Origin of the sequence: Mucilaginibacter gynuensis (assembly GCF_039541195.1) — a bacterium.
GTDB lineage: Bacteria > Bacteroidota > Bacteroidia > Sphingobacteriales > Sphingobacteriaceae > Mucilaginibacter > Mucilaginibacter gynuensis.
In genome coordinates this window covers 57,672-115,342 of sequence record NZ_BAABFT010000014.1, presented here as the reverse complement: position 1 = coordinate 115,342, position 57,671 = coordinate 57,672, and the positions used below count along the sequence as shown (strand labels likewise).

Annotated in this window: 51 protein-coding genes (2 of these 51 cut by a window edge); 28 read left to right on the top strand and 23 right to left on the bottom strand. The window is 43.1% G+C overall.

The features are described 5' to 3' along the window. From ABD894_RS21525 to ABD894_RS21515, 3 genes are all read left to right on the top strand, one after another. A protein-coding gene (locus ABD894_RS21525; protein ID WP_345213145.1) for a carboxy terminal-processing peptidase crosses the window boundary here: on the top strand, positions 1 to 704 show its 3' portion. The gene continues 1,429 nt to the left of window position 1, outside the view; only the last 704 of its 2,133 coding nucleotides appear in the window; the start codon falls outside the window, past its left edge; it ends in the stop codon at positions 702 to 704. A 98-nt stretch (positions 705 to 802) separates the two neighbouring features. Then, positions 803 to 1,894, top strand: coding sequence for a ligase-associated DNA damage response exonuclease (locus ABD894_RS21520; RefSeq protein ID WP_345213144.1), 1,092 nt, complete (start codon positions 803 to 805; stop codon positions 1,892 to 1,894). Continuing rightward, positions 1,891 to 3,507, top strand: a complete 1,617-nt coding sequence (locus tag ABD894_RS21515) for an ATP-dependent DNA ligase (protein WP_345213143.1) — start codon at positions 1,891 to 1,893, stop codon at positions 3,505 to 3,507. Before ABD894_RS21520 ends, ABD894_RS21515 begins: the two co-directional genes overlap by 4 nt. 616 nt (positions 3,508 to 4,123) lie before the next feature. On the opposite strand, the gene ABD894_RS21510 is transcribed toward ABD894_RS21515, so the two are convergent. Next, positions 4,124 to 4,915 (bottom strand): DUF3108 domain-containing protein, encoded by a 792-nt coding sequence (locus ABD894_RS21510; protein ID WP_345213142.1) that lies wholly within the window; start codon positions 4,913 to 4,915, stop codon positions 4,124 to 4,126. Between the two features lie 237 nt (positions 4,916 to 5,152). On the opposite strand from ABD894_RS21510, the gene ABD894_RS21505 reads away from it, so the two are divergent. The 3 genes from ABD894_RS21505 (at position 5,153) to ABD894_RS21495 (ending at position 12,158) form a co-directional block, all read left to right on the top strand. Next, the gene (locus tag ABD894_RS21505) at positions 5,153 to 7,252 is read left to right on the top strand and encodes an LruC domain-containing protein (protein ID WP_345213141.1); all 2,100 of its coding nucleotides are present in this window, start codon (positions 5,153 to 5,155) and stop codon (positions 7,250 to 7,252) included. Between the two features lie 232 nt (positions 7,253 to 7,484). Next, positions 7,485 to 9,581: an LruC domain-containing protein gene (locus ABD894_RS21500; RefSeq protein ID WP_345213140.1), complete on the top strand. Its 2,097-nt coding sequence runs from the start codon at positions 7,485 to 7,487 to the stop codon at positions 9,579 to 9,581. A gap of 471 nt (positions 9,582 to 10,052) precedes the next feature. Continuing rightward, positions 10,053 to 12,158, top strand: coding sequence for an LruC domain-containing protein (locus ABD894_RS21495; RefSeq protein WP_345213139.1), 2,106 nt, complete (start codon positions 10,053 to 10,055; stop codon positions 12,156 to 12,158). A gap of 77 nt (positions 12,159 to 12,235) precedes the next feature. Here the strand turns inward: ABD894_RS21495 and ABD894_RS21490 are convergent, their stop codons facing one another. Beyond that, a complete protein-coding gene (locus tag ABD894_RS21490) occupies positions 12,236 to 12,928 on the bottom strand; it encodes a PAS domain-containing protein (RefSeq protein WP_345213138.1) in 693 nt (230 codons plus the stop codon). A gap of 478 nt (positions 12,929 to 13,406) precedes the next feature. On the opposite strand from ABD894_RS21490, the gene ABD894_RS21485 reads away from it, so the two are divergent. Next, complete coding sequence (locus ABD894_RS21485) at positions 13,407 to 13,901, top strand: thioredoxin family protein (protein ID WP_345213137.1); 495 nt, start codon at positions 13,407 to 13,409, stop codon at positions 13,899 to 13,901. 217 nt (positions 13,902 to 14,118) lie between these two features. Here ABD894_RS21485 and pyk read toward each other — a convergent pair whose 3' ends face one another. Continuing rightward, positions 14,119 to 15,555 (bottom strand): pyruvate kinase, encoded by a 1,437-nt coding sequence (gene pyk, locus ABD894_RS21480; protein WP_345213136.1) that lies wholly within the window; start codon positions 15,553 to 15,555, stop codon positions 14,119 to 14,121. Between the two features lie 55 nt (positions 15,556 to 15,610). Continuing rightward, on the bottom strand, positions 15,611 to 16,078 hold the full coding sequence (locus ABD894_RS21475; protein WP_345213135.1) for an IPExxxVDY family protein: 468 nt from the start codon (positions 16,076 to 16,078) through the stop codon (positions 15,611 to 15,613). A gap of 103 nt (positions 16,079 to 16,181) precedes the next feature. Here ABD894_RS21475 and ABD894_RS21470 point away from each other — a divergent pair, with 103 nt between their 5' ends. Genes ABD894_RS21470 through rnc form a run of 3 tightly spaced genes read left to right on the top strand, consistent with a single transcriptional unit; the run spans position 16,182 to position 18,426 of the window. Next, the gene (locus tag ABD894_RS21470; protein WP_031266521.1) at positions 16,182 to 16,418 is read left to right on the top strand and encodes an acyl carrier protein; all 237 of its coding nucleotides are present in this window, start codon (positions 16,182 to 16,184) and stop codon (positions 16,416 to 16,418) included. Between the two features lie 19 nt (positions 16,419 to 16,437). After that, entirely contained in the window at positions 16,438 to 17,691 is a 1,254-nt protein-coding gene (fabF, locus tag ABD894_RS21465) for a beta-ketoacyl-ACP synthase II (protein WP_345213134.1), read from the top strand. A gap of 9 nt (positions 17,692 to 17,700) precedes the next feature. Then, a complete protein-coding gene (gene rnc / locus ABD894_RS21460; RefSeq protein ID WP_345213133.1) occupies positions 17,701 to 18,426 on the top strand; it encodes a ribonuclease III in 726 nt (241 codons plus the stop codon). Positions 18,427 to 18,550: 124 nt separating this feature from the next. Here the strand turns inward: rnc and ABD894_RS21455 are convergent, their stop codons facing one another. After that, positions 18,551 to 19,312 (bottom strand): hypothetical protein, encoded by a 762-nt coding sequence (locus ABD894_RS21455; RefSeq protein ID WP_345213132.1) that lies wholly within the window; start codon positions 19,310 to 19,312, stop codon positions 18,551 to 18,553. Positions 19,313 to 19,438: 126 nt separating this feature from the next. On the opposite strand from ABD894_RS21455, the gene ABD894_RS21450 reads away from it, so the two are divergent. The 4 genes from ABD894_RS21450 to ABD894_RS21435 all read left to right on the top strand — a co-directional run bounded on the left by ABD894_RS21450 (position 19,439) and on the right by ABD894_RS21435 (position 22,577). Further along, positions 19,439 to 20,314 (top strand): YicC/YloC family endoribonuclease, encoded by an 876-nt coding sequence (locus tag ABD894_RS21450; RefSeq protein WP_345213131.1) that lies wholly within the window; start codon positions 19,439 to 19,441, stop codon positions 20,312 to 20,314. Positions 20,315 to 20,387: 73 nt separating this feature from the next. Beyond that, positions 20,388 to 20,954: a guanylate kinase gene (gene gmk, locus ABD894_RS21445; RefSeq protein ID WP_345213130.1), complete on the top strand. Its 567-nt coding sequence runs from the start codon at positions 20,388 to 20,390 to the stop codon at positions 20,952 to 20,954. A gap of 201 nt (positions 20,955 to 21,155) precedes the next feature. Beyond that, the gene (gene nadD / locus ABD894_RS21440; protein WP_345213129.1) at positions 21,156 to 21,728 is read left to right on the top strand and encodes a nicotinate (nicotinamide) nucleotide adenylyltransferase; all 573 of its coding nucleotides are present in this window, start codon (positions 21,156 to 21,158) and stop codon (positions 21,726 to 21,728) included. 237 nt (positions 21,729 to 21,965) lie between these two features. Further along, entirely contained in the window at positions 21,966 to 22,577 is a 612-nt protein-coding gene (locus ABD894_RS21435) for a hypothetical protein (protein ID WP_345213128.1), read from the top strand. A gap of 157 nt (positions 22,578 to 22,734) precedes the next feature. On the opposite strand, the gene ABD894_RS21430 is transcribed toward ABD894_RS21435, so the two are convergent. Then, positions 22,735 to 23,451, bottom strand: a complete 717-nt coding sequence (locus ABD894_RS21430; protein WP_345213127.1) for a hypothetical protein — start codon at positions 23,449 to 23,451, stop codon at positions 22,735 to 22,737. Between the two features lie 56 nt (positions 23,452 to 23,507). On the opposite strand from ABD894_RS21430, the gene ABD894_RS21425 reads away from it, so the two are divergent. Both ABD894_RS21425 and ABD894_RS21420 read left to right on the top strand, forming a co-directional pair. Then, positions 23,508 to 24,215 carry an SAM-dependent methyltransferase gene (locus tag ABD894_RS21425; protein WP_345213126.1) on the top strand — a complete coding sequence of 236 codons (708 nt, stop codon included), beginning with the start codon at positions 23,508 to 23,510 and terminating at the stop codon, positions 24,213 to 24,215. 6 nt (positions 24,216 to 24,221) lie between these two features. Continuing rightward, positions 24,222 to 25,832: an FAD-dependent monooxygenase gene (locus ABD894_RS21420; RefSeq protein ID WP_345213125.1), complete on the top strand. Its 1,611-nt coding sequence runs from the start codon at positions 24,222 to 24,224 to the stop codon at positions 25,830 to 25,832. A 336-nt stretch (positions 25,833 to 26,168) separates the two neighbouring features. On the opposite strand, the gene ABD894_RS21415 is transcribed toward ABD894_RS21420, so the two are convergent. The 4 genes from ABD894_RS21415 to ABD894_RS21400 form a co-directional block, all read right to left on the bottom strand. Beyond that, positions 26,169 to 26,867, bottom strand: coding sequence for a LytR/AlgR family response regulator transcription factor (locus tag ABD894_RS21415; RefSeq protein ID WP_345213124.1), 699 nt, complete (start codon positions 26,865 to 26,867; stop codon positions 26,169 to 26,171). A 1-nt stretch (position 26,868) separates the two neighbouring features. Then, positions 26,869 to 27,984 carry a sensor histidine kinase gene (locus tag ABD894_RS21410; protein WP_345213123.1) on the bottom strand — a complete coding sequence of 372 codons (1,116 nt, stop codon included), beginning with the start codon at positions 27,982 to 27,984 and terminating at the stop codon, positions 26,869 to 26,871. Positions 27,985 to 28,111: 127 nt separating this feature from the next. Further along, positions 28,112 to 28,711, bottom strand: coding sequence for a MiaE family protein (locus ABD894_RS21405; protein WP_345213122.1), 600 nt, complete (start codon positions 28,709 to 28,711; stop codon positions 28,112 to 28,114). A gap of 250 nt (positions 28,712 to 28,961) precedes the next feature. After that, complete coding sequence (locus ABD894_RS21400; protein ID WP_345213121.1) at positions 28,962 to 30,221, bottom strand: pyridoxal phosphate-dependent aminotransferase; 1,260 nt, start codon at positions 30,219 to 30,221, stop codon at positions 28,962 to 28,964. A gap of 145 nt (positions 30,222 to 30,366) precedes the next feature. Here ABD894_RS21400 and ABD894_RS21395 point away from each other — a divergent pair, with 145 nt between their 5' ends. Next, entirely contained in the window at positions 30,367 to 31,506 is a 1,140-nt protein-coding gene (locus ABD894_RS21395) for a Kelch repeat-containing protein (RefSeq protein ID WP_345213120.1), read from the top strand. 69 nt (positions 31,507 to 31,575) lie between these two features. On the opposite strand, the gene ABD894_RS21390 is transcribed toward ABD894_RS21395, so the two are convergent. From ABD894_RS21390 to ABD894_RS21380, 3 genes are all read right to left on the bottom strand, one after another. After that, positions 31,576 to 32,313, bottom strand: coding sequence for an acyl-CoA desaturase (locus tag ABD894_RS21390; protein WP_345213119.1), 738 nt, complete (start codon positions 32,311 to 32,313; stop codon positions 31,576 to 31,578). Positions 32,314 to 32,462: 149 nt separating this feature from the next. Continuing rightward, positions 32,463 to 32,924, bottom strand: a complete 462-nt coding sequence (locus ABD894_RS21385) for a ferritin-like domain-containing protein (RefSeq protein WP_345213118.1) — start codon at positions 32,922 to 32,924, stop codon at positions 32,463 to 32,465. A gap of 165 nt (positions 32,925 to 33,089) precedes the next feature. Next, positions 33,090 to 34,817 carry a glycoside hydrolase family 3 protein gene (locus tag ABD894_RS21380; RefSeq protein ID WP_345213117.1) on the bottom strand — a complete coding sequence of 576 codons (1,728 nt, stop codon included), beginning with the start codon at positions 34,815 to 34,817 and terminating at the stop codon, positions 33,090 to 33,092. 119 nt (positions 34,818 to 34,936) lie between these two features. Here ABD894_RS21380 and ABD894_RS21375 point away from each other — a divergent pair, with 119 nt between their 5' ends. Further along, on the top strand, positions 34,937 to 35,617 hold the full coding sequence (locus tag ABD894_RS21375; protein WP_345213116.1) for a porin family protein: 681 nt from the start codon (positions 34,937 to 34,939) through the stop codon (positions 35,615 to 35,617). Positions 35,618 to 35,686: 69 nt separating this feature from the next. After that, entirely contained in the window at positions 35,687 to 36,574 is an 888-nt protein-coding gene (locus ABD894_RS21370) for a glycosyltransferase (protein WP_345213115.1), read from the top strand. On the opposite strand, the gene ABD894_RS21365 is transcribed toward ABD894_RS21370, so the two are convergent. The 6 genes from ABD894_RS21365 to ABD894_RS21340 all read right to left on the bottom strand — a co-directional run bounded on the left by ABD894_RS21365 (position 36,569) and on the right by ABD894_RS21340 (position 43,376). Next, on the bottom strand, positions 36,569 to 37,375 hold the full coding sequence (locus ABD894_RS21365; RefSeq protein WP_345213114.1) for a DUF5672 family protein: 807 nt from the start codon (positions 37,373 to 37,375) through the stop codon (positions 36,569 to 36,571). The genes ABD894_RS21370 and ABD894_RS21365 overlap by 6 nt on opposite strands. 17 nt (positions 37,376 to 37,392) lie before the next feature. After that, the gene (locus tag ABD894_RS21360) at positions 37,393 to 38,334 is read right to left on the bottom strand and encodes a glycosyltransferase family protein (RefSeq protein ID WP_345213113.1); all 942 of its coding nucleotides are present in this window, start codon (positions 38,332 to 38,334) and stop codon (positions 37,393 to 37,395) included. Between the two features lie 19 nt (positions 38,335 to 38,353). Beyond that, positions 38,354 to 40,192: an ABC transporter ATP-binding protein gene (locus ABD894_RS21355; protein ID WP_345213112.1), complete on the bottom strand. Its 1,839-nt coding sequence runs from the start codon at positions 40,190 to 40,192 to the stop codon at positions 38,354 to 38,356. A gap of 128 nt (positions 40,193 to 40,320) precedes the next feature. Then, positions 40,321 to 41,265, bottom strand: coding sequence for a hypothetical protein (locus ABD894_RS21350; protein WP_345213111.1), 945 nt, complete (start codon positions 41,263 to 41,265; stop codon positions 40,321 to 40,323). A gap of 146 nt (positions 41,266 to 41,411) precedes the next feature. Further along, positions 41,412 to 42,287, bottom strand: coding sequence for a glycosyltransferase family protein (locus ABD894_RS21345; protein ID WP_345213110.1), 876 nt, complete (start codon positions 42,285 to 42,287; stop codon positions 41,412 to 41,414). Between the two features lie 18 nt (positions 42,288 to 42,305). Beyond that, the gene (locus ABD894_RS21340) at positions 42,306 to 43,376 is read right to left on the bottom strand and encodes a glycosyltransferase family 4 protein (RefSeq protein WP_345213109.1); all 1,071 of its coding nucleotides are present in this window, start codon (positions 43,374 to 43,376) and stop codon (positions 42,306 to 42,308) included. A 645-nt stretch (positions 43,377 to 44,021) separates the two neighbouring features. On the opposite strand from ABD894_RS21340, the gene meaB reads away from it, so the two are divergent. Then, positions 44,022 to 44,924, top strand: coding sequence for a methylmalonyl Co-A mutase-associated GTPase MeaB (meaB, locus tag ABD894_RS21335; protein WP_345213108.1), 903 nt, complete (start codon positions 44,022 to 44,024; stop codon positions 44,922 to 44,924). 75 nt (positions 44,925 to 44,999) lie between these two features. On the opposite strand, the gene ABD894_RS21330 is transcribed toward meaB, so the two are convergent. Continuing rightward, positions 45,000 to 46,286, bottom strand: coding sequence for an aminopeptidase P N-terminal domain-containing protein (locus tag ABD894_RS21330; RefSeq protein ID WP_345213107.1), 1,287 nt, complete (start codon positions 46,284 to 46,286; stop codon positions 45,000 to 45,002). Positions 46,287 to 46,435: 149 nt separating this feature from the next. Here ABD894_RS21330 and ABD894_RS21325 point away from each other — a divergent pair, with 149 nt between their 5' ends. The 4 genes from ABD894_RS21325 to recG all read left to right on the top strand — a co-directional run bounded on the left by ABD894_RS21325 (position 46,436) and on the right by recG (position 50,512). Continuing rightward, a complete protein-coding gene (locus ABD894_RS21325; protein WP_345213106.1) occupies positions 46,436 to 47,773 on the top strand; it encodes an OmpA family protein in 1,338 nt (445 codons plus the stop codon). A gap of 77 nt (positions 47,774 to 47,850) precedes the next feature. Beyond that, positions 47,851 to 47,994 (top strand): DUF6728 family protein, encoded by a 144-nt coding sequence (locus ABD894_RS21320; RefSeq protein ID WP_345213105.1) that lies wholly within the window; start codon positions 47,851 to 47,853, stop codon positions 47,992 to 47,994. Then, on the top strand, positions 47,991 to 48,371 hold the full coding sequence (locus tag ABD894_RS21315; RefSeq protein WP_345213104.1) for a RidA family protein: 381 nt from the start codon (positions 47,991 to 47,993) through the stop codon (positions 48,369 to 48,371). Before ABD894_RS21320 ends, ABD894_RS21315 begins: the two co-directional genes overlap by 4 nt. Before the next feature lie 38 nt (positions 48,372 to 48,409). After that, positions 48,410 to 50,512: an ATP-dependent DNA helicase RecG gene (gene recG, locus ABD894_RS21310; protein WP_345213103.1), complete on the top strand. Its 2,103-nt coding sequence runs from the start codon at positions 48,410 to 48,412 to the stop codon at positions 50,510 to 50,512. Positions 50,513 to 50,941: 429 nt separating this feature from the next. Here the strand turns inward: recG and ABD894_RS21305 are convergent, their stop codons facing one another. Both ABD894_RS21305 and ABD894_RS21300 read right to left on the bottom strand, forming a co-directional pair. Continuing rightward, positions 50,942 to 51,676, bottom strand: a complete 735-nt coding sequence (locus ABD894_RS21305; RefSeq protein ID WP_345213102.1) for a LytR/AlgR family response regulator transcription factor — start codon at positions 51,674 to 51,676, stop codon at positions 50,942 to 50,944. Between the two features lie 2 nt (positions 51,677 to 51,678). Next, positions 51,679 to 52,689 carry a sensor histidine kinase gene (locus ABD894_RS21300; protein ID WP_345213101.1) on the bottom strand — a complete coding sequence of 337 codons (1,011 nt, stop codon included), beginning with the start codon at positions 52,687 to 52,689 and terminating at the stop codon, positions 51,679 to 51,681. 293 nt (positions 52,690 to 52,982) lie between these two features. On the opposite strand from ABD894_RS21300, the gene ABD894_RS21295 reads away from it, so the two are divergent. From ABD894_RS21295 to ABD894_RS21280, 4 genes are all read left to right on the top strand, one after another. Further along, complete coding sequence (locus ABD894_RS21295) at positions 52,983 to 53,141, top strand: hypothetical protein (protein ID WP_345213100.1); 159 nt, start codon at positions 52,983 to 52,985, stop codon at positions 53,139 to 53,141. Then, the gene (locus ABD894_RS21290) at positions 53,135 to 54,034 is read left to right on the top strand and encodes an ABC transporter ATP-binding protein (protein WP_345213099.1); all 900 of its coding nucleotides are present in this window, start codon (positions 53,135 to 53,137) and stop codon (positions 54,032 to 54,034) included. The genes ABD894_RS21295 and ABD894_RS21290 overlap by 7 nt, the downstream gene beginning before the upstream one ends. Positions 54,035 to 54,040: 6 nt before the next feature. After that, positions 54,041 to 54,844, top strand: a complete 804-nt coding sequence (locus ABD894_RS21285) for an ABC transporter permease (RefSeq protein WP_345213098.1) — start codon at positions 54,041 to 54,043, stop codon at positions 54,842 to 54,844. 220 nt (positions 54,845 to 55,064) lie between these two features. Then, complete coding sequence (locus tag ABD894_RS21280) at positions 55,065 to 57,422, top strand: ABC transporter permease (RefSeq protein WP_345213097.1); 2,358 nt, start codon at positions 55,065 to 55,067, stop codon at positions 57,420 to 57,422. A gap of 152 nt (positions 57,423 to 57,574) precedes the next feature. Here ABD894_RS21280 and ABD894_RS21275 read toward each other — a convergent pair whose 3' ends face one another. Then, positions 57,575 to 57,671, bottom strand: the 3' portion of a protein-coding gene (locus ABD894_RS21275; protein ID WP_345213096.1) for an ATP-dependent helicase. 3,071 nt of this gene lie beyond the right edge of the window; 97 of the gene's 3,168 nt are visible here — the last part of the coding sequence; its start codon lies off the right edge, out of view; it ends in the stop codon at positions 57,575 to 57,577.

The window sequence follows — 57,671 nt, the reverse complement described above, 5'->3', positions numbered from 1 at the left end:
GCGCTATACAAGATTATGGTCGTGGTTTAATTGTGGGTACTCAAACCTATGGTAAAGGTACTGTACAAAGTGCTATCAATTTAGATAAAGTAATAGGTAATTCATTGGTTGATAAGGTTGCTAATTTGGCAGGTAACAAAGCAAAAATAGCAGGTAATGGCAGCCAAAATACTTATGGGCAGTTAAACCTTACAGTTGCCAAGTTCTACCGCATCAGTGGTGGTTCAACCCAGCACAAAGGTGTGTCGCCTGATATTGATTTCCCATCGGTTATTCCGTTGGATAAATATGGTGAAGATACTGAACCATCGGCATTGCCTTATGATGTGATCCCTAAAAGTGCTTATACCAAGGTTGGTGATTTTGCAACCGTATTGCCCGAGCTTAAAAAGCTGCACCAGCAACGTATGGCAAAAAGCGATAGCTACAAATATTTGTTGCAAGACATCGCGGATTTTAAAAAGCACGATGCTGAAAAAAGCGTAACGCTTAACGAAGCGCAGTTTAAAAAGGAACGCGACGAAGATGAAACTACTGCCTTTGAGCGTGGTAACAAACGCCGTGTAGCTATGGGCTTGCCTCCGCTTAAAAAAGGACAAACAAGGCCGCGCAACGAAGATTTGGATTTTATTAAGGTTGAGGCCGGACAGATCCTGATCGACTACATCAATTTAGATAACAAGTTTACTTCAGTAATGAAGTAAGCGTAGCTACAAGCATATTTAACAGATCCCGGTTCGGAAACGAAGCCGGGATCTGTTGTTTTAAAACCAATTGGTATTACAATGGTTATCTAAGCACCATGGCTAAACCATTGCTTGAATTTACCGACAAGGGCATCTACTGCGAACAGGGCAAATTTTATATTGACCCCTGGAAACCTGTAGACGATGCCGTAATTACCCATGCCCATGCCGACCATGCCTACTGGGGGCACAAGCATTATTTGGCGCACCATTTATCGCGCGAGGTTTTATTATACCGCCTTGGCGAAATTGAACTGCAAACTGTGGAGTATGGCGAAACGGTAATGAAGAACGGGGTACAGATCTCGCTCTTCCCGGCGGGGCATGTGATAGGTTCAGCACAGATACGGTTGGAGTATAAGGGTGAAGTTTGGGTGGTATCCGGCGATTATAAAACAGAAGACGATGGGATATCAACGCCTTTTGAGCCGGTACGCTGCCATCATTTTATATCAGAGTGTACCTTCGGGATGCCCGTTTACCAGTGGAAACCGCAGGTTAAAATATTTGAGGATGTAAACAGCTGGTGGCAAAACAATGTGGATAATGGCGTAGCTACCGTAATTGTGGGTTACTCGTTAGGCAAGGCACAACGCATTTTGCAGAACCTCGATCTAAGTATTGGCAAAGTATATACCCATGGCGTTATCGAAAACACCAACGAAGCCCTGCGCCGCAATGGTGTTATATTAAACCCTACCGAACGTATTACGATAGATAGTCCGAAAGAGGAAGTGCGCAGGGGGATCATACTCGCCCCGCCATCATCAGTAGGTACACCCTGGATGCGGAAGTTTCAGCCGTATAGTTTCGGCTATTGTTCGGGCTGGATGGCGATCCGCGGAGCGAAACGCCGCAGGGCTGCCGACAGGGGTTTTATCCTCTCCGATCATGCCGATTGGGATGGCCTCATCAGTGCCATTGATGCTACCGGTTGCGAAAAGGTATACCTTACCCATGGTTACACGGCATCGTTCACCCGCTATTTAAACGAAATTGGTTTTAACGCGCAGGAGGTACATACATTATATGGTGATGATGAAGAGAGCGCTTCATCTCCGGCGGAAGGGGAAGTTGTTGAGGAAAAAGAAAAAGCGCTATCGCCCGGGGAGGATTTAGGTGAAGCCAAGGAGGAATCTGCTATATGAAAGCATTCGCCCAACTCTTTCTCTCTTTAGATGAAACCAACAAAACCAATGAAAAGGTTAGGGTTTTAAAAGAATATTTCACCAGTGTGCCCGATTCGGACAAGATGCACATGCTTGCACTCTTTACCGGCAGGCGGCCGAAGCGGCCTATCAACTCTACCCTGGTGCGCAACTGGGCCATCGAAGTATCTAACATCCCGGCCTGGTTATTTGAGGAAAGCTATCACGTAGTGGGCGATTTGGCCGAAACCATGGCCTTGCTGATGCCCGCCAATGAGAACAGCAGCCATAAATCGCTTACGGAGTGGATTGCCGAGATAAATGAAATTGCTACCCGCACCGAAGAAGAGCGTAAGCTTTGGCTGGTAGAATCATGGGCGATGCTGGATAGCCAGGAACGCTTTGTGTTCAATAAACTATTGACGGGAAGTTTCAGGGTGGGAGTATCGCAAAACCTGGTGATTAAAGCGCTGGCGGATATATCCGGAATTGAAGCGCCCACGCTTACCCACCGCATTATGGGGAGCTGGATGCCCGAAACTTATCATTACCCGCAATTGATACAGGCACAAGGCGCGGCCGATGATATTTCGAGGCCATACCCTTTCTTTTTGGCTTACCCTATACAGGAAACATCAGAAAAGCGAAAAACAGCCGATGATTTAGAAACTTCATTAGGCGATGCCGATGACTGGCAGGCCGAATGGAAATGGGATGGCATCCGTGCCCAAATGATAAAGCGCGAGGGCAAGATATTTATATGGAGCAGGGGCGAGGACCTATCCACCGATAAATTCCCCGAACTGCACCCGTTTTTAAATGCCCTGCCCGACGGGACTGTTTTAGATGGGGAAATACTGAGTTTTCGGGATGACCAACCATTGCCATTCAATGTGTTGCAAACACGCATCGGCCGCAAAAATTTAAGTAAAAAGATACTGGAGGAAAGTCCGGTAGCGGTAATCGCTTACGATTGTTTGGAGTACGAGGGCGTAGACATCCGCAGTAAAACGCAAAGCGAACGCCGTGAGATACTGGAAAGCTTACAAGCCGCCACGTCATTTTCGGATATATTCAGAATTTCGGCACTCATAAAGTTTGATAACTGGGGCGAACTGGAAACCATCCGTGAGCAATCGCGTGCCATGATAGCCGAAGGTATTATGCTGAAGCGCAAGAATGCCACTTACCAGGTTGGTCGCCGCCGTGGCGATTGGTGGAAATGGAAGATCGATCCGCTGTCAATAGACGCGGTGATGATCTACGCGCAAAAAGGCCACGGTCGCCGTGCCGATTTGTATACCGATTATACCTTTGCCGTATGGGATGGCGACAAGCTGGTGCCATTCGCTAAAGCCTACTCGGGCCTTACCGACCAGGAGATAAACAAGGTAGATAACTTTGTGAAGCGTAATACGCTCGAAAAGTTTGGTCCGGTACGTACCGTAAAACCCGAACTGGTATTTGAAATAGGATTCGAGGGCATCAATAAATCAACCCGCCACAAATCGGGCATCGCCCTCCGTTTCCCCCGTATCCTCCGCTGGCGGCATGATAAAAAGAAAGAGGAAGCGGATACTTTAGAGAGTTTGAAATCGCTTTTGAATGAATGATTGTTTTTCTTGTAATTGCGGAGAGCGAAGCAACCTCTTTCTCCTTCACGTCATTGAGAAACGAAGCAATCTCTACTTAGGCTCTGCTTGTGCTGTGATTTACGTTAGTCTGCTCTTGGGCGCAGAGCCACATTACTTTTGAGGGCAAAAGTAACAGACTAAGCGAAGCGATCTCATGAGTACCTTTAAAAACAAACCAATAACGAATAAACCCTTGTCCAGCAAAAGGCTTCTTTGCCGCACATGCCACACCCTGCAAAACGGCAGAACTTTGGGCTGGAACTTTTGCCCCGCTGCTCTATCCCGCTCCACATGCAACAAGTTCCTATGCCCGCCTTTGCGCTTTTGGCCTCCACAGTTCTGCCCATTTTCGCCCGAAGCTCTTTGCTGACGAGGAACGAGACTTACGAAGTTTCAAAAACTTCGTAAGTCTTACTCTGAAAAACGCGTCATTGCGAGGAACGAAGCAATCTCTACGTAAGCAGAGCCGCCCTGTATAGTATAGAGATTGCTTCGTTCCTCGCAATGACGCGTTCTTATGAAGAGAAACCCTTGCGCTCGTTTTCAACGAGTGCTTAAACCGGGTTAGCGTCTGCGACGCTTTTTTATAATTCCATTACTTCTTAAACCGCTCTACAACATTCACCGCACTGCCCGGTAGTTTTACTTTGTAACGGTAGCCGCCGTTAAAGGCATCTTCTTCTTTTATAAACTCGTGGTTTTTTTTGGTGATCCAAAAGGTTTGGGTGAATTTGGCACCGTTGTGTTCCCCATCGTGCAGCAGTACCCAGCAATCAACCTTTTCGTTGTTTAACAGGGTGAGCGTTTCGCTGCCGGTTACTTTGTATAGGATATAGTCGGGTTTCAGGATACCGGCATCGTAAAAGTTGATGGCGAAGGTTTTTCCGGCTGCCAGCGGCAGCATCTCAAATGTTTCAATATCCAAGTTCCAGTTAAGGTTGGGTGTGTTGAAATCGATCTTGAAATCCTTAGCCAGATTATTTGCAACGGTATCGGCCCCAACTACTTTATCGGCATACCAGTTATACGCCTTGGTTTTAGTGCCGATAGTTTCGGAGTGATAAATAGGGGCGAAGTCTGCTTTTTTATTGATGGATACGATGTGGCGGTACTGGTTGGTGTCGGCGGCGTACCAGTTTTGGGTAACCTTATACACCGGCTGGTTTTGAAATTTGGTGACGCTAACATCGCGTGTCCATAAAGAAATGCTGAGCACTTTGTTACGTACGGGCATTTGAAAATAAACCATGTATTGTTTAAACCCGGGTTGCAAAACCGATGTGAGCAGGCGCTTGTCCTTCAGCCGGATGGTATCTACAGTTTGGGCAAATGTATAGCTGCCTATACAGGCCAGCAGCAATGCGAAAAGTATAGCTTTTTTAATCATGATAAGTTTTTTATTGCCGGTTTGACTTGTGACACAGGCATTTGTTACAGCCCATAAATCATCATCAAATTTGGAGATGTTGGTTATTGACCAATGCGAAAAACCAGCATTTAAGTTCAAAAGCCTATTCAGTTTGTTCATTCAAGGCTGATACAGAACCTGTTGAAGTTTGTAGCCGTTAAGATTTTAACTGAAAGCAAAAAAGTTTTCGGTGCGACTAACGAACTAATTAATATTATGATGAAAAGACTACTTTCAATCCTGCTGATTGCTTCAGTTACAGGATTTGTATCGTGTAAGAAGGACAAATCGAAAGATAATGGTCCGGATGAAAACCCAACAAAAATTGCTCCCGACGGTTTTACCTTTAAAACCAGTAAGGATGTTAACGTTAATGTAACGCTTAAAACCAATAACGACCAGCCCATATCGGGCGTAGTGGTTAGCGTATACAATGTAGGCAGTACCAATAGCGATCAGGCCATTTATAAGGGCGTAACCGATGCAAACGGTAATTTAAAAGCTACCATTAACGTAGCAACTTCTGTAAGCCAGTTAGTTGTAGACCCTGCCTATGTAGGCTTAATACGTAACGCCCGTGTTGCTATCAACGGCTCATCATCAACAGTGGTGCTGGGCGGTAAAGCAGGCGCCAGCGGCGATATCGTAGCCGAAGAAATAAACCCGACCGGCGTAATAAGGGGTAACGGTTTAGGTACCACCGGTGTTATCACTACCGATTATGGTTACCCAACAGGCTATACCGCATCTAATGCGTTTGTGGCGCCAACTAACTTAGGTAAACCAGCCTACCTGGAAGCTACAGGCGATATTATCGATGCCTCGTTACTCTCTTATGTAAACGCCTCGTTGCCGGAAGGCACTCCATTAACTACTTCGCACCCGGAATATTTAAGTTCGAGCGCGGTAGCTACTATTAACGTAACCGCTAAATCAGATGTTTGGATCACTTTCGTATCTGAAGGCGCGGGCTTTTTAAATTCACTGGGTTATTATACTTATAAAACTACCGATCCGCCAACGTTATCAACAGGCGGTACATTATTAGGTGGTATTGATAAGGTAACCTATGTATTCCCCAACGCTTCGGCGCTTAATTCGGGCGGGGCCTTAAAAAGCGGCGATAAAGTGAAACTGGGTACTTTTGAATCCGGCACTTCTATCGCGTTCGTAATATTACAAAACGCGTGGACAGGCTCTACAGTAAATGCAGCAGCTACTAAATTCTTTACCAACCCTAACTTCAACCCTGAAACCACTACGGCTACTAAACGCCACTCGGTAATGCTTTATGATAATGTGCATAAACTATTCCTGCTGGGCTTTGAAGACCAAAACAGGCAAAGTGGTTCGGATAACGACTTTAACGACCTGGTTGTTTACGCTACCGCTAACCCTATTACCGCTATATCAACTACCAACGTAGCTGCTATTGATGATGGCGGCGATACCGATGGTGATGGCGTGGCCGATGAGTCGGACGCGTTCCCTAACGACGCTACAAGGGCATTCATCAGCTATTTCCCTTCAGAAAGTACTTACGCGCAGGTGGCATTTGAAGATAACTGGCCATCAAAAGGCGATTATGATTTGAATGACCTTATCGTAAACTATCGTTATAAATATATACTGAATGCTAAAAACCAGGTGGTAACCCTGCAAGGCGATTATATAGCCCAGGCAGCAGGCGCTTCGTTTAAAAACGGTTTTGGTGTGCAACTGCCGGTAGCTGCTTCAACAGTATCATCGGTAACCGGACAAAAAATTATCAGCAATTATATCACCTTTGCCAGCAGCGGGGTAGAAGCCGGGCAGTCCAAAGCGGTAATTATTCCGTTTGATAACCAGGATGGGGTATTGAAATATCCTGACGGATCGTTCCTGGTGAATACATTAACTAATAAGGATAAGGTTGCTGGTACCCCGGTATCAGTACTGCTTACCTTCGCGTCGCCTATAGATCAGGCTAATTTAGCGGCTTCATCATTCAATCCGTTCCTGATCAGTAACCTGCGCAGGGGCTATGAAGTGCACTTGCCGGGCAATGTGCCAACTGATAAGGCCGATACCAAACTATTCGGTACTGCCGATGACGTATCGGTACCATCAAGTGGTAAGTATTACCTGTCGGCACAAAACTGGCCATGGGCTATCAGCTATAACACAGCCATCAGTTACCCAATTGAAGCGGCAACTATCACCAAAGCCTACCTGCACTTTGCAGACTGGGCGGCATCGGGCGGTTCGAGCTTTACCGATTGGTATAGCAATACCGCGGCAGGCTATCGCGATAATAGCTTCATTTACTCAAAGTAGGATTTCTTTAATTAACTAATAATGGGGAAGCGTCACAAGCAATTGTGGCGCTTTTTTGTTTGTGGGGAACTCATTTTGTGGAAAATTTTCCCAAAGTGAGAAAAAGTGTGAAGTAAAATATTGACCTTTGGCACGCAAAAAGGGCTATTTCGTGCTTGAAACGCAGTATTTGCAAGTTTGGACTTATAGTTGCATAAGACTGAACAAAAAGACACACTAATTAATTTATAACATGAAAAAAGTATTTACCTACCTGTTGATGTTTGGAATCGCGGGTATCGTATCTTGTAAAAAAGACGGTTCAAACCAGGTTAACCCCAACCCGACAACCTCTACTGACAAAATTGCCCCTGAAGGTTTCAACTTTAACACTACTAAAGATGTAGCGTTAAACGTAACATTGAAAACCAACAACGACCAACCAATTGATGGTGTAGTTGTAAGTGTTTACAATCCTAACAATACTACTTCTCCAATTTTTAAAGCAGTAACTGATAAAAGCGGTAACTTCAAAGCAACCGTTACTGTACCTACTTCATTAGATAAACTGATCATCGATCCTGCTTACGTAGGTTTAATGCGCAACGCAACTGCTGCTATCAATGGTAACGCTACTACAGTAGTTATCGGTGGTAAAAACAGCTTCGGTGGCGATATCATCGGTTATTCTGCTGATCAAACTTTAAAAACTAACTCAATCCGTACGGCTACTACAGGTAACGCTCTTAACATTAAGTTTGCTTACCCTTCACCATACACAGGTTCAGCCGACGCGGTATTTAACAACTCAACTTATCCGCTGAGTGTTGGCCGCCCTAAATATTTAGAGGCAACCGGCGACGTGATCGACGCTTCATTATTAAAATTTGTGAACGCTTCATTACCAGAGTCAAACCCGGTACCTAAAAGCCATCCTGAGTACTTGTCAAGCAAAAACACTACTACGCTTAACATTACAGCACAGTCTGACGTTTGGATCACTTACGTATCTGAAGGTGCAGGTTTCTTAAACACTTTGGCTTACTATACTTACAAAACAGGTACTCCGCCAACCAGCGCAAGCGATATAACTAACGCTACTATTATATTGCCAAACGCATCAAACACAGGTTCTGCCGGTGCTTTAAATGCCGGTGATAAAGTTAAATTAGGTCGTTTTGAAGCAGGTACTTCTATCGGTTTCATCTTATTACAAAACGCATGGACCGGTTCAGGTATCAAAACTGACGGTACTAAATACTTCTCTCAAGATAACTTGAACCCTGAGAGCAGCGCAAGCTTAAAGAAACACTCTATCGCTTTATATGATGATGTTCATAAATTGTTCCTGATAGGTTTCGAAGATCTTCCAAGAGATGTTGACTCTGATAACGACTTTAACGACTTAGTTTTCTACGCAACTTCTAACCCAGTAAACGGTATATCACAAGATGGCGTACCTGTAATTGACAAAGGCGGTGATACAGACGGTGACGGTGTTGCTGACGATCAGGATGCTTTCCCTAACGATCCTACTAAAGCTTACATCAGCTACTACCCATCTGCAACAACTTACGCTCAAGTAGCATTTGAAGATAACTGGCCTAAAAAAGGTGACTATGACATGAACGACTTAGTGATCAACTACCGTTACACTTCAGTATTGAACGCTAAAAACCAGGTAGTAACTTTGCAAGGCGATTACTTGCCACAGGCATCAGGTGCTTCATTCAAAAACGGTTTCGGTGTACAATTACCGGTAGCAGCTTCTACAGTAGCATCAGTAACAGGCCAAAAAGCTGTCAGCAACTACATCAGCTTCGCAAGCAATGGTGTTGAAGCCAGCCAAAGCAAAGCGGTTATCATTCCTTTCGACAACCAGGATGCAGTATTGAAAAACCCTGACGGTTCATTCTTCGTGAACACCTTGAACGCTAAAGATAAAATGACAGGTACTACAGTATCAGTATTGGTAACTTTTGCTTCACCTGTTGCACAAGCAAGCTTAACACCATCAACCTTCAATCCGTTCCTGATCAGCAATCTGCGCAGAGGTTACGAAATTCACCTGCCGGGTTATGTTCCAACTGATAAAGTTGACGCTAAATTGTTCGGTACTGATGATGATGCTTCAAAACCATCAGCAGGTAAATACTACTTATCTAACGAAAACTGGCCATGGGCTATCAGCTATAACACTGCTATCCTTTATCCACTTGAAACAGTTAGCATCACCAAAGCATACCCTCACTTCGCTGAGTGGGCAGCTTCAGCCGGTTTGTCTTTCACCGACTGGTACAGCAACACTGGTGCAGGTTTCAGAGATAACAGCTCTTTATACTTGAAATAATAAAATATTAGTGGTTTGATTTGATGAGGCAACGTCGGTAACGGCGTTGCCTCTTTTGTTTTATAAGAACCGGTAATATATATACCCGACGACCGCAGCACTGACGGTTGTTTCCCGCGAAACCAAAATTCACTTAATAGATTAAATTTAACTGTGGCGAAAACTCCACTGTGCCAATTTAAATTAAAAAACTAATCATTTTGTTCACACACTTCATACCTGTTGTGAGAAGTGTAAATGCCGAAATAATGATGCTTTGGAGGTTTTTTTAATTTTTGTGAAATCTGCTTCACAAGCAATTGGGGAAATTTGGGGAAATGGCAATCGGGGATAAGTGTGGAATTTTTTACTATGCCCAAGTAATTTAATTTCACCAAAATGGAGCTTTCTTTCTATAAACTATAGGTTTTTGGGGAATGGTGCAGTGTTTGCAATATGGCACTCACATCTATTTACTAAATTAAAATATAAATGAAGAAGCACTTAACCTTACTTATTGCCTTAGCTGTAACCGGCATGGTATCTTGTAAAAAGGATGTCCAAACCGGCTCAGATAACACAACCCCAACCACTGCCGCGAATGGCAAGGCCGCTCCGGATGGTTTTAACTTTAAAACCTCTAACGAGGTAAATGTTAACATTACTCTTCGTGCCAATAACGACGAGCCTTTATCAAACGTACTGGTACGCATATTCGATCCGGCCAATACCAATGCTGATGAGGCGCTGTACACCGGTATGACGGATAATGCGGGTAACATACAAGCTAAGGTGAATGTGCCTGCCGGCTTAAGCCAGGTAATTATTGATCCTGCTTATGTTGGTTTAATGCGTAACGCTATCGCTAAAATAAACGGCAGTGCAACTACCGTAGTTATTGGTGGTAAAACTACTTTCAGCGGCGATATCATCGCACAAGCGGTTACTCAAAAAAATCGTAAAATATTCAGCACAGGTACACAGGCGGTTACAAGCACCCAGTTTGTATATCCTGCACCTTATACTTCGGCAAGCGATGCTATATATGACGATGCTAACTTCCCGTTGTACTTGGGCGTACCTAAATATAAAGAAACGCAACGCGCTAACATTACGCCGTTGATGCTTAAATACATCAACGCGTCGTTACCGGAGTCGGTCCCGGTTGAAAAACTGCACCCGAAGTACCTTACTAAAAAAGCGGTGCCTACTATCAATGTAATTAAAACATCTGAAGTTGATGTAACCTTTATATCTGAAGGTGCTACTTACCAAAACACGTTGGCTTACTATACTTATCCAACCAACAATCCTCCAAAAAACGCTAACGATATTAAAAAGGCAACTTTTGTGTTCCCTAATACTTCGGCAGCAGGTTCGGGTGGTGCTTTGCAGGCTGGTGACCAGGTAAAACTGGGTACTTTTGAAGCTGGTACTACCATCGCTTTCATCGTATTGCGTAACTCATGGACAGGTTCAAGCATCCAAACTGATGTAGATAAATTTTACTCTATCGATGCTTTCAACCCTGAAACTGATAACACCATTAAAAAACATACTGTAGTATTGAATGATGATGTGCACAATCACTTCGTGGTAGGCTTTGAAGATATTGCCCGTAACGAAGCCATCTGCGATCATGACTTTAACGATATCGTTTTCTACGCTAAAGCAACCGTTGCCGACGCGATTGACCCTACTGATATTCCTATTATTGATAAAGGTACCGATACAGATGGTGACGGTGTAAGTGACGAGGCCGACCAGTATCCTAACGATCCGGAGCGTGCTTTCGATAGCTACTACCCATCTAAAACCCGTTTTGCCCAAGTTGCTTTTGAAGACAACTGGCCTAAAAAAGGTGATTATGATATGAATGACCTGGTGATTGATTATCGCTACAAATTTGTACTTAACGCCAAAAACCAGGTGGTTGACCTGCAAGGTTTATATGTACCAATTGCAGCCGGTGCCTCATTTAAAAATGGTTTCGGTGTACAATTCCCTGTTCCTGCATCAGCAGTTAAAAGGGTAAGAGGCCAGCAATTAATTGGCAACTACATTAAACGTACTGCCGAAGGTAACGAAGCAGGCCAAAGCAAAGCGGTTATTATACCATTTGATAACCACGATGCCGTGTTGAGCTATTTCGACGGATCATACTTTGTAAATACCAAACCTGAAAAAGATAAGGTAGAGGGCAAACGTGTTACTGTAACCATCAACTTTAACGCGCCTATAGATCAGTCAGCATTAAGCGTGGCCGATTTCAATCCGTTCCTGATCAGTAACCTTAACCGCGGCGCGGAGGTTCACTTGCCGGGCTATTTGCCAACCGACCTGGCTAATGCCAAATTATTCGGTACTGATGATGACAGCACTAACCCGGCAGCTAACAGGTATTACCTGTCGCCAAACAACCTGCCATGGGCTATCAGCTACCAGTATTCGGTTAAATACCCAATTGAAGGTGTAAACATTAACGATGCCTACCTGCACTTTAACGAGTGGGCAATGTCTGCCGGAAGGCAATACCCTGAGTGGTATACCAACGAAGGCGCAGGCTACCGCGATGTTTCAAAACTATATCAGAAATAAGTTTACCACACTATAAGCAAGAAGGCCCCGCTCATATCAGCGGGGCCTTCTTGCTTATAAAAGAATTTGAAAGCGTATTATATATTATCGGCGTTTTTTTCCGCGGCCTCGCGGTCGCGCAGATTGCGCATAATTTTGGTGAAGCCATGATGCACACGTGTTTCATCATACAGCGGGAACACCAGCCCTGAGCCCCAGAAACGAGTGCCATCTTTACGCATGTGATAACGCTCGTCAATAGCCCTGCCTTCACTTAGTGCAGTGCCAAGTTCTTTTTCGGGTATGCCTGCGGCTACATCTTCCGGGGTAAAAAATGCTTTAGCACTTTCGCCTAATATTTCTTCCTCTTTAAAGCCCAACACTTTTTCAGCGCCGGTATTCCAGCTGTTAACATCGCCATTGGTATCGGTAGTTACCACGGCATAATCTTCCAGGCTATCCAGTACCTGCCTAAAGAAATCTTCGCTCATGCGGAAATAGCTGTCGTTATATACCGTGTTGCCGGTAATACTGTCATTGTCGCTGGCATAATCAAGCATAACAACGGTATTGCCGGGGCTGCTGATCATTTGCAGCGGCTCGCGGGTTATACGGTAATAGGTTTCGTAACCGTTTGGTAAGGCAAATACATCCGGCTGTTGCTTTACGGGCTTCAAAACAATGGGTAGTTTATTGTCGGCATCCTCGTTAAAAGCGATGTTGGCCAGCATATAGGTGTATCCTTTTTCAATCAGATCGCCCAGTAACTGCGGTGTAAGTATAATTTGCATTAGCTTATTATTATTCAGTGTTAACTTATATAACTCTCATAATCAGCATGTGTTTTAAAAAAGAAAACCCCATCATTACTGACGGGGTTACTTGGTGTAAATTAACTATTATAGAGGGTTGATCTTTTATTGATCAATCACTGCACTTATATATTGCAGTGCAAAAATGGCCTCATAATTTAGGTGGATATGGGTAGTAAAGGCCATACGTATTTGCATCGGCTAAAATGCGTTAATAATATTTAGTAGGGGAATGTTCAAATGTAATAAGCCTTACTGAATTTGAAATGCGGAGTTTTCCACAAAGTACATAAAGCATACCATATAAGTAGTTGTTTATACTTAAAACAACCTTATTTGGCATATTAACAGTGTTAATAAATAGCATTAATGTTACGCAATAAGGCTATATATTACTTTTTGCTGATGGGTTTTAACTTGTTTTAACGCTACATTTAGGTTTTAACAAATTTATACAATGAAAAAACTGACACTCATTGCCCTGTTAGCTGTATTTACAATAGCTGCCAAAGCGCAGGATACCGCCAAACTATACAACCCCGCCGCTGATGCCAAAGCCGAAATAGCCGCCGCGGTAAAAAAGGCTGCCAAAGAGCATAAGAATGTATTGCTGCAATTGGGTGGTAACTGGTGTAGCTGGTGCCTCAAGTTTAATAAACTGGTTACCAACGATGCCGACCTTACCAAATACCTTAACGATAACTATGTTACTGTACACGTAAACTACAGTAAAGAGAATAAGAACGAAGCCGTACTGGCCTCATTAGGCTATCCGCAGCGTTTTGGTTTCCCGGTATTTGTAGTGTTGGATGGTAAGGGCAACCGCCTGCATACCCAAAATTCAGGTTATCTGGAAGAAGGTGATGGCCACAGCAAAGCCAAAGTGATGGAGTTTTTCCAGAATTGGTCGACAAAAGCGCTTGATCCAAAAAGTTATGTGAGTGTTAAATAATTTTTTATTAATTGTAACGTTTTTGTTATATTGCATTTACAACTAATTTAAATTATTGAGCTATGGTAATGGTACGCATTTATTATGACTACTACTTTGGCAGCCTCGACAAGATGTTCGTAAAGGTTTGCTCAGCAAAAATCTTCTGACAAAACAAAAAAGCCGCATAAAAAATGCGGCTTTCGTTTTATAGCTATATTGGGTTATCGAATACTAATTATTCAATAACGCTAACTTTTAACATATTGGTTTTGCCTTGTTTTACAATTGGCACGGCAGCAGTGTTGATTACTACATCGCCCGGTTGTATAAGATCGGCAGTTTTAAGTATGCCATTTACATCGCTGATGGTTTGATCAGTACTTTCCAGTTTATCGTAGTAGAAAGCTCTTACACCCCAAATTAAACTTAAAGCGTTTAACAGTTGAGTGTTAGAGGTAAAGATATAAGTACTTGCCTTTGGCCTGTAGCTTGAAATTTCAAAAGCGGTATAACCAGAAATGGTCATTGATACAATACCTACCGCGTTACTATGCTCTGCAAGGTAAACAGCCGAACTGCAAACCGCGTCGCTTAAGTAATTAGGTGATGCAAGATCTAAAGTGCTCTCTTTTGATGAGTTGAACGGATAACCGAACTCTTCAACGTTACGCACAATTTTAGCCATTGTTTCAATAACAATAACCGGGAACTCACCAACTGAAGTTTCGCCGCTTAGCATTACCGCGTCAGCGCCATCAAGTACAGAGTTGGCTACGTCATTCACCTCGGCACGTGTTGGGCGAGGGGTAGTGATCATTGACTCCAGCATTTGTGTAGCCACAATTACCGGTTTTGAAGCCGCGCGACATTTACGGGCAATCATTTTTTGCAACAAAGGCACTTGCTCTAATGGCATTTCAACACCAAGATCGCCACGGGCCACCATTACGCCGTCGGTAGCGGCAATAATAGCATCGATATTGTCAATAGCTTCCGGTTTTTCAACCTTGGCAATTACGCGTGCAGCGCTGTTACGTGAGTTGATCACGCGTTTCAGTTCAATAATATCTGAAGCATCACGCACGAATGATAAACCGATCCACTCTACATCGTTATCTAAAGCGAAGTGCAGGTTAGAAAGATCTTCTTCGGTTAAGCTTGGGATAGATACTTTAGTGTTTGGCAGGTTAACACCTTTACGTGATGTTAAAATACCACCGTGTACAACCTCGCAAACTACAGTGTCTTTGCGGTTGGTTTCAATAACGCGCATTTGCAGTTTACCGTCATCCAGCAAAATGATCTCGTTAGGTTTTACATCCTGCGGAAAGGTTTCGTAAGTGATGTAGATCTGGTTGTCGTCACCAATGCACTCATTGGTGGTAATGTTGATGCGTGTACCATTCACCAGGTGAATACCACCATCTTTAACTAAGCCGATACGTATTTTTGGTCCCTGTAAATCAGCCAGTATACCAACATTGGTTTTGTACTGTGCATTGATTTCGCGAATGGTATCGATAGTTTTTTTGTGATCTTCGGGTTTTCCGTGAGAAAAATTAAGACGGCAAACGTTCACGCCGGCCTTTATCATCGATAATAAAACATCTTTCGGCGACGATGCGGGACCCATCGTGGCGACTATTTTTGTACGGTTATAACTCAGTTTCATATGGGGGTAACTTAAATTTTACAATGGTGTAACAATCACACTCAAAATTGCGCCGCTAAAATAGGAGATTTTCGCGGGATTTTAATTTTTTAGGATCAATCTTTACGGCGGCAACAATTTCGGGTATCTTATTTAGCGAAAAAACAAGCGTATCAAGCTCATCATCATCTATATAGTTTTTTATCATCAAAAAATAATCGATCTTTCGCATTTCGGGTATAAGGTAGCCATCTGATCCTTTATTGGCAATAAAAAAGAAATCTGTTTCGGTGGCTTCCCAATGATGCTCGTAAATAGAAAAGAAAACAGGCTGCGCGGCTTGGTTTATATCAACCTCAAGGTCGGTTTTTTTAACAAAATTAAAATTGAGGTGCTTATTTATAAGGTAGCAAATGCGGTAATCTTTTAACGAAGTTGTTACTGCGATCAAAACAAAATCAAGATCGATCTCAAACTTTAAAAATTTCCTGTTCAAAATCACTATTTTTACAGCGGTAAATTTACAAATAGAAACTGTAGGCATAAAATTTTGTTACTGATATTGTGCAAAAGTTTTACATTTGATATTTAACAGAATTTATTTTTCTTTGCAACTGAAAAATTATTAATCATTAAACTATAAGACTATGTCTGATATCGCTTCAAGAGTAAAAGCTATAATCGTAGAAAAATTGGGTGTTGACGAAAGTGAAGTAACACCTGAAGCAAGCTTCACCAATGACCTTGGTGCCGACTCTTTAGATACAGTAGAACTGATCATGGAGTTTGAAAAAGAATTTAACGTAGCTATACCTGACGATCAGGCAGAAACTATCGGTACAGTAGGTCAGGCAGTTGCTTACCTTGAAAAAAACGTTAAGTAAGACTCCCTAAAGCTATTAAATGGAGTTTAAAAGAGTAGTAGTAACCGGGCTTGGTGCGCTTACTCCTATTGGTAATACCGTTCCTGAATATTGGGACGCTTTATCAAGAGGGGTAAGCGGTGCTGCCTTGATCAAGAGTTTTGATACCACACATTTCAAAACCAAGTTTGCCTGCGAGGTAAAAGGTTTTGATGCTGATGGTTTTCTGGGGCGCAAAGATGCGCGTAAGCTTGATCCGTTTGTGCAGTATGCCTTGTTTTCAACCGAAGAAGCCGTAAAGGATGCCGAATTAGACTTTTCAAAGCTGGATACCAGCCGAATAGGTGTAATTTGGGGTTCGGGTATTGGCGGTTTAAAAACGTTTTTAGATGAAGTAATTAACTTTGCTAAAGGCGATGGTACACCGCGTTTTAATCCGTTCTTCATCCCTAAAATGATCGCGGACATTGCCCCCGGGCATATTTCAATTAAATATGGCCTGCGCGGACCAAACTTTACAACAGTTTCGGCTTGTGCTTCTTCAAACAATTCGTTGATTGATGCCTTCAATTACATCCGTTTGGGTAAAGCAAATATGTTTATCTCAGGTGGTTCTGAAGCTATTATTAACGAAGCCGGTATAGGTGGTTTCAATGCCATGCATGCCCTCTCAACCCGTAACGATGATCCTGCAACTGCCTCAAGGCCGTTCGATCTTGATCGTGAAGGTTTTGTGGCAGGCGAGGGTGCAGGTACCATCATATTGGAAGAACTTGGCCATGCAATTGCCCGTGGTGCAAAAATATATGCCGAAATGGTAGGCGGCGGCATGAGTGCCGATGCGTATCACATGACGGCACCACACCCTGAAGGTTTAGGCGCGGCCTTAGTAATGAAAGCGGCGCTTGAAGATGCAGGCCTTACACCTGCCGATATCGACTATGTAAATGTTCACGGAACATCTACACCGATAGGCGATCCGCAGGAAATTAAAGCCATACAAGATACTTTTGGTGACGATATCTATCGCATCAATATCAGCTCAACCAAATCAATGACCGGGCACTTGCTTGGTGCTGCGGGCGCGGTTGAAGCTATAGCTTCTATTATGGCTTTGCAAACAGGCATTATACCTCCAACCATCAATCACTTTACTGATGACCCGGTATTTGATCCTAAAATTAACTTCACCTTTAACACTGCACAAAAGCGCGAAGTTAATATAGTTCAAAGCAATGGGTTTGGTTTTGGCGGCCATAACGCGTCTGTTATATTTAAAAAGTACGAAGTTTAAAAGTATTGAATGCCTATTAGTCGGTTTTACAAGCTTTACCTATCTCCTAACAGAAAATATGTTAAAGTACTAAAGAATTTGCTCGGTTTTGTGCCGGGCAATTTGTCGTTATACCGCTTGGCATTTCGTCATAAATCTGTAGCACAAAACGTAAAGAAGGGTGTTAAGAACAGCAACGAGCGCCTGGAGTTTTTGGGCGATGCTGTTTTAGGCAGCGTTGTGGCCGAAGTGCTTTTTAAATTATACCCTTATAAAGACGAAGGTTTTTTAACCGAACTGCGATCAAAGATAGTGAGCCGTGTTAACCTTAACCAGTTAGCACGCAAACTTGGCTTTGAGCAGTTAATTGAATATGATAACCGGATCCTCAATTCCGGCAGGCAGGGCTCGCTTTTAGGCGATGCCTTTGAAGCGCTTATTGGTGCGGTGTATCTAGATAAGGGCTACGATTTTACCAAGAACTTCCTGATCAACCATATCATTAAATCGCATATTGATATTCATACGCTTGAGCAAACCGAAACCAATTTCAAAAGCAAGCTGATTGAATGGTGCCAGCGCCATGGTAAGGATATCAGCTTTGACCTAGTAGGTAACCAAGAGGGCGAAAGCACCAAGCTGTTCACCATACAAACCAGTGTTGACGGCGAAATAATGGGCCTGGGTAAAGAATTCAGCAAGAAGAACGCCGAGAAATTATCTGCAGAAAAAGCTTGCGAAGCGCTGGGTATTTAAAGCGAAAAGGTAAAAGCTTAAAGGAGAAAGGTGACATGTATTGAGAATCGAGAGATAAGATTCAAGAGACAAGTTAACGCCCGGGTCTTGATTCCTGACTCTCATATCTTGACTCTAAAATTCATCAGTCTCTGCTCAACCTTACCGTATCTGTTCCGGGATTGCTTAGTGGGGCAACTTTTATGCGGTTCTTGTTTTTTTGGTAGTAGTCGAAATTCTTTTTGACCTTTTGTATCAGTTCATAATCGTTCCAGCCCTTTACGTCTTCAAAAGAGGGACGATAAAAGTCCATGAATTTCCTGATCTCTTCGTCATCGGTTAAGCCGGTTGAGCTTTTTACAAGCGCTTTGGTGTAACGGTGATTTACCTCGGCTTCCTGCAATTCGTTTTTTGCATAGGAGGCAAAGTGGCGCGCTTGTCCCGGTGTTTTGCCGAAAAGTTCGTAAAAGCCGGTAATAGGTGATACTAAAAATAACAATGCGGGTGGCTTGCCATCAAAAAAAACGCCTTTGCCACGGTAGCTTCGCATCACTTCGGCCAGTTCCTGCTGCTTGGTTTGCGCTTTTACGCTCAATCCTTTCAGTTCAATTTCGGGCGAGAGATATATTGCGATGTCGTTTTTACCAGCTACTACCACCTCTTCGCTTCCATAGGATTTTTTGGTTACCAGCAGGGTGTCTCCGGTAGCGGCCGGAATAGAAAAGATCCCCAGTTCATCACTCATCATGATGGTTTGGGTGCGTTTATTGGTAACTAATGCCTGCGCCACACGAATGGATGCTCCCTTTTTATAAATAACACCCTGGATGCTTTGCGCACGCGTTAAGCCGGGCAGGCCAAGCATGCAAAGCAGCGTTAAAAGGGTGGTGGATATTTTAATTTTCATTCGGTATTAATCAACGTAAACATAAATATTGTATTTTAGATACAATGTGAAAAAGTGTTAAAACCACAAAAAGGTAAACATTAAGATACATAGTTTAGTAAAACAGTAAAAAAACTATCTTTGCACATGATAAAATCCATGACAGGGTATGGAATTGCCAGTTTTGATTCGGGCAGCACAAAGTACACCGTTGAAATAAAATCCCTGAACAGTAAATTTCTTGAACTGTCGTTAAGGTTACCCAAACTATTTTCTGATAAAGAGTTTCAGCTGCGCAACGATTGCAGCAAGCAGATAGATCGTGGTAAGGTAAATCTTTCTATCAATGTTGAGCAAAGCGGTTCGGCCGTTAGAGCTGCCGGTATTGATAACGATCTGTTAAAACACTATTACAATCAGCTTAAAAATGTAAGTGCCGAGTTGGGCGAACCATCTGGCAACTTGCTGCAACTGGCTTTGGGTTTACCCGAGGTAGTTAAATATAACGAGGAAACTGTATCTGAAGACGAATGGAAACAGGTTGAAAAAACTTTTCAGCAGGCATTGGCCGCTTTCCAAAAATTTCGTCAGGATGAGGGTGATGTATTGGAGAAGGATGTTAGATACCGTATTGAGGTAATACTGAACAACCTGAAAGCCGTTGAGGTAGAAGAACCGAAACGTGTGCCACTGATTCGCGAGCGCCTTAACCAGTTTTTAAACGACGCGGTAGCCCGCGAAGCTATCGACCAGAACCGTTTTGAGCAGGAATTGATCTATTATATTGACAAGCTTGATATTACCGAAGAAAAGATAAGGCTGAAAACGCATTGCGAATACTTTTTAGAAACCCTGAAAAATCAGGATGCTAACGGTAAAAAGTTAGGTTTTATAACCCAGGAGATAGGCAGAGAGATCAACACCCTTGGTTCAAAAGCCAATGATGCCGCTATACAAAAATTGGTAGTAGGCATGAAAGAAGAGCTTGAAAAAATTAAAGAACAATTACTAAACGTGTTGTAATGTTACAAGGATGTAAGGTTGAAATGTTAAAAAACAACTTTACAACTTTATAACTTTACAACCTTTCAATAACATGAGCGGTAAATTAATCATATTCTCAGCACCATCCGGAGCCGGTAAAACTACTATTGTGCACCATTTGCTGGGTAAAATTCCTGATCTGGAGTTCTCCATATCGGCCACCACCAGGCTGGCCCGTGGCGAGGAGGTTGACGGACAGGATTACTATTTTATAAGTAAAGAAGAGTTTTTGCACCGTATTGCCAAAAAGCAATTCGTTGAGTTTGAAGAAGTATATAGCGGTACATTTTATGGCACCCTGCGTACCGAAATTGAACGGATTTGGCAAAAAGGTAAAACGGTAATATTTGATATTGATGTAGAGGGCGGTATGCACCTGAAACGTAAATATGAAGACCAGGCGCTGGCCATTTTTGTACAGCCGCCATCTTTAGAGGTATTGAAGGAGCGTTTGAGTGGCCGCGGTACCGATAGCGCCGAAAAATTGCAGGAAAGATTCGCCAAAGCTGAAAAGGAGTTAAATTACGCCCCTCAGTTTGATATTATCCTCAAAAATTACGATCTTAACACGGCATGTGCCGAAGCAGAACAATTGGTGAGCGACTTTATAAAGTCGTAGTTTGCTTAATCAGTTCTCAGTTGCACCGGGACGATTGTCATTGCGAGGAACGAAGCAATCTTCGGTTTAATTTGCACGCTGTATATTTCGCGATTGCTTCGTGCCTCGCAATGACAGGTTTCTTACAACAAGCTTTATAGTATTTCAAGAGAAATAGGTTTCTCTTTTTTCCTTTGGCTAACTATTAATCCGTGAACAAGAATGAAGATAGGCTTATTATTCGGTTCATTTAACCCCATACACATTGGGCATTTAATTATAGCCAACTATCTGGCTAATCATACCGCGCTTGATAAAGTGTGGCTGGTGGTATCGCCCCAAAACCCGCTTAAAAAATACGGCGACCTTATTAATACTTACGACAGGCTGGAGATGGCGAAACTGGCAACCAGCAATTCTGATAATATTGAGGTGAGCGATGTAGAACTGAAATTACCGCAACCATCCTACACCATCGATACTTTAACCCATCTGCGCGAAAAATACCCACAGCACGAATTTGCCGTTATTATGGGTTCGGATAACCTGATTTCGCTGCCCAAGTGGAAAAACTATAAGCTGATACTGCGCGACTACCGCGTGTATGTGTATCCCCGCCCCGGTTATGAAAATGCCGAACTGGCATCGCATCCGTCAGTAACCATCACCATGACACCACTGATGGAACTTTCTGCCACCTTCATCCGTAAATCACTCGCCGATAAAAAGAACGTGCAGTACTTTGTACCCGATGCCGTTCTGAGCTTTATTGAGAGTAAGAATTTGTACAGGTAAATTAGGTATAGGGAGGGTGTTTGTATTCTTCACCGCTGTCATGCTGAGGAACGAAGCATCTGTCGGTTACTTTTAAAGCGAAGAAGATTCTTCACTACATTCAGAATGACAGCTTTTTAGCCCGTAATTGCTTAGTCGTTCCTCATCGCGATGGCATGATTTCAATTTTAGCAGTTCTTCGGAACCGAAAATGTAACATTCAAAGCCTGCCACTATCTAAATAGCAAATTATTACATATGGCAATAGATTCTACTTCAACTAATTTAGCAACTGCTGTTACTTTTGATGCCACTTATGAGGCTTTGAAAGAGAAGTTTAGTATTGAGCCAACCGGCCATATCGATTTTCAGCTGAACGATTTTGGTGTGTTTAAAGATTACAGTAGCGTTGCCGTTACGGCATCGTACCGCATTACTACCGATTGCGACAGCTGTTATATTATTTTTGCCGATACCACCCGAAAGGTAGCAGGTCCGCGGGGCCGTATTACCGAGCAACGTGAATATCAAACCTGGGCCATTGCCTACCTCAAGCGCGACCTCGGTCGCATACTTATTCGCCGTGAAACGCTGGCCGACAAGATAATTGAACTGATACACCCTATCGAACTCGATTTTAAGGAAGACAAGCCTTTTAGCGATACCTTTTATGTACTGGTAGATAACCTGCAAAAAGCGATCGCCGGTATCGATCGCAATTTCCGCAACGCGGTAATGGACATCCGGGAAGACGATTTCATTATCGAAATAAATAGTCACACCCTACTGGCAGGCAGCCACAAACCTATACCACCCCAAAAAGCCCTTCATTTAGCAGAGTTTATAGAACGTTTGATTTCTACTTATTAATGAGGTTCCAGTTGTCAGGATCGGGGTTTCGGTGTAACGAGAGTTGAGGGAACAGGTTCCGGTGAGTTGGAGAATGAAGTAGTTCCATAATGTGAATGTACCCACCCCACAAAGTAAAACAGGAACCTGAAACCTCGAACCAGGCCACTCAAAAAAACTAAGCCGCTTCAGATATATACTTCACCAAACTCCTCTTGGCTACGGGCAGCAGCGTTTGCTCAAGCGGGAAGGTAATATCGCTGTGAACGTAGTATACCGCCGGGTTGGGAGCGTATTTATTGCGCTTTATTAATTGCTGCTTAAAGGCTTCCGGGGTGTTAACGATGCTTTGCTCGTAAGTATCTATCAGGCTGATATTGATGCCGCGGTATTTATCGTCCTTGCCTTCAAAAATGGTAAGGTTATACTCGTATACCATATTGGTACGGTCGGTGCCGTTACGGAGCGAGAAATAGCCGTGGTAAGGCAAAAGAGGGACTAAACCCACCGGGTCAATATTGAGGCGGCTTTCCACAAAATCGTAAATCTCTTTACCGGTTTGTATAGCCGGGTCCATTTTGCCAAGAGAGTAGCTGATGATGCGTTCTATCTCCAGCATGGAGCTGTCGTCTTCCACTATTTTTTTATAGGTAAGCTTTACCGCGTTAATATTGGCCTTAGTAAGCCGCTGAGGAAAAGCCTGTTGCAGCACAGTTTTATTTTGCTTAAAAGCGAGGAGGTTATTGTAATGAAATATCAGATCGGCCAGGTTAGGGTACAACCTGCTCTTATCAAAATGCCGGTTAATCTCTTGCAGGTAGTCAAGCAAAATGTACTTTTTATACTCAAAATCAATAGCCCCTTCAATAAACCAGTTCACGCCCAGCATTTTCATAATTTCAATCTCCTTTCATACAGCTTAAATTAAATAAAAAAAGGCAATTTTGCAATATGGCCACAGGTACCCTCTTTTTAATACCCGTTCCGCTTGCTGATGACGCGGCGGCAAAATCGTTCACCCCGTTTTTGGTTGATACCATTAACAGCATTAAGGAGTACATTGTGGAGAACGAAAAAACCGCGCGCCGCTTTCTTAAACTCGCCGGGCTGAAGATGCCGCAAAGCGAACTCATTATTCATGATTACGGTAAGCATAATCGCGATAACGTTGGCAACGATTTTTTTAAAGGTCTGATGGCCGGTAACGATGTAGGCCTGATGAGCGAAGCAGGCTGCCCCGGCGTGGCCGATCCCGGTGCGGATGTAGTGGCCGAAGCACACCGTAAAGGTATAAAAGTGGTTCCGCTGGTGGGGCCAAGTTCTATTTTACTGGCGCTGATGGCATCGGGTTTTAACGGGCAAAGCTTTACCTTTCATGGTTATTTGCCTATTGATAAGGTACAGCGTAGCAAAAGCATCAAAGACCTCGAAGCCCTGGCCGACCGCAACAAACAAACGCAGATATTTATTGAAACGCCTTTTCGCAATAATCAACTGCTGGAAGAAGTGCTTAAAACTGGTAACCCTAAAACCAGGCTTTGCATAGCCTGCAATATTACGGCTGCCGACGAAATGATAAAAACACAATCGCTGGCCGACTGGAAAAAACAACCGCCCGACCTGCATAAACGTCCAACTATTTTTTTACTTTTCCGTTAGTTTAACATGGTTATATCGGAGCAGCATGTACAGGTTTTAATTGTAGGCGCAGGCCCTTCGGGGCTTATGATGGCCGCGCAATTACTCAGGCATGGTGTGCAGCCCGCTATAATAGATACCCGGCAAGGCCCTACCGATTATTCAAAAGCGCTGGCCGTACAAGCCCGAACGCTCGAAATATACCGCCAAATGGGTATTGCCGAACGTATTGTTAAAGAAGGTAAACATGCTTCGGGCGTTACCTTTAACAGCAATGGCAAGCCGCAGGCGTCTTTATCATTTAATGATATCGGTACCGGTAAAACGGCTTTTCCTTATGTGCATTTTTACCAGCAAAGCAAGAACGAGCGCTTGCTGTTAGATTATCTTACACTCAATTGCTGCCCGGTTTACTGGGAAACATCGTTAATAAGTTTACAGCAGGATACCGATAAGATCACAACACAATTAAAAAATACCGACAGCGAATATACCATTACCTGCGACCGCCTCATCGGTGCAGATGGTGCGCATAGTACCGTGCGTAAGCAGTTGAATATTCCATTCAGGGGCGACACTTATCAGCATAAATTTTACCTGGCAGATGTGAAGCTGGCTAATGAGCTTGGAGATAACATACAGCTTTATCCGGCTAAAGATGGTTTCGCGGCTTTCTTCCCGATGCCTGAAGAAAACTGTTTCAGGATAGTAGGCAGCCTGCCTTACAATCTTACAGAAAGCGAAGAGAACCTGCAACTGGATGATGTATTGCCGCATTTAAGCAAAATTGCGGGCTACCCGGTAAAGGTGGTACATTGTAATTGGTTCACGTTATATAAGCTACACCATCGCATGGCCGAACACTTCAGGCAGCAGCGGTGTTTTTTGGTGGGCGATGCCGCGCATATCCATTCGCCGGTTGGCGGCCAGGGCATGAACACCGGTTTGCAGGATGCCTATAACCTGGGCTGGAAACTGGCAGGTGTAGTTAGCGGGCAAATCAGTCCTGCTATTTTAGATAGCTACGAAACCGAGCGCATGCCCGTAGCTAAAGACCTGTTAAATTCTACCGACCGTGCTTTTAGTATCATCATGTCGAAAAACTGGCTGGCGGGTTTGTTTAAAAGCTGGGTGTTGCCTAAGCTGTTAAACTTTATGTGGAGCAGCCAAAAGTTGAAAGCCGCCTTTTTTGAGCAGGTATCGCAAACAGGTATCAGTTACAGGCAAAGCCGGCTCAATCTGCATTTAAGTAATTCGTCGCCCGTAAAGGCTGGTGACAGATTGCCTTACGTTAAAATATTCGACGAGAAAAAGCAGGAAGAAACCGACCTGCACGAATGGTGCAGTAAACCCGGCTTCACCCTGATCGTGTTAGGTAAACTACAGGAACTCGACCTGTTTACGCTTGCCAAATGGATCACTCAAAATTATAACGGCAACCTTAACTTCTTCTACCTGCCGCCATCGCTTAAAAACCAGGAAGTATTCGATCATTTTAAGATAGGGGAGAAACAAAAAAAGGCCTTCATTATAAGGCCCGATATGTACATCGGTTACATTAACGATGTGGTGGATATTGATATGATGGATAATTACCTGCTCAACGTAGTGAGTTTTGTAAAGCGGGTTGCCACATAAGCAACAGAGGGTTCAATGTGTATGCAGATGTCCTTGCATCATGTCTGCATTGTCATTGAAATAGTCCCCCTGTTTTATGCCATGCGGATAATGCTTTACCCGGCACAGCCGTCAAAAATCACTTACTGTGTTTGTGCTTTATTTTCTACCCAGTTCTCTATTGCCTTTAACAACTGTATATGTACAGCGAGTGATTTTTGAGCGGCTGCGCGATGTTATCTACCACAATAACTATCAATACCCGGTTAAATAATTATGATATAAAAGTGCGGATTAGCAAGCGGCAATTACCCAATGTATCGGTAAACCGGCTATATGTATCGACTAATGACGTGCTTATCTTTTAGCCCATTCCTTAATAAAATCGGCATAGCTATCGCTTACCGGTAACTCAATGCCGGCCAGCTGCACCTTACGGCTCTGTATCGATTTTATTTTGTTAACAGCCACCACATAGCTGCGGTGTATCCGCCTGAATTTATCGGCAGGCAGCTTCTCCAGCATTTTTTTAAGCGGCATCAGGGTAAGTACAGGTTTTACACCCGGCAGGTGGATCTTTACGTAATCCTCCATGCTTTCAATGTACTCAATGTCATTAACGTTCACCTTTACCATGCGGTACTCGCTGTACACATAAATGCTGTCGTCGGGCTGATCTTTAGGCTCTGCGTTTTTATACTTGTAGTATTCGGTAGCCTTGTCAACGGCTTTGGCAAAACGGGTAAAGTCTATGGGCTTTAATAGATAATCTATCGCCTCTAACTCAAAACCCTCAAAGGCGAAGTTCTTATAAGCCGTAGTGAAAATTACCATAGGTTTCTTTTCCAGCGAACGCACCAGTTCTATCCCGGTAATATCGGGCATATTGATGTCGATAAATAACAGATCGACCTGCGCGTGTTTTAAAAATTCGGCACCAGATATGGCATCCTCAAAAGTTTTAAGTAACTGTAACGATGGTATGCGCGATACATACTCGCTGATCAGCATCAGCGCCAGCGGCTCATCATCTATGGCAACACATTTTAACTGCATATCAGGCTTTTAAGGTAAGCTGAACGGTGTATATATCATCGGCATCAATAATATCTAATAAATACCTGTTGGCATACAAATGTTCCAAACGTTTGCGGGTATTTTTTATGCCGATGCCGGTGCTCTGGTTCTCCTTACTTATCGGGAATTTTTGGTTGCGGCAAATAAACGAGATTCCCGCCTCGCTGCTATCAATGCTAATATCGATAACTGATTTTACATTTTTGCTTACCCCGTACTTAAATACGTTCTCTACAAAGGTCATCATTATTAGGGGTGCTATCTGCCTGCCATAAATATCGCCCTTTACCTCAAAATTTACCTGTGTGTTTTTGCTGATGCGGAGTTTTTGCAGTTCAATATAATCGCTTATGCAATCAATTTCGCTTTGCAGGGGTACCATATCGGCAGTTACATCGTCGGTTACATACCGCATAATGTTCGATAGCTTCATGATGCTATCTGCCGTTACCTGGCTGCCTATTACGGCCAGCGAATATATATTATTGAGGGTATTAAATAAGAAGTGCGGATTGATCTGCGCTTTCAGAAAGGATAGCTCGGCGCTGGCCTTATCTGCTTCGGCACGGGCGGCACGCTGCTCGGTAAGCTGCCACTGCTGCATGGTTTTGGTAGCCGTACTCAGTGCCATTATCATGGCGAAAATAAAGATACTGGTGCTGTCAAAATGCCTGCGCCTCATCATCCGGCGACCATCATCCTGCCTGAAATTGCCATTGCCATTAGGCGGGCCTTGCGGTGGCGGCATGCTGCCGTCGCGGGGAGGTGGCGGTAGTTGCTGACCATTAAGCGGCATACCAAAAGGAGGCGGTTGCATCCTGCCCTGCTGATATCGCATACCGTAGCGGTTTTCATTGTTCCGCAGTAATTTATCAAAGGGCTGCAAAAAAAATACGCCGCATAGCAATACGGCTGTAACCACGGCGTAATCCATGTATTTCTTTTTCAGGAAAATACGCGGAATAAGTACGTATACGTTAAGGTAAAACAGCGCGATGTACGTAAAGCAAAACAGCCAGTAATACGGCGATGTAAGCAACTGGTACTGGTTGGTGGTTTGGCCGTTATTGTTTAAAAACAATAAGGGGAAAGCCATAAATAGCAGCCAGCCTGCTATGTGTATGATAACTATATATGATTTGAAGCGCAACATACACAAAACAAGTTATTTAAGCTATATAAACCCACAATGTATCGGCAATTGCCCCAATTGTGTAGACGAACTACCCGTGGATGGTTTCGCCCTTGCCGTAATTTTGTATCAGTTGAGCCTCAAAATCCAGGAATTCTTTCCAGCGTGCATCCACATCGATATCGCCCGCGTACTTTTTAGCCAGGCGAATAAACATGGCATAGTGGGTAGCCTCGCTTACCATCAGTTCGTGGTAAAATTCGGCAAGTTTGGCATCGTTAATATTTTCAGACAATACTTTAAAACGCTCGCAACTGCGGGCTTCAATCATGGCGGCAAACAGCAGGCGTTCTATCAACTGATCTATACGGCCACCGCCGGGTTTCATACCCTTTGCCAATTCACGTACATAATCATCTTTACGCTCTTTACCCAGTACGTAACCACGCTCCAATATAATATCGTGCACGCGTTTAAAGTGCTCCAGTTCTTCCTGTGCCAGGGCAAGCATTTCCTGCACCAGATCGGACAGGTTAGGGTTCTGTATAATGATGGTTATGGCATTGGTAGCCGCCTTTTGCTCACAATAGGCATGGTCGGTAAGTATTTCTTCGATATTGCTTTCCACCACGTTTTTAACCCATCTTGGGTCGGTAGGCAACTGTAGTTTTAAAATGGTTCTTTCGCTCACAACAACAAAAATAAGGTTTAATGTTGGCGCTTAAAAGAGGGGATGAATATTCGTTTTTCAGTTGTGTGAGTTAACTCACCCGGTCTACGCTTCGCTGGACCACCCTCTCTGCGCGAGCGCAAAGAGGGAAGGAAAAAACAAAAACAAAAACCCCTCTTTCCGCTTACGGAGAGAGGGGTGACGAGCGTAGCGATGTCGGGGTGAGTTGATGAATCAACCCTTAATCCGACTGCCATGCTCAAACAATAATTTATTTCAATTTTGAAAGCGCTTCTTTTATTCTCGGGATGGTTTGCCTGATATCGGCGTCGGTAATAGTACCCACCGAAGCACGGAACCAGGCCACATCTTCGCCGGTGCCGAATGCCGAGAACGGCACAAAGGCGATACCTGCGTTTTTGATAAGGTAAAAGTTAATATCCGTAGCGGTTTCCAGCACTTTGCCATCGGGTGTGGTTTTGCCGAAGTAATCAACCTTAACGGTCAGGTAAATAGCACCCATCGGTTCGATAGAGTCAACGCTGAAACCTTCAGCCTTTAGTTGCTGAAAGCCCTGGTACAGGCTGTTCAAGCTGGCTTGTACGTTGCCTTTCAGCTCGGTTAAGTAAGTGTCAACACTGCTTTCGTCCTGTAAAAACTTGGCCATGGCAAACTGTTCGGCTTTTGGTGCCCAGGCACCCATGTGGCCAACAATCGCTTTCATGTTATCAATTACATGCGCCGGACCAAAGCCCCAGCCCACACGTACACCTGTAGCCGCGAAACATTTTGAACCGCCATCAACAAAAATGGTATAATCTTTCAGTTCGGGGCGCAAAGTAACCGGGTCGAAGTGTTTGTGTTCGCCAAAGGTTAGTTGTGAATAGATTTGATCATATAACAGGTACAGCGGTTTTTCGCCTGCCGCGCGGTTCTTGTTTTCTTCAATTACGAGGTCACAAATTTCTTCCAGGTCTTTTTTACCAAACATGGTACCTGTAGGGTTAAGGGGCGAGCATAATGCCAGCAAAGCGGCTCCTTTTATATGCGGACGGATTTCATCGGCCGTAGGCATAAAGTTATTTTCGGGACGGGTTTCAATCATTACCGATTCGGCCGAAAGCAGGTCGCAGTAATGGTTGTTGTTCCACGATGGGGTAGGGAAAACCACCTTTTCGCCGGGATTAACCACGGCCATGTAAATAGAATAAATGAGCGGGCGTGATCCGCCGGAGATCAATATTTCGTTAGAAGCCGCATAATCAAGGTTATAGCCGTCCTTCAAAAATTTAGATACACTTTCGCGCAGGCTCAATAAACCATCCGCAGGCGGATAGTTAGTTTGATTATCGTTATAGGCCTCAATAATACCTTGCTTTAAAGCAGTTGGTATAGGATAAATGTTCGAGTCAAAATCGCCAATGGTAAGGTTGGCTATGTTTTCGCCGCGGCGTTTCAGTTCGTTGATCTCGCCGGCAATCTTTATAATTTCAGAGCCCCTTAAGTTTTGGGCCAATACCGATACACTCATTGTAGTTATTTTTTGTGTGGCAAATATACAGGTTTTGTAACGATGAGATTTGTATTATACACATAGTTAAATGAGTGTTTTGTATTATTTTTTTTCTTATGTTTATGGCAATAAAAACAAGTAGACCTGATAATTATCACATCACATGAAAAGAATATTTATAAAAGCATCCTTTGCAATATTAGTTGCCGGCGCAATATCGTCGTGCGGTAAAAACGAGTTGGTGCATCCGAATGGGCAAGAAAATGTTGGCCCGGGTAAACCATCTACTGATACCACTATTGTGGTAGTTCCCCCTTCAGATAAATCATATATAGACCTTTCTAATTTTACCAATATGCCTAAACCCGGGGTTAGCTACGCCGCCGCCGGTGCAGATGGTAAAGTGATTTTTGCCGGAGGTAGCTATAAAATTGCTTCAATATCATCCGAAGCATTTATATATGACATTAATACAAAGGAGTGGACAACTTCAAGCATACATAGTGGCTATGGCGTTTCTTCGGCTGCGGGGTCGGGTGATAAAATATTGTTTGCCGGAGGCTCCGCTTCAAGTTTGGTAGATATATACGATACCAAAAAAGGCACGTGGACAACCACCAACTTAAGCGACAGCCGCTATAAAATGGCTGCCACTTCATTAAGAAATTTTGTGGTTTTTGCAGGTGGAGGAAAAGCAGGAAATACCAACTCAACAGCGGTTGATATATACAATGTACTGAACAACACCTGGACTACCGGTAATTTAAGTGCAGGCAGACGCTCACTTGTGGCCGCCGGTGCAGGTAACAAAGTACTTATAGCCGGTGGTTATAATGATGCTGTTGATGTATCAGACATTGTTGATATATATGATGTTTTAACAAATACATGGTCGGTAAAGCGCCTTAGTATGCCCAGAGATCACATGGCGGCGGTTGGCGCGGGTAACCAGGTTTTTTTTGCAGGCGGTATGTTTGAAGGTAAAAGTGTAGACAGGGTTGATATATATGATGTATCAACAGGTTTGTGGTCCAAATCGACATTAAGTACAGCCCGTAGCGATATTGCCGCCGCTGCCGTAGGTAATTATATTGTTTTTGCAGGAGGGAATAATGCCGGCGTGCCATCTAATGTGGTTGACATGTACAATGTTGTTACCAAAAAATGGTCGACAACGCAGTTAATAGAGAGCCGTACATCAGTAGCCGCAGCAACCGTAGGTGATAATATCTTATTTGGAGGTGGGGAGCTTACCTCCAGTTACTCAAAAGTAGTTGAGATCTTTACCCTGCGTAAGCCATAATAAACTTCGATCTAATAAAAAAGTCCCTTGCTCAATAAGCAAGGGACTTTTTTATTAGATGAAATATTTTTATACTGCTACAGGTTTTCGCAGCTTGATGAGCCTTGTCCAATGCATCAGCTTCATAACCGGGTAAACGGGGTCGATCTCCCACCACTTAGCGCCGAAGTTAGCTTGATTAGGGTGACGGTGGTGATTGTTCTGGAACAATTCGCCAAGCATCAAAAAGTCGAAAGGAGTAGTATTCTTTGATTTATCGCCGTTGTTAAAGTTAGCGTAACCATATTTATGACCGCACCAGTTTACAATAGCGCCATGCAATGGGCCCATTATAAAATGGATAGGCAACAACAGGAACATCCACCAGCTGGTAGCAAAAGCTATATAAAACCAGGTGTACAAGCCCATAAACATAAATCGCGAAAAAAGAGACGAACCGAAGTTATCTATCAGTGGCCATTCGGGAGTATTACCTTTAAAGCGTTCTTCAGGCTCTTTTAGCTTGCGTACATGCTGCCTGTAGCTCATAGCAGTATACCACATCATCTGGAAAACATCCCTGAAGAAGTGTGGTGAATGCGGATCTTTCTCGGTATCACTGTAAGCATGGTGCTCACGGTGCATAATGGCATAAGCCCTCGGGTTTAAATATGATGAACCCTGGAAAAAGAAAGTTAAGAAATGGAATACGCGTTCATTGAATTTATGTGTGCTGAACATTTTGTGCGACGCATAGCGGTGCAGGTAAAATGTTTGGAAGAACAGGGATAGAAACCAATGTGCGACGAAGAAAATTAATATATACACAACTGAGATTTATAATATAGAAAATTTTATTTAGAATGCTTACAAAGATACAACTTTATCCGGTTATTAGCTTTTTACCGTATAAATCTTTCTATATAATACAAAAGCCGCCCCGTATGTTTGGGCGGCTTTCGCATTTTGCGGGTTAATTATACAGCGCTGTCGCGTAGGGCTTTGATCCTGTCGTGACCTTCGTCGATCTTTTGTTTTTGATCAATGATCAACTGCGTAATTTGCGATGAAAGTCCGCCATTGTCTTCAGTAAGGGCATTTTGGTACGCTTTTTTAATAGCGTCCTCGCCGCGTTCGCATTCGGCTAAAATAGCCTTACGGTCGTGACCGGAAAAGGTTGCCTTAACATCCAGCCATGCACGGTGTATAGTGCCGGTTACAGTATTGCCGGTATCAGGCTGTTCGCCTAACTGGGCAACAACCGCGGTAAGCTCCTGTACGTTGCGGCGGCTATCCTGCGCAAACAGGGTAAACAGGTTTTTCAGATCGTTATCATCGGCAGTAAGATCCTTGCTCGCGCGGTCAAAACCGTCAATACGGTCGTTATTAATAGCGATAAGATCGTTTAGTACTTCAGCAGATTTTTCAATGGTTTCCATAATAGTAGATTTAAAAATTATTTTAAAAGTTAAATAAATAACCTTTGAAAATAATTATTGTTTCGATAAATCTTCAATTATTTAGGTATTGTGAGTTGTAAGTTGTGTGTTGTAGGTTGTAAGTTTTAGTATGAAGCTAAATAGCATACAACACACAACTTACAACTACAATGTAACCCCCGTTCCGTTAGGGAAAAACGTGTTTACGCTTACGGGTAGTTTGCCTGTGGGTTTCATTTGGCCGGTGATCACTTTTACGGCGGCGCGTTGCAGTTCTTCGCTGTTTTGGTAACCTACCAAAAGGCTGCCGCTTTTTTCAATACCAGGTAAACCGGCAATGCTGTAAGCATTGGCGAATACGCTGGTTACGGTATTTTTTTGAGCCGCCAGTTGCGCTATCAAAAAGCGGACATCTGAACTGTAATCCAGCTTGCTTTGCGGGCGCAGGCGGGTATCGTGAATGCTGATGTATACCTGGTCGAAAGTTTTTAGCGAGATAAGCATATTGTTGAGCTGCGATAAAGGCGTGCTTTTGTTTACCAGGAATAACATACTGTTAGGGTACCATTTCGATAGTTCCATTTGGAAGATGGTTGGCTTATCAATACCTATGCTTACTATCGCTGTTTTGCGCATCGGGTCGAGGCGTAGGGCAGGGGTGTTGCCTTTTAATAAGGTGATGGCGGCATCGCTCAGTTGCTGTATCAATTGTTTGGCTTCGGGGCGATTGATGGACGCGATGATGCCTGCCGGGTTAACCGGTTTATAATCATTTAAACCTGCCCAGTATTTGGCGGTAAGTACCTTTTTTACCTTGGCCTCAAACTCGCGGGCGTTAATCTTCTTTTTGCGGCAAACCTTACTGATCAGTTTAATGGCACGTTCGGAGTTTACCGAAAGTTCCAGGATATCGTTTCCGGCTAAAAATGCCTGTACATCGGCTTCCCCGTTAGGGAAATATTTTACAACGCCTTTCATCTCCATAGCATCAGATACTACCAAACCCTCAAACTTCAGCGAGTCTTTCAGCAGGCCTGTAATAATAGGCCGCGACAGGGTAGAAGGACGGTTTTTGGCAGTATCAAGCGCCGGGATATTCATGTGGGCTATCATAATACCGCTGATACCTGCCTTAATGGCTTCGCGAAAAGGGTATTCTTCCAGCGAATCGAGCCGCTGGCGGGTAAAGGGTAACAAGGGCAAATCGAAATGCGAATCAACATTGGTATCGCCATGCCCCGGAAAGTGCTTGGCTGTGGTAAGCAAGCCGCCATCTTGCATACCTTTAAAATAGGCTATGCCTTTTTTTGCCACGTTGAAACGGTTATCGCCAAACGAGCGGTAATTGATCACCGGGTTATTGGGGTTATTATTGATATCCATCACCGGGGCAAAGTTCATTTGCAGGCCTATACGCTTAAAATCGGCGGCTATCATCTGACCCATTTTATATATCAGGGTGTTATCCTGTATGGCGCCTAAAGTCATTTGATATGGGTATGAAATGGCCGAATCAAGACGCATGCCCAAACCCCATTCTCCATCCATCGATACCAGTAAAGGCACTTCTGATGCTTTTTGATAACGGTTGGTTAAATTAGCCTGCCTTACCGGGCCACCCTGAAAAAAAACTAAACCGCCAACATGCTGTTCACGAATCACCATTTCAACCGAATCTTCATAAGCACGACCTTTATTAGTATGCGCGCGAATAAAAAATAGCTGGGCTATTCTTTCGGCTTTGGTCATGCCGTTATATACCGAATCAACCCAATGGTTTTGCCTGTCGAGCGATTGTACAAATTCCTCCTTTTGCGCAAAGGCATTTATGGCCAGAGTATTAAATAGTATGATTGATATTATATATAGTAAGCGTCTTTTATATCCTGTCATAGCCCAAATGTAGGGTTAATTTGATTTTTGCAACAATTGTTTTACAAGCTTCCAATTAATTACGAATAAACCTTTCTGTTCAGTTTGTATCTATCAGTTATAATTAAAAACTATAGGATATGAAAAAACTTCTCTTTTTCGCGATACTACTACTTGTAGCAGGCGAGGTAAGCGCGCAGCGCCGTTACGCCCGCCGTCCGCCGCCGCCGCGGCACCAGCAACGTAACAATTATTATGATGATAACCGGGTTACGGTAAGCATTATCGGCGGAGCCAACATTACCAATTTGGTGAGCAGCTACTCGCGCGATTTTAACTACAACAGCATTGCCGGTGTACACGCGGGGCTATCAGTCGATATCCCTATCGACGATCAATTGTTCATTACGCCCGAGATCATGTTCTCACAAAAAGGCTACAGCGCTGTTACGCCCGATGGCGAGTTCAGGCAGCGGAACAACTTTATTGATGTACCCGTGTTCCTGAAGTTTAAGCTGTCGAGGTCTTTCAGTTTAATGGCCGGTCCGCAGGTATCGTTTTTAACCTCAAGCCGTAATAGCTTCAACAATGGCTTTGTAACTATTGTAGATGGTTATAACTATCGCGATAATTATAACTACACCGGTAACGATGTATTGCTGGGCGGTGTCTTGGGTATTAACATTGGTTTGAGCCGTAACGTTGAACTGCGTGCCCGTTACTCGCTCGATCAGTTTATTAACGACGACGATCCGTACGCTTACATTCCCCGCTACCGTAACCAGGTTTTTCAGGTTGGTTTGGGTATAAAACTGCGTTAACCATTAAGTGTTTATCGAAAGTCCTTACGGAGATTTAGTAACTTTGTAAGGACTTTTTAGTGCTTTTAAATGATCTCCATAATCATATCATCGGTTGATAATGTTCAGCTAAACCAGGTAACCAAAAATATAGAAGATACAATTGGTGTGCCGTATGAAATAATAGCTACCGATAACAGCCTTGGCGAAAAGGGTATTTGCGAGGTATATAATACCGCGGCTTTAAAAGCCAAATACGATATTCTATGTTTTATTCATGAGGATATTATCATCAGGTCGGTAGGATGGGGAAACAAGCTGGTACAGTCTTTTGCTAAAAACCCGGAAGTGGGTTTGATAGGGGTGATCGGCGGGTCATATAAGCCATTGTCGCCATCAATATGGTCGGGTTCGGGCATAGCAAATGAGTACTCAAACCTTATCCAGGTACATAAATATTCAAACAAACCTTCGGTACATTTTAACCGGAACCCGCGCAACGAAGAGCTTAGCTATGTAGCCTGCGTAGATGGTGTATGGCTGTCAACAACTAAAGAAGTTTTTGCAAAGTATAAGTTTGACGAACACCTTTTAAAAGGGTTTCATTTATACGATATTGATTACTCGTTAACAGTAGGGCAGCATTACAAAGTAGCTGTAACTTATGATATTTTAGTTGAACATTTGTCAGAAGGGAATTACAGCAGGGGTTGGATGCTTGATCATATTAAACTACACAAAAAATGGGGCAGCTATTTACCGGTAGATACGGAAGGCTTTTCAAAAAAAGACCGGGCGCATAGCGAAAAGTCAAGTTTTATGGAGTTTGTTGAGCAACTTATTGAACTTGGTTTTCCAATAAGCACTGCTTATAAAATGTTATGGGCCAACCCGCGCCTGCTACGCTTACATTTTAAACTGTTTTGGAAACTGCACCGGTACATTTACAGGCTTTATAAGCAGCGAAACGCATTATAATTTATAACCGTACTGTTCAATTATCGGTTTCCAAAAATCGATGTACAAATCCCAGGCATGGCAGCCAAAAGGCAGTACATTATTATTGATATCCATGGCCCGTTCGGGTTGAAACTCAATTGAAAATTTTAACGCGCGCTTATATCCCGGAATTTTTAACCGCTTTTTTTTACGGTTAACCTCCAGGCTCCAAAAGGCATCTTCATTATACTGATGTTCTGTATGGCTATTGTAAAGTGCTATCTGTGGTTGAAGTTTTTGGCACAGATCGTAAAATTTATGGGTGTTGCGTAACGAAAAGCCCCCGTTGCCAACCTGGTAATAAAATTGCTCATCAATAGGAACGCCGTTTACTTGCGTATTTACCCGCTTATGGTAATAAATTAAAAGTTGGCATTTAAGCTTTTTAACAAAGTCCGGATAAATATAGCTCCGTATCCATGGGGCACCTATGTAGTCCCAGTTTTGACTGCACCATTCCTGCAATTCATCTTTAAATACAAATACATCCAACTGGTGTATCAGTATGTATTTATAATCGAGAAAAGCACCGTAAAAAACCTCAGACATCATGAGGCGGTTATAGCCCTGTATGTTGACAAAAAAATCGTCATCAAAACTAACTACGCCCGTAAATGTGTACTGGCCGGTTTCGGCAGGCATGGTGAGCGACCGCGGTTTTATAGCGATAATGTTATGGCGCGATAAGGTTTTAAAACAACGGTCGAGCGCTATGTTTTCATAGGCAGTAAGCGTTGTTTTATAAAAGGGTATAATTATAACCGCTTCCTTACCTGCCATATTTAACGTTGAAAACTTTATTTATAATTAAGTGCTTCAACTAATGATTCAAAATGCTCCTGAAACAAAAAATCGTAGGCATTATCGCCCTCAGGTACTACATTAATTACATCAAAAGAAGACTCAAGTATACGTGGAATTTTCAAACCTTCAGCAATAGAAAATGGAAAAGATTGATTGCCAATAAAAAATTTGCACCCCGCTATCATGCGGGCCAGTTCTAAAAAGTTGGTAACCGGTACCCATTTAATATGCGGGAGCTGTTTCTTTATATCGTGATATTCACTCTCGACACCAACAAATACAAGGTTTTTGTATTTGTTTAAAAATGAATGATCTATTAAAATATTCCGGTAACGTTCGCTGCGGGCAACAATAATTGTATCGGCATATGAAGCATCAGGATCCACAAAAAGCCATTGCTTCCACAGTTCGGGATTTGCACCTGTAATATAGCTGCACCACCTGGCAATATTGCCCTTATCGGTAGGGAACAAAGGCGTACGTATACCATCAAGATCAATATCGATGGCTTGACCATCATATATTTCGCATGCTGCCAGGTAAGGTTGCTGCCTTAGTAAAGCAAACAGCATCTCTGCCATTTTTTCGTTCAGCATTACATTGCCAAGCGGATGCTTAAGATGCGCCGGTAAAACCAGTGGTTGGTTTAAGCGCAGGTATAAAGTGATTTTGGCCCCGGTTTGCTCATGTATCTTTTTTATAGTAGGCAATGCGTAAATAATATCGCCCGAATTACCACTATGTACAACACTTAACGCGCCATTAAGTTGTGCAACCTCTTTTACATGTTTAATGTTAGCAAATTGCAAAGAACGATAGGTGTCTCTTAAAAGGTCCTCTTTCGCTTTGCGGGCAAATTCATACTTGTATAATTTATAGGCAGGCTTATCTGTAAATTTCAGCCAATTTTTACTTAAAAAACTCTTTTTACGCATTGTTAAAATTTATGGCCATTTACCCGGTAAAAGTTTGCATATCAATTAGCCTGCGGTAAAGGCCGTTGTTTGCAAGCAGTTCCAAATGGCTTCCCTGTTCAACTACTGTTCCATCCTCAAGTACAATAATCAGATCGGCATTTTGTATAGTGCTTAAGCGGTGTGCTATGATCAATGATGTACGGTTCTTCATCAGGTTGTTTAACGCATCCTGTACTAATTTTTCTGATTCGGTATCCAATGCCGATGTAGCTTCATCAAGCAGCATTATAGGCGGGTTATTTAATACTGCGCGCGCTATGCAAATACGCTGCCTTTGTCCGCCCGATAGTTTGGTGCCCCTGTCGCCTATATTGGTTTCGTAACCGTTATCAGTTTCTAAAATAAAATTGTGGGCATTGGCAATACGGGCGGCGGCTTCAACCTCCTCTTGTGTAACCCCTATTTTGCCAAAGGCTATATTGTTAAATATGGTATCGTTAAATAGTATCGACTCCTGGTTAACAAAACCCATCAGGCCGCGTAACGATGTCGTTTTTATTTGTTGTATATCATGATCATCCACCAATATGCGTCCGCTTTTTGGTTCGATGAACCTTGGCAACAGATCCATCATGGTTGATTTACCACCGCCCGACGGGCCAACCAACGCTATGGTTTTACCTTTTGGCAGGGTAAGGTTAACATTTTTAAGTACTTCGCGTTCGTTGTAGGCAAATGATACGTTTTCGAGGTGGATACCTTCTTTAAAATCATCAACTACAACGGCATCCGGCGCGTCAACTATTTGTGGTTTTTCATCAATCAACGCCAGGATACGCTCACCGGCTACCAAACCCGAGTGGATGTTGCTAAAGGCATCGCCAATAGCTTTGGCAGGGCGCATCAGCTGCGAAAATAGTGCGATGTATGCAATGAACTGACCGGCATCCAGATCTGATTTTTTGTTGAAGATGAGATAACCGCCATATAGTACCACAAACGAGATCATAGAAACCGAAAGCGCTTCTGATACCGGCGATGCCAGTTGCTGACGTTTAGACATGGCACGGGTGATCTTCGAGAAACGGATATTCTCATCGTCAAAACGCTTGATGATAAAATCGGTAGCGTTAAAGGCCTTGATGATCTTGATGCCCGATAAGGCTTCATCCAGATAACTGATCATATTGGCGTAAGAGTTTTGTGCTGCTACCGCCTGCGAACGTAATTTTTTAACAATACGCGAAATGAAGAAACCCGCAATAGGAATGATAAGTAAAGAGATAAGTGTAAGCTTGGCCGATATTACAAACAACCATATTAAATAGCCAATAAGCAACAGCGGCTCTTTAAACACGACCTGTAAGGTGCCGGTTACCGAAAATTGTACTGTTTGCACTTCCGAAGCTATTTTCGACATGATATCGCCTTTGCGCTCATTGCTGAAATAGCCCATGTGCAGGTTCATTACATTATCAAATACCGCCTTACGTATTTTCAAAAGGGTGTGGATACGCAGGCTTTCCATAATGCGTTGAGAAAGGTAGCGGAATATGTTACCCAAAAACACCGCGCATACAATTACCCCGCATACAAACTTTAATGCGCCCCATTCGCCATATAAGGCTATAAAGTGATTGGTATAGTATTTAAACCAACCCGAAACATCAAAAGTTGAAATATCCGACGCTTTTACCGGGATGGCCTGCGGATCGCATTTGCAGGCGCCCACGTGGAAAAGCGTGTTTAATAAAGGCCCTAACAAACCCAGTACAGAGGTACTGAATACCACATACAACAATGTAAAGAGTATATATGGTATAGCAAATTTCTCGATAGGTTTAGCAAAAGATAAAAGCCTGAAATATGTCTTCATTAAAAAATAATTAAATAAAAGTTCAAAATTAACAGTAATTAGCTAATTACTGTTAACCAATTAAACATGTATGTTCAGGCTGTTAATAATATTACACTATATTGTATTAGTGGATAGACCATTAACTATTAATTATTGTTAAGCATTTCTACCAATGTTTCAAAATGATCCTGAAAAAGGAAATCATAGCCGTTGCCGCCTTCAGGTACTACGTTTATAACGTCAAAAGAAACCTCCAGTATACGCGGCACCTTTAATGCTTCGGCCACCGAAAATGGAAAAGATTGATTGCCGATAAAAAATTTACAACCGGCAATGGTTTGTGCCATTTGTAAAAAATCTTTCATTTCTATCCATTGTATATGAGGTATAAACTGTTTTATATCATCATACTCGCTTTTAACTCCAATAAATTTTATGTTTTTATAATTGCTCAAAAAAGTATAATCGGCTGCACGGCTGCGGTATCTTTCGCTTCGGGCTATAATAATAGTATCGGCAAATGTGGTATCAGGTTCAACAAATAGCCATTGTTGCCATAATTCGGCATTTATACCGGTAATATAGCCGCACCAGCGGGCAATATTGCCTTTATCCATAGGTACCAAACCATCCCTAAAGTAATCAAGATCAATATGTATATGCTGATCTGTATAAACCTCGCAGTTATTAATATAAGGCTGGGCTTTAAGCAAGGGGCAAAGCATATCGGCCATTTTTTGATTAAGCATTACATTACCCAACGGATGCTCTTTGTAACCGGTAACCAATAAAGGCTGCCCTAATGTAAGGTACAGGTTAACTTTAGCCCCGGTTAATTCCTGAATTTTTTTTATGGTTGGCAGTGCATATATAACATCGCCGGCATTGCCGCTATGGCTAAAATTAATTTCGCCGCTTGCTGCCGCAAAAGCCTTAATAAGCTTAATATTGGTAAGCCGCGGACTGCCAATAACGGCATCGGCATAACGAATTTTCTTATCGTTAGCCAATTCCCATTTATAGCGGGTGTAACCGGGTCTGTTTGTATATTTTAGCCAGTACTTGCTAAAAAACGCCTTCTTTTTAAACATTTGTAAATGTAGTGAGTAGATGCAATGCTGCATATATTCATATGCCATAACGTGAGTTAAGGGCATAATGCAACAGTAATAGTAAAATATTCCTAAACGCTCTATTTTGAGCAATGTTTTATGCGGATACCTTTATTGTAACCAAATTATATTATCCGGTAATTTTTGTATTCGCCAATGCGCCAGCCGGTAATATCTTCAATAGCCTGCAACAGCTTTCGCCTGAATGGTAAACGTTTGCGGGCTTTCTTCATATCGATGTTTAACGGCCAGTTTACTTCATCCACCCGTTTTTGCATTACTGCCGGGTGCTTATCTTTAAAAGCGAGCAGTCTGTCGGCATTGCCGTAATCAAATTCGTGGGTTTCAATAATGGTTTCGTCGGGCACGTAATCGGGTATATAAAACTGGCGAAAGTTTACCCCCTTGCGCAGTAAGCCTTTGGGCGGCTTTACCCAGCCGTAATGGTAAATATAGGCTTCTATCAGTTTTACGTTCAGCTTACGGTCATCATACCTGAAACCCTGCGCGTCGCGAAAAGATTGGATATGCTTATCATTCCTTATAATACGTACCTCGCGCCTGTACCACCTGCGCGATTCGGCATAATAATCATACGAACCATAAAAGTGAGTGTATTTAAACAGCAGGGCTTCTACCTTTTTATCGTTCAGATTATCCTCCATTTCCTTTTTTATAAGGGGCAGATATTTCTCATGCACGCATTCATCCCCCTGTATATAAAAAGCCCAGTCGGCATCGGGCGATATGGCTGCCAGCGCTTTGCTGGTTTCGTCGGCAAATACACGTCCGCCTTCGCGCAGGTTGGTATCCCAAACGGTATTGACGATCTTTATTTTTGGCGAATTAATGCTTTTGATGAGGTCTTCGGTACCATCGTCGCTATCGCCCACGGCTACCACAAACTCATCGCAAAGCGGTAAAATAGAGGTGATAGCTTCAACTATAGGATAATCGTTTTTTACAGCGTTACGAATAAAGGTAAACCCGGCAACTTTCATACAGCAAATTAAGCTTAATTATTTAATAATACCGGCCAGGCAATCGGCATACAACTGTAAGTACTGCCGGGCGGTTTCCTTCCAGTCGAACCGGTTGGCATGGGCTATTATTTTCGGGGTAAGGTCGGCTCTGTTGTATTCGGCCATACCTTTATTATATACAGCCTGCATGGCATCTGCGTCAAAACTCTCAAAATACCATGCCGCGTCGCCCCCAATTTCGGGCAGTGAGGTATGGGTTGATAAAAACACCGGCTTCCCAAAGTGCATGGCTTCAATAACCGGCAAACCAAACCCCTCGGCAATAGACGGAAATACGAAAGCCTCGCATTGCTGATAATACCAGGCCTTGTCATCATCGCTAACAGGGCCGGTAATAATCACCCTGTCGGTGCAATTATATTTAGCGGCCTCGGCCATTATCTTATCCTTATAAGGGGTTTCAATCCCGGCTATCACCAATTCCAGATCGTTATTGTGCAGCAACGCGGGCAGTACATGAAAATTCTTTTTGGCTGATACATGCCCTATCGTAAATAAAAACTTACGCTGAGGTATGTATGCGGGAGTATGGCCGGGTTTAACTGTTAACCTGTCGGCCCCGTTATAAATCACCTGTATCTTTTCGGCGGCTTCGGGTATGTAACTGATAATATCCTGCGCCACAAAGTTTGATATGGTAACCACCTTATTACACAGTTTAATATACCTGCGCAGCTTATTAAGGTGCTTGTTTATTTTAGCCGCCGACTTGGTTTTTTCGTGAACCGGGTTAATATCGTGAATGGTAAGTATCTTTTTACCCCCGGTGCGTTGCGGGTGCAGGCGGCAATACTGATCGGTAAAGTGAAACAGAGCGTAATTGTTGCGCTGCGGGTAATATAGCTTATGCAGTTTAGATAGGTACTGCACCTTCACCTTGCCATCAAACTGGTACGATGCGCGTTTATGCAGGTAATAGGTAAGATCGAACTGATCGTGGTTTTGTTCCAGCAAGGCATCGCCCAGGCTTTTACCAAAGTAAAAGAAACCCGAGTTAGGGTATTTCATGGAATCGAACGTGAGCAGTACTTTGGGCTTTTGCGCCATATTAAACTATATAATTATGCAATAATAGGGCAAAAAAATATTTATGCCGATGCGTTATGTTAAAATAGCTATGTGTTTAAAGGCATAAGGTAATGTACACTTTACGCTATATTACCCAATTTGTTAACAGAATTTTGCACAGTAAATATATTATGGACTAAAAATTTATCTTTGATGAAACCCTGCTATAATGCTTATAAAGCTTATCTATATTTTATTTTTTGCTATCGCGAATTTTATCATCTACTCCAAACTAAATAATACAGGTAAAGTATCAAAAGCGGTATTTATATCCTTTACCATCGCATTCGTTATTATTGTGTTATTACATAATGGTATATTGAATGTGAATATGCCTATACGGGCTAAAGATTTTCAACCGCTCATCTTCTTCCTGTTCTTTCCTGTTTTTTCTTATTTGTTCTTTACCTTTTTTGGTATGCGAATGTTCGATAATCTTAGGGACAAAGGCGTTAATGAGCGATTTTTAGATTATGGGCTGCGGGTCTTCTCGTTATTTTTCTTGAAATTTGTGTACTTAATGGCGTTTGTTGGTCAGTGTACGTTTATTTTTAGCCTGAAGCTTGGTTAAAAAGACACCGTAAAGATTCTTGCGCCGTTCCTTTTATCATTCATTTTTAAAACGTGGCCGCAACAAAGCATCATTCGCCGGTAATTGACAGTTCCGATTTCAGACAAGTGGCACGTGCTTTAACTATTGTTGAGAATAGCCTGGCCGGGGCCGATGAATTACTTAAAAGCTTACAGTTTAAAAAAGACACTACTATAATAGGTATCACCGGGCCACCGGGAGCGGGCAAGAGCACGCTGGTAAATGCCATTATCAATAACCTATTGCAGCAGGGCAGTAAGGTGGCTGTATTGGCTATAGACCCTACTTCACCGTTTAACTTCGGGTCCTTATTAGGTGACAGGATCCGCATGGCTTCTCATTTTAATCATCCGGATGTGTTTATTCGTTCGCTGGCTACGCGTGGTTCGCTTGGCGGCCTGTCTGCCAAAACCATTGAAATGACGGATATTTTACGCTCCGCCGGTTTCGATCATATTATTGTAGAAACAGTAGGGGTAGGGCAATCGGAAGTGGAGATAGCCGGTTTGGCCGATGTTACGCTGGTGGTGCTGGTGCCCGAAGCAGGTGATGAAATTCAAAATATTAAATCGGGACTGATGGAAATAGCCGATGCCTTTATCATCAACAAAGCCGACCGTGCCGATGCCGACCTTTTCGCCAACAACCTCCGCAAAATAGTACACCAAAGCAAGGCAACCGAAATTCCCGTTATCAAAACCATCGCTTCGCAAAATGTGGGGATAGATGAGGTAGCTGAGTTTATTATCGCCTCGAAAAAATCTGGTAATAATCGAAAGAGTATGCTCTTGTCTGAAAAAGCCTACAGGCTGATACAGCAGAAGCGGATGCAGCATATTAACAAGCAACAACTTCATCAACAGTTAACAGCGGCTTTAACCGAAGATGGTTTTAATTTGTACGCTTTTGTAGATGAATACCCCCCAGCCCCCTGAAGGGGGAGTTTTTGAAGTGCATGATACCAATATTGATTATTAGCATCCCCTTCAGGGGACGGGAGGGGTTATTGGTTAATTCATTATCTCCTCAATATGCTCTGCTTCAACAGGTATATCTGCCATCAGGTCGATGTTGCCATCGGTGGTGATGAGGATATTGTTCTCTATACGAATGCCAAGGCCTTCTTCGGGAATGTAGATACCCGGTTCGCAGGTAAGGATGTTGCCCGGTTCAAAGGCTTTGTACCTGCTGGCGTAATCATGCACATCCAAACCCAGGTGGTGCGAGGTGCCGTGCATAAAGTATCTCTTATATAAAGGCATCTTTGGATCCTGCTTTTCTACTTCGTGTTTCTTCAACAAACCAAGGCCGATCAGTTCATCTGTCATGATGCGGCCCACTTCCTCGTGGTATTCATTCCAGATGGTACCGGCTACTAATAGTTTGGTTGCGGCACGCATTACCCTTAACACCGCGTTATAAACATCGCGTTGGCGAGGAGTAAACTTGCCGCTCACCGGGATAGACCGGCTCATATCGGCATTGTAATTTCCGTATTCGGCGCCAAAATCAAACAGTATTACGTCGCCATCTTTACAAACCTGGTTATTATCGGTATAATGTAACACAATTGCGTTTTTACCCGATGCGATGATAGGGCTGTAAGCATGGCCGGTAGAACGTTGTTTTATAAACTCGTGGATGATCTCGGCTTCTATCTCATATTCGGTAACGCCGGGCTTGGTAAATTTAAGCACACGCGTAAAAGCGTCGCGGGTAATTTCGCAGGCTTTTTTGGTAAGGGCTATTTCAGCAGCCGATTTTACCGGGCGCAGATCGCGCAGTATTAATGCCGATCGTTCATAGTGATGTAACGGGTACTTTGCTTTTAAATCGTTGTACATGCGCAGGTCGCGGTACGGAACCTCGTGTACGTAACGGTCGTTTTCGTTTGTATTTATATAAATATGTTCGGCATAATTAATAATACTATGTAATATCGCATTAATATCGCTCAGCCAATATATCGCTTCAATGCCCGATGCCGCGCGCGCTTCCTCCTTGGTATATTTGTGTCCTTCCCAAATGGCTATGTGCTCACTGGTCTGTCTTAAAAATAGTACTTCTCTGTATTGCATATTAGGACAATCAGGGAACAAAAGCAGTATACTTTGCTCCTGATCTATCCCCGATAAATAAAAAAAGTCGGGATTTTGCTTAAAAATGAAAGCCTGGTCGCCACTGCGTGGATATTCGTCATTGGAGTGGAATATAGCTATAGAGAGTGGCTTTAATCGTGAAACGAAATTTTTTCTATTAATTATAAATAATTCATTATCAACAGGTAGATATTTCATCGGGGGGAGATATTTAGTTGTAAGAAAAAAACTATTTTGTGGTATTTGCGTTAACCATTATAATTTTTGGAACAAAATTTGGTTATCGTTTCAAACATAATTAGTATTTTTGAAAAAAATCACAATTAAAATCGTTTAATCTTAAAACTATGAATTATTCTACATTAAAGAAAACAGTCGCATTATCCTTTGCTTCTTTGATGGTAGCTGGTGCAGTTTCTGCGCAAACTACGGATTCAACCTCGACAGCAACTTCGACTGAAGCTACTACTCCCAAATTGTTTGGCGGTGCTGGCCAGTACAGAAAATTTAGCATTGGTGTTAACGGTGGTGTTACTTCTCCACTTACTGCATTAGGCGGCAGCAATGACTTCCTTAAAGCTGACATCAAATTAGGCTACGGTATCTCTTTCAGAGAGCAACTTTCACACGTGTTTGGTTTACAATTAGACTTACACGGTGGTAAAGTTGGTGGTAACAACAACAATTTAGATCCTAACGATCCGGTTTACTCAGCTAAACAATTCGAAACTGAGTTCTGGTCTGGAACTTTGAGCGGTGTTGTTAACATTGGTAGCATCGATTTCTTACACCGTAAAAACTCAATCAACTTCTTCGGTACTGCAGGTGCTGGTTTAGCAATGTATGCTGCTAAAGTTGACGGTGTTGATTTCAAAGGTACTTATGGCGACAGCGGCGATAAAAAATACGCAAGAGAGCTGATCATCCCTGTAGGTGTTGGTGTTAAATTCAGATTATCTGATGTTACTGCCTTAAACTTAGGTTACACAATCAACTTTGTTGATGGTGATAACTTTGACGGTTTCAAAAGAGGATATCCTACTAAAGACAGATACTCTTACGGTTATGCTGGTTTAGAGTTCACTTTAGGTTCAAAATCAAAACCGAACCTGGATTGGGTTAACCCAGTTGCCTTAATGTATGATGAGTTGTATGATGCAGCTCTTCGTCAAGAAGTTGAAGCTTTAAAAGGCCGTGTATCTGCAGTTGAAACTGCTGTTAGCGACCTGAAAAAAGATTCAGACGGTGACGGTGTATCTGATCAATTTGACAAATGCCCTAACACTCCGGCTGGTACAGTTGTTGACGGTGCTGGTTGCGCTATCGTATTCCCTGCTCCTGCTAAAGAAGATTCAGTTGGTGTTGCTTACTCAAACATTCAGTTTGAATTTGACAGCTCAGTATTAAGAACTTCTTCTTACCCAGCTCTTGATGCTACTTCAGCTGACTTACGTTCAACTGGTGCTACTGTAACTGTTAAAGGTTACGCTTCATCAGAAGGTACTGCTGCTCACAACCTTTCTTTATCTAAAGATCGTGCTAACTCAGTAAAAACTTACTTAGTTAACTCAGGTGTTGAAGCTAAAAAACTGAAAGTAAAAGGTTACGGTGAAACTAACCCAATTGCTGATAACTCTACAGAAGAAGGACGTGTATTAAACCGTCGTGTTTCTTTCAGCAAGTAATTAAAAAATAATATCAATTGAGATATTGGAAGGCTCCGGATAACCCGGAGCCTTCTTTTTTTTATTAATTTTGCAGCATGTACTTTTTCCGCAAAAAAGATCCGAACAGGCCAACCAACTTTAATTTAAAGGTGATGCATATTATTAATGCAACGGCTATTATTATGTTTTTGGGTGGTATTATATGGAAATTGATAGACTGGTTTATACTTAAAAAATGAAAACTATAATTAACACTACCAATGCCCCTGCGCCAATAGGGCCTTACAGCCAATCGGTAAAAGCAGGCGGTTTATTATTTGTATCGGGCCAGGTAGCCATTAACCCTGTAAGCGGCGAATTGGTGCTTGATGATATTAAAACCGAAACCAAACAGGTAATGGAGAACATCAGCGCTATATTAACCGAAGCAGGTCTTAACTTTAGCCATGTGGTAAAAACCAGTATCTTTTTGTTGGATATGGGCAACTTCGCGCAGGTGAACGAAGTATATGGTAGCTATTTTTCGGATAATTTCCCGGCGCGCGAAACCGTGCAGGTAGCAGGTTTGCCCAAAAATGTGAATGTTGAAATTACTGTTACAGCCATTGTTGCTTAACTGAATTATATAGTACTATAAAATTATAACCATCTGCATTGAATCCGTTTCAAACACCAATTGAATATTTAAAAGGTGTAGGCCTCAGCCGTGCAGAGGTTTTAAAAAAAGAACTGGGCATCCATAATGCCGAAGATCTGTTGCGGCACTTTCCTTTTAAGTATATTGACCGCACCCAATTTTACAAAGTAAAAAATATTGAGCCCGACCTGCCCTACGTGCAGGTTTTGGCGCGTTTAACCCATAAAGAAATTATTGGCGATAAGCGCAGCAAGCGCCTGGTGATACAGGCGCAGGACGATACCGGCATAATGGAACTGGTATGGTTTCAAGGGATCAACTGGGTAGAGAAGAACCTGCATATAGGTAAGGCCTATATCATTTTCGGGAAACCGGGCTCGTTCAATGGCAAGGCGCAAATGTCGCACCCGGAGATGGAAATGTATTCGCCCGAGGCGATGCGCCGTAAAGGCAACATGACCTTGCAACCGGCTTACAACAGCACCGAAAAGCTAAAGAGTTTTCAGTTAGATACCAAAGGGCTGCAAAAACTGATCGGCGTGTTGTTGGAGCAGCATGCTAAAGATATTCACGAAAACCTGCCCGCCTACATACTCAATAGGTACAGGCTAATGAACCGGCAGGATGCTTACCGAAATATCCACTTTCCCGATGATGCCGCTAAGTTGAACGAAGCCCGTAACAGGTTGAAATTTGAAGAGCTTTTCTTTTTGCAGTATAAACTGTTAAAGAATAAGATTTACCGTACGCATAAATTTAAGGGTAATGTATTTGATAAGGTAGGGCCGTGCTTTAATAATTTCTATCACGATAAATTACCCTTCCCGCTTACCAATGCCCAAAAGCGGGTACTGAAAGAGATCAGGATTGATACTCAACGCGGCGTTCAAATGAACCGCTTATTGCAGGGGGATGTAGGTAGTGGTAAAACCGTAGTAGCGCTAATGAGTATGCTTATAGCTATTGATAATGGTTTTCAAACCTGCATTATGGCACCAACTGAGATATTGGCTACACAGCATTATCAAACCATAAAAAGTTTGGTGGGTGATGGCTTTGTAGAAACCGCCCTGCTCACCGGATCGACCCCTAAAAAGGAACGCCGCATACTCCACGAAAAATTGGAAAACGGCGAACTCAAAATACTTATAGGCACCCATGCACTGATAGAAGATGCCGTGCAATACAAAAACCTGGGCATGGTGGTGATAGATGAGCAGCACCGTTTTGGGGTAGAACAGCGTGCCAAACTGTGGCGAAAGAATGTTGTACCGCCGCATGTACTGGTAATGACGGCCACACCCATCCCGCGTACCCTCGCCATGACATTATATGGCGATTTGGATGTTTCGGTAATTGACGAGCTGCCCGCCGGGCGTAAACCTATCGAAACGCTGCATTATTACGAGTCGCACCGCTTGCGGATGTTCGGCTTTATGAAGCAGGAAATAGCCAAAGGCCGGCAGGTATACGTAGTGTACCCGTTGATACAGGAAAGCGAAAAGCTTGATCTGAAAAATCTGGAGGATGGGATAGAGGTGATGTCGAGGGAATTTCCGTTGCCGGAGTTCCGCATCAGTATTGTGCATGGTAAACTAAAAGCTGCCGAAAAAGAATTTGAAATGCAACGCTTTATAAAAGGCGAAACGCAGATAATGGTAGCCACCACTGTAATTGAGGTAGGGGTAAATGTACCCAATGCCTCCGTTATGATCATTGAAAACGCCGAGCGGTTCGGTCTTTCGCAATTGCACCAGTTACGTGGCCGTGTAGGTCGGGGTGCCGAACAGTCGTTTTGTATATTAATGAGCAGCCAGAAGTTGAGTAATGATGGCCGCATCAGGCTCAACACCATGGTAAAGACTAACAATGGCTTTGAGATCTCCGAGATTGACCTGCAACTGCGTGGGCCGGGCAATATTGAAGGCACCCAGCAAAGTGGCGTGCTCGATCTTAAAGTGGCCAACATTGCCACCGATCAGGAGCTGTTGATACTGGTACGCAAATGCGTAGAAGAAATCTTCGAAAAAGACCCGCAGCTTAGTCAGCCCGAGCATCAGATATTGCACCAGGCAACCCAAACTAAAAATAGTGGTTTGAGCTGGGATAAGATCAGCTAAATTTAGACTTGGTTTTCCGGCTTGTCACAAGCTTTCTATAAATCACGTCATTGCGAAGAATGAAGCAATTTCTACTTAGGCTATGCTTGTGCTGTGATTAACGTTAGCCTGCTCTTGGGCGCAGTGCCCCATTACTTTTGAGGGCAAAAGTAACAAAACCCTTGTCCAGCAAAAGGCTTCTTTGCCGCACAGACCATTACCCTGCAAATCGGTCAGAACTTCGGGCTGGAACTTTTGCCCCACCGCGCTATTCCATCCCACATGCAACAAGTTCACTATGCCGCCTTTGCGCTCATGGCCATCACAGTTCTGCCCGCTTTCACCCGAAGCTGTTTGCTGACAGTAGCTGCGTCAGGTGGATACATCCAAGTGAACGAATTGGTAAGAATCTTGCACGTCAAAAAACTCCCCCTTTAGGGGGCAGGGGGGTTACACGTTTTTCTCGTCAACTATCCGGAAGAAATCGTCGCGGTAGGTGTCGCCTACTGGTATAATCTTGTCGCCGATGAAGATGCGGCTGCGTTCTATGCTGTCGATCTTGTTGAGTGATACGATGTAGGAACGGTGTACCCTGATAAAGTATTTTTCGGGCAGGGCATCCTCCATTTTCTTCATGTTCTGGAGGGTGATAATACGCTCCGCGGTAGTAAAAATGGAGATATAATCTTTCAGGCCCTCAATAAACAGGATGTCTTTAAGGTATACCTTTTGTATTTTATGTTCGGTTTTTACAAAGATGAAATCGTTCAAAAAATCCTGTTGTTGCTGCTGTGGTTGTACCGGTTCGGGCGCGGCAGGTTTGGCCGATGGCTGCAATACGCCCTGCGCCTTTTGTACGGCTTTGTAAAACCTGTCGAACGCTATAGGTTTAAGCAGGTAATCAACCACGTCGAGTTCGTAGCCTTCCAGCGCGTACTCGGGGTAGGCGGTGGTAAGTATCACTTTGGCTTTTCCGTTTGATATTTTGAGGAACTGGATCCCGGTAAGCTCGGGCATTTGCACATCCAAAAACACGAGATCGATACCGCCATCCTGCACCAGCGTAAGCGATTCAATAGGATTAGTAGTGGCCTTAACCAGCTGCAAAGCAGGCATTTTTGAAATGTAATCTTCCAAAATATTTAAGGCCAAAGGCTCATCATCAACAACAAGGCACCTTATCATGGTTATAAAACTAAAGATAATTCACAGATATATGTATCGGCTTCGTCACGTATAGTTAAATTATATTTTTTAGGATACAAAAGATTGAGCCTCCTTTTAACATTATTTAACCCAATACCGCCCGATGCATCGCGGTTATTGTTGTGCTTTTTATTTTCAATATAAAAACTCAAATGCCCGTTATCAACATTAATAAGCATTTTAATGGGCGAATTAGGGTCATTGGCCACGCCATGTTTAAAGGCATTCTCGATGAACGAAATTAACAGCAAAGGCGCAATCCGCTGGTTATCGATACTGCCGTTCACCTTAAAATCAATAAAGGCCTTATGCCCGAAACGTATTTTTTGCAGGTCGATATAGTTTTGCAGGTAATGAATTTCTTTCTCCAGGTCAACCTTGTTATCATTACTTTCATACAGCATATAGCGCATAATTTCTGATAGTTTCAGGATGGCCTCGGGCGTGGTTTCCGACTTTTGATAGGCCAGCGAATAAATACTGTTTAGCGAGTTGAACAAAAAATGCGGGTTCACCTGCGATTTCAGGAAAGACAATTCGGCACTTAAACGCTGGGTTTCCAAATCGCGCTGTACACGTTCATTAGTAAACCAATCTACCGAAAACTTGAGCACTATGCTCAAAAACACAAACAGCAAACTGGTGAATAAGGTACTGCTAAAGTATTCCCAAAAAGAGAGCGCCTTGCCATCGTGCACCAGCACATAACTTTTAAATATGAGCCCTACGCCATACTTGCCTATGCCTATGATGATGGCTGTAGTTATCATCATGAGGATGTACCGTAAATAGCGGTTCTTATCCAGGTAAGCAGGTATCAGCCATAAATAATTAATGTAAAAAACACCAATGTTGATACCGCCGAATACTACAAAAATAACCAGCAGATGCTCTAATGTAAGTTTGGAGTTGGTACTGGCAAAATAAAAGAAGAACGAGATGATACCCACCCATACTAAAACATGCCACATTATTTGCCAATATCTCTTCATTTATTATACCCGGCTGCTACTTAAATAATATTTTCATTGCATCTAAAGTAATATTTTAAAGGGGTTACAGGCCTATATATTATATATAGGCGCACTAATTTTCGATGAACAGGCTTTTTTAACCGACGAACAGGCGAAAAGCCCTATTCCGCGGTTCATCTATAAATAACTACAGTTGGTCTAAATGTTTTTAGCACCCGGTTTTTTTGGTATTTCTTTGTTCTATCAAATCAATCGCAATGAAAAAGTTGTTCACAAACTCAAACCCTTTTGTTCTAATATTAGCTCCTGTTATGTTTGCCTTATTGTTAGGCGTATCATACCAGTTCGAACAAAAACAAAACGATATTAAAGGTACCACCATACAGGCCAAACAAGCCACTTCACTTTTTTACAAAGGCATTAGCTTATTTAAAACCGTTGCCGGTGTAACCAAAGAGAACGTATGGTAATCAGCACCGAAAACCTGACCTTTAATTTTGGCGACCAAAAGGTTGTCAACCAACTATCTCTTCAAGTTCCGCAAGGAAGTATATATGGCTTTTTAGGCCCAAACGGCGCCGGAAAAACCACCACCATTAAACTGCTGCTCAACCTGCTTAAAACCCAGGAGGGCAGCATTAACATTTTTGGGCTTGAGCTGCAAAGCAACCGTACCAAAATACTATCGCAAATAGGGTCGCTTATTGAGCAGCCGGCCATTTACCTACATTTAACCGGTAAAGAGAACCTGCTTAACCGCGCCCTTCTGCTGCAAATACCTACCCAACGGGTTGATGAGATGCTTGCCCTGGTGCACCTTACCAATGCAGCCAATAAAAAGGCAGGCCAGTATTCGCTTGGGATGAAACAACGCCTAGGCATAGCGCTGGCGCTGTTATCTGATCCGCAGCTTTTAATTTTAGATGAACCCACCAACGGACTGGACCCTAACGGCATTATCGAGATACGTGAACTATTGATACGCCTTACTACCCAGCATAATAAAACCGTTTTTATATCGAGCCACCTCCTGTCGGAAATTGAGCGTATGGCTACCCACGTAGGCATCATCAACTTTGGGCAACTTCTGTTTCAGGGATCGATAAAAGACCTTGAAACCCTTAGCAAACCATTAGTATACATAGAAACCGATAACACCGTTGACGCGGCCAACCTGCTGAAACGTAATCATATTACGGTTGACGATGTTAACGAAACTACCATTTACCTGCCCTATACCTCCAAACAGCAAATGGGCGAAGTGAATGCCATGCTCAACAGCAACGGTTATACCGTTTACACCATTGGCAAACAACAAAAAGACCTCGAAGCGTTGTTTTTATCCATCACTCAAGAAGCCTAAACCAATATGAAAGGATTTATACTATCGTTCCGTTCGGAGTTTTATAAGAGCCGCAAAACTTTGGGGTTTTGGTGCGCCATTATTTTGCCGCTGTTAATTTGTCTGCTGGTATTTGTTGGCTTTTTTACCAGTGTCGACAAGATGGTCAATACACCCGGCATGTTGCTGTGGATCCGTTTTTCGGGGGCTATACTGAATGTGATGGGTACTCTTTTGCTGCCTATATTCGTAATTTTTACAGCCTACTCGGTAAACAGTATCGAGCATAAGGCCGATACGTGGAAAACGCTGTTCAGCCTGCCCATACCTAAACTATCGGTTTACGCCGCCAAATATTTGTACGCCTTTTTCCTGGTGTTTTTGTGTCTGCTGCTGTTTACAGTGTTTACCATAGGTTTCGGCAATTTGCTGGGTGTGCTTAAACCCGAACTTAAATTTTCGGAGTACCACATGGAGTCGGCATTGTTCCAGGTGTATTTTAAATTGTTCCTGTCGGCATTGGGCATCCTTTCCATACAATTTCTATTCAGTGTTTTGTGGAGCGATTTTTTAAAGCCTATGGGGATTGGCTTTGTAGGCACCATAGCCGGTGTAATAATGGGCGCCGCCGGATGGAAATACGCCTACCTGTTCCCTTACTCGCACCCCATGCTTGCCCTGCAAACCATGATGCCCCGCACCAAAGCAGCCATAGCCTCACCAAAACTGATCATCAATATACTTACCGATGATGTATATGTAAGCCTGGTAATAGCGGTAGCAGTATTTATAGGCGGATATTTTATTTTGCTGAAGAAGAGTGTGAAGTAGAGGGCCTCACCTAAATCCTCTCTTTGCACATTTAGGTTTGACAACTTTTTGAAAGTTGTCAAACCTGCAACTCACAACACAACTCCCTGTTCATCCCCGTACAATAACCGTTCGTTTCCGAACATTTAAGATGGCTTAACCATTCATCAACTAACTGCAATTCAGCACATTAAATTAGTGGCATAAATATTATATTTATACTGCTGTTACAGTTGAATCTATGTTTAAAAATTACCTTAAGATAGCCTTTCGCAATTTGCAGCGCAATAAGGGCTTTTCGTTTATCAATATTGCCGGGTTGGCCGTGGGCATGGCCGGTGCCATACTCATCTTCACCTGGATAAAACAGCAGGTGAGTTATGATGATTTTCATGCCAACAAAAATTCGCTTTACAAGGTATGGACCAACTACGACAGCGATGGCGTTTTATACAGTTCCGAAATATCATCGAGCCCGATAGGAGCTGCTTTAAAGGCCAAATATCCGGAGGTAAAGGATGTTGCACGCATGTACTGGCCCATAGAGCGCTTATTTAACTATCGTGATAAAGCCATTAAGGCCGACGGTCGTGATGTGGATAAGCCTTTCCTTACCATGTTCAGTTTCCCGCTGATATCGGGCAATGCCGAACACGCGCTGGATGATGTAGACGGTGTAGTGATCAGCCAAAGTTTAGCAAAAAAACTTTTCGGCGATGAAGACCCGATGAATAAAATGGTGACCCTTGATGTTAAAGGCGTATACAAGGTTACCGGGGTAATGAAGGATGTGCCTAAAAATTCCGTTTTTAGTTTCGATTACCTGGTATCGTTAGCTAAAGGCGCGCGATACTATTCGGACCAACGCTGGGAAAACGGTAATTACCAAACCTATTTGCAGCTTAAACCGGGCGTAAATGAAGCTGCTTTCAACAAAAAAATAAAGAACCTCATTAAAGAAAATGCCAAGGATGCTAAAATGGAACCCTTTTTACATCCGCTCAGCAAATGGCGTTTGTATTCGCGTTTTGAGAATGGCATTGCCGTAGGCGGTGCCATAGAAGTGGTGCGCTTAGTTGCCATTATAGCCGCCCTGATACTGTTAATAGCCTGCATCAACTTCATGAACCTAAGCACCGCCCAAAGCGAAAAACGGGCAAAAGAAGTAGGCGTTCGCCGGGTGATTGGTGCAGGCAAGGGGATGCTGATCAAACAGTTCCTAACTGAATCTATCGTGATTGCGTTTATTGCAGGTGTGTTTTCTTTATGGCTGGTACAACTTTGCCTGCCTGTATTCAACAAACTTACCGGCGAATCGTTAATCATCAACTATACCGACCCTGTCTTTATCATTGGGATTATCGCCTTTATATTATTTACCGGCTTACTGGCAGGTAGTTATCCTGCTTTCTTCTTGTCGTCGTTTAAACCGGTTAAAGTACTGAAGGGCGCGTTTCAGCAGGGCAAAACCGTATTTACCCCTCGAAAAGTATTGGTAGTGGTACAGTTTACAGTGGCCATTGTGCTGGTAATATCAACCATAATTGTTTACAACCAGGTTAAATTTGCGCAGGAGCGCGACAACGGGTATGCTAAAAATAATTTGATTGATGTAGCTATTGAGGGTGATATCAGGAAAAATTTCGACCTGATAAAAAATGAATTGATCAGCGCAGGTGCTGCTACTTCGGTGGCTAAAACAAGTTTTTCGCTCACCATACAGGCCGCTTCATCTACAGGCTACCAGTGGACCGGTAAACCTGACGGCGGGCCGGATATCAGCATGAACCGCTTCAACTCTACAGGCGGCCTCATCAAAACCGCCGGACTAAAACTACTGGCAGGCCGGGACATTGATGTAGCCGAGTATCCTACCGATACCGCCTCGATCATCATTAATGAAACCGCCCAAAAAATCATGAAGTTTAAGGATGCCGTTGGCCAAACAGTGCATTACGGCGGCGATGCTTTTACTATTGTAGGAGTATTTAAAGATTTCATCATTGGCTCACCTTACGGCCAAACCGATCCGATAATTGTGCATGGCTCTAAAACATGGAACTATAATGTACTCATTCACCTTAACGATCATAATTCAACGGCCAAAAACTTGGCACTGGCTACCGGCGTATTCAAAAAATATAACCCGGCCTATCCTTTCAACTACAAATTTGTAGATCAGCTATACGCCCTCAAATTTACCGACGAGGTGCGCACCGCTACCTTCGCCGCTATTTTTGCAGGCTTAACCATATTTATATCCTGCTTGGGTCTGTTCGGGTTAGCTGCCTACATGGCCGAAAGCCGCGCCAAAGAAATAGGTATCCGCAAGGTACTTGGAGCAAGCGTGCGCAGCGTGGTGCAATTGCTTACAAAAGATTTTGTAGTGCTGGTGATCATTGCCATCGTTATCGCCACGCCTATTGGCTGGTGGGCTATGCATAGCTGGCTGCAAAACTATCAGTACCGCATCAGCCTTAACTGGTTCACCTTTGCAGCAGCAGGCTTAGTGGCTATACTAATAGCCGTAATTACCGTAAGCATGCAAGCCATAAAAGCGGCACTGGTAAACCCGGTTAAAAGTATAAAAGCGGAATGAGTTAGGTTTCAGGTTCGAGGATCGGGGTTTCAGGTTCCGGGGGCCGGGTTCGAGGGATCAGTTTTGTTTTTTAGGTATGGGTTTAAGTGTCAGGAATCACTTAAATCCATCCATACTCAAACCCCGATCCTGAAACCTCGAACCTGAAAACCCTATTCGTTATCTTCCGTAAGTATATCACCCGGTTGCTTAAAGTTGCTGCGCACAAAGCGGCACCATTCGCAATCTTCCTTGCCGCAGCCGGTGTTA

What these genes read in the sequence shown, in the direction of transcription:
- ABD894_RS21395 (WP_345213120.1), top strand. Translation starts at nt 30,367, where the DNA reads ATGAAAAGAATATTTATAAAAGCATCCTTTGCAATATTAGTTGCCGGC.
- ABD894_RS21455 (WP_345213132.1), bottom strand. Translation starts at nt 19,312, where the DNA reads ATGAAAATTAAAATATCCACCACCCTTTTAACGCTGCTTTGCATGCTT.
- ABD894_RS21345 (WP_345213110.1), bottom strand. Translation starts at nt 42,287, where the DNA reads ATGAAAGTTGCCGGGTTTACCTTTATTCGTAACGCTGTAAAAAACGAT.
- ABD894_RS21515 (WP_345213143.1), top strand. Translation starts at nt 1,891, where the DNA reads ATGAAAGCATTCGCCCAACTCTTTCTCTCTTTAGATGAAACCAACAAA.
- ABD894_RS21470 (WP_031266521.1), top strand. Translation starts at nt 16,182, where the DNA reads ATGTCTGATATCGCTTCAAGAGTAAAAGCTATAATCGTAGAAAAATTG.
- ABD894_RS21475 (WP_345213135.1), bottom strand. Translation starts at nt 16,078, where the DNA reads ATGCCTACAGTTTCTATTTGTAAATTTACCGCTGTAAAAATAGTGATT.
- ABD894_RS21375 (WP_345213116.1), top strand. Translation starts at nt 34,937, where the DNA reads ATGAAAAAACTTCTCTTTTTCGCGATACTACTACTTGTAGCAGGCGAG.
- ABD894_RS21350 (WP_345213111.1), bottom strand. Translation starts at nt 41,265, where the DNA reads ATGTTTAAAAAGAAGGCGTTTTTTAGCAAGTACTGGCTAAAATATACA.
- ABD894_RS21360 (WP_345213113.1), bottom strand. Translation starts at nt 38,334, where the DNA reads ATGCGTAAAAAGAGTTTTTTAAGTAAAAATTGGCTGAAATTTACAGAT.
- ABD894_RS21500 (WP_345213140.1), top strand. Translation starts at nt 7,485, where the DNA reads ATGAAAAAAGTATTTACCTACCTGTTGATGTTTGGAATCGCGGGTATC.
- fabF (WP_345213134.1), top strand. Translation starts at nt 16,438, where the DNA reads ATGGAGTTTAAAAGAGTAGTAGTAACCGGGCTTGGTGCGCTTACTCCT.
- rnc (WP_345213133.1), top strand. Translation starts at nt 17,701, where the DNA reads ATGCCTATTAGTCGGTTTTACAAGCTTTACCTATCTCCTAACAGAAAA.
- ABD894_RS21485 (WP_345213137.1), top strand. Translation starts at nt 13,407, where the DNA reads ATGAAAAAACTGACACTCATTGCCCTGTTAGCTGTATTTACAATAGCT.
- ABD894_RS21315 (WP_345213104.1), top strand. Translation starts at nt 47,991, where the DNA reads ATGAAAACTATAATTAACACTACCAATGCCCCTGCGCCAATAGGGCCT.
- ABD894_RS21425 (WP_345213126.1), top strand. Translation starts at nt 23,508, where the DNA reads ATGGCCACAGGTACCCTCTTTTTAATACCCGTTCCGCTTGCTGATGAC.
- ABD894_RS21410 (WP_345213123.1), bottom strand. Translation starts at nt 27,984, where the DNA reads ATGGCTTTCCCCTTATTGTTTTTAAACAATAACGGCCAAACCACCAAC.
- ABD894_RS21325 (WP_345213106.1), top strand. Translation starts at nt 46,436, where the DNA reads ATGAATTATTCTACATTAAAGAAAACAGTCGCATTATCCTTTGCTTCT.
- ABD894_RS21290 (WP_345213099.1), top strand. Translation starts at nt 53,135, where the DNA reads ATGGTAATCAGCACCGAAAACCTGACCTTTAATTTTGGCGACCAAAAG.
- ABD894_RS21330 (WP_345213107.1), bottom strand. Translation starts at nt 46,286, where the DNA reads ATGAAATATCTACCTGTTGATAATGAATTATTTATAATTAATAGAAAA.
- nadD (WP_345213129.1), top strand. Translation starts at nt 21,156, where the DNA reads ATGAAGATAGGCTTATTATTCGGTTCATTTAACCCCATACACATTGGG.
- ABD894_RS21295 (WP_345213100.1), top strand. Translation starts at nt 52,983, where the DNA reads ATGTTTGCCTTATTGTTAGGCGTATCATACCAGTTCGAACAAAAACAA.
- ABD894_RS21400 (WP_345213121.1), bottom strand. Translation starts at nt 30,221, where the DNA reads ATGAGTGTATCGGTATTGGCCCAAAACTTAAGGGGCTCTGAAATTATA.
- ABD894_RS21300 (WP_345213101.1), bottom strand. Translation starts at nt 52,689, where the DNA reads ATGAAGAGATATTGGCAAATAATGTGGCATGTTTTAGTATGGGTGGGT.
- gmk (WP_345213130.1), top strand. Translation starts at nt 20,388, where the DNA reads ATGAGCGGTAAATTAATCATATTCTCAGCACCATCCGGAGCCGGTAAA.
- ABD894_RS21450 (WP_345213131.1), top strand. Translation starts at nt 19,439, where the DNA reads ATGATAAAATCCATGACAGGGTATGGAATTGCCAGTTTTGATTCGGGC.
- ABD894_RS21285 (WP_345213098.1), top strand. Translation starts at nt 54,041, where the DNA reads ATGAAAGGATTTATACTATCGTTCCGTTCGGAGTTTTATAAGAGCCGC.
- ABD894_RS21305 (WP_345213102.1), bottom strand. Translation starts at nt 51,676, where the DNA reads ATGATAAGGTGCCTTGTTGTTGATGATGAGCCTTTGGCCTTAAATATT.
- ABD894_RS21370 (WP_345213115.1), top strand. Translation starts at nt 35,687, where the DNA reads ATGATCTCCATAATCATATCATCGGTTGATAATGTTCAGCTAAACCAG.
- ABD894_RS21415 (WP_345213124.1), bottom strand. Translation starts at nt 26,867, where the DNA reads ATGCAGTTAAAATGTGTTGCCATAGATGATGAGCCGCTGGCGCTGATG.
- ABD894_RS21495 (WP_345213139.1), top strand. Translation starts at nt 10,053, where the DNA reads ATGAAGAAGCACTTAACCTTACTTATTGCCTTAGCTGTAACCGGCATG.
- ABD894_RS21385 (WP_345213118.1), bottom strand. Translation starts at nt 32,924, where the DNA reads ATGGAAACCATTGAAAAATCTGCTGAAGTACTAAACGATCTTATCGCT.
- ABD894_RS21430 (WP_345213127.1), bottom strand. Translation starts at nt 23,451, where the DNA reads ATGAAAATGCTGGGCGTGAACTGGTTTATTGAAGGGGCTATTGATTTT.
- ABD894_RS21340 (WP_345213109.1), bottom strand. Translation starts at nt 43,376, where the DNA reads ATGGCGCAAAAGCCCAAAGTACTGCTCACGTTCGATTCCATGAAATAC.
- ABD894_RS21365 (WP_345213114.1), bottom strand. Translation starts at nt 37,375, where the DNA reads ATGGCAGGTAAGGAAGCGGTTATAATTATACCCTTTTATAAAACAACG.
- ABD894_RS21435 (WP_345213128.1), top strand. Translation starts at nt 21,966, where the DNA reads ATGGCAATAGATTCTACTTCAACTAATTTAGCAACTGCTGTTACTTTT.
- ABD894_RS21520 (WP_345213144.1), top strand. Translation starts at nt 803, where the DNA reads ATGGCTAAACCATTGCTTGAATTTACCGACAAGGGCATCTACTGCGAA.
- ABD894_RS21320 (WP_345213105.1), top strand. Translation starts at nt 47,851, where the DNA reads ATGTACTTTTTCCGCAAAAAAGATCCGAACAGGCCAACCAACTTTAAT.
- ABD894_RS21510 (WP_345213142.1), bottom strand. Translation starts at nt 4,915, where the DNA reads ATGATTAAAAAAGCTATACTTTTCGCATTGCTGCTGGCCTGTATAGGC.
- ABD894_RS21490 (WP_345213138.1), bottom strand. Translation starts at nt 12,928, where the DNA reads ATGCAAATTATACTTACACCGCAGTTACTGGGCGATCTGATTGAAAAA.
- ABD894_RS21420 (WP_345213125.1), top strand. Translation starts at nt 24,222, where the DNA reads ATGGTTATATCGGAGCAGCATGTACAGGTTTTAATTGTAGGCGCAGGC.
- ABD894_RS21355 (WP_345213112.1), bottom strand. Translation starts at nt 40,192, where the DNA reads ATGAAGACATATTTCAGGCTTTTATCTTTTGCTAAACCTATCGAGAAA.
- pyk (WP_345213136.1), bottom strand. Translation starts at nt 15,555, where the DNA reads ATGAAACTGAGTTATAACCGTACAAAAATAGTCGCCACGATGGGTCCC.
- ABD894_RS21505 (WP_345213141.1), top strand. Translation starts at nt 5,153, where the DNA reads ATGATGAAAAGACTACTTTCAATCCTGCTGATTGCTTCAGTTACAGGA.
- ABD894_RS21380 (WP_345213117.1), bottom strand. Translation starts at nt 34,817, where the DNA reads ATGACAGGATATAAAAGACGCTTACTATATATAATATCAATCATACTA.
- ABD894_RS21280 (WP_345213097.1), top strand. Translation starts at nt 55,065, where the DNA reads ATGTTTAAAAATTACCTTAAGATAGCCTTTCGCAATTTGCAGCGCAAT.